A 48,864-nucleotide genomic window follows, 5' to 3' on the forward strand; every position below is an offset into this window, starting at 1 on the left:
CGCCGCACGAGGCGTGCGCGGCGGCGCGGGAGCTCGAGCCGCCGCGGTTCTGCCCGCGGTGCCGCCGCCGGATGAAGGTCCAGGTCCTGCCGAAGGGCTGGTCCGCCACCTGCGTCGAGCACGGCACCACCGGCCCCGCCTGATCCCGTCCCCTGATCCGGTGGACCTCGTGCAGCCCTGAGTGCGCAAGGTCCACCGGATCATGAGCGATTCGTCAGGAGGACGTCGGGCCGGCCCATTCGGCGGCCGCGGCGGCCGCCCGGTCGAGGGTGCGCGGGTTGGCCCGGCCGAGCGCGGCGCCCATCGCACGGCTGGTGAGGCCGCCCCGGGGTTGCAGGACTGCGGACGCCTTGCGGCTCTGCTGCAGGACCCGGGTCGCCCTGGGGCGGCGCAGGCGGCTGTACTCGTCCAGGGCGGGCCCCAGCGGTCCCCGCACGTTGGCGAGCACCGCCTGCAGGGTCGCGACGTCCTCCAGGGCCAGGCAGGCGCCCTGAGCGAGGTGGTGCGGCATGGCGTGGGCGGCGTCGCCGATCAGGGCGTAGCCGCCGGTGCCGGCCCGCACGCCGAAGGTCTCCGGCAGCGGGGCCAGCTCGCCGATCGGATCCTGGACCAGGTCGTCGGGTTCGGTCGCGGCGAGCAGCTGCGGGATCGGGGCGTGCCAGCCGGCGAACCAGCGGCGCAGCAGCGCCAGCTGGCCCGCGGGAGGTTCGGGGCGCAGGGCGCCGGGGACGGTCGCGACCCAGGAGATGCCGCCGCGGGTCGAGCCGCCGGACGAGCCGCGCTCGCCGAGGGAGGCGAACGTGAAGCGGTGGCCGCCGTCGAGGGTCTCGCCGTGCGGCGGGAGGCCCGGTGGCAGGTCGGGGATGCGATACCACGGGATGACGGCCCGCCACGCGGCGAAGCCGCCGCTGGTGAAGCTGGTCGCCGGCGCGAGCCGGCGGCGGATCGCGCTCTGCACGCCGTCGGCGGCGACGATGAGGTCCGCCTCGAACGTGGTGCGGCCGTCGCCGACGGCGGGGCGTTCGCGGCGCACCCGGGCGGGCTGCACCTCGATGGCGTTGCGGATGTCGACCTGGTCGCTCAGGCCGGCGATGAACGCGTCGTGCAGGTCCTCGCGGTGCACCACCACCGGCGGCGACTCGACGTCCCCGCCGTCGAGTGCGCCGGTGCCGGCCCCGGCGACGGGACGGACCAGCCACTGCCCGTCGGGGCGGCGGATGCCGACCGGCGGGACGGGCGTGGCGATGCCGTCCAGACCGCCGGCGAGCCCGAGGCCACGCAGCGCCCGGACCCCGTTGGGCCACAGGACGAGCGCGCCGCGGCCCGGGCGGAGCCGGTCGTCACGTTCCAGGAGGGTGACCTGCCAGCCGGTCCGGGCGAGCGCGCCGGCCGCGGCGATCCCGCCGATGCCGGCGCCCACCACGACAGCGGTGCGCATCCGCTCGCTACCTCAGCCCTTGTTCAGCGACGGGCTCGACGAACCGCTGGACGCGTCCTCGGACGGTGCCTCACCGTCCTCGGCCGGGACGTTCTCCGGGGAAGGCTCGTCGTCGGCCACCGGCTCCTCGACCGCCGACTCGTCGGCCGCCGCCGGGGCATCGTCAGCGGCGTCGTCAGCGGCGTCGCCGCCCACCGCCGGCTGCTCCCCGTCGGTGACGACGGTGATGCGGCCGTTCTCGTCATACGTGACCCGCTCCTGCGGGCCGCGCACGAGCACGAAGTAGGCCAGGGCCGCGGCGAAGACCACCAGCGCGGTCCAGTTGTTGAGCCGCATACCCAGGAAGTGGTGAGCCTCGTCGATGCGCAGCGCCTCGATCCAGAACCGGCCCACGCAGTACAGCGCGACGTACAGCGCGAACGCCCGGCCGCGGCCGAGGGTCCAGCGCTTGTCCACGTACCAGACGGCGGCGGCGACACCGATGCACCACAGGAACTCGTACAGGAACGTGGGGTGGAAGGTCCCGAGCTCGAGCGCCTTGCCGTTGGCCATCTGGGCGTGGCCGGCGCTGGCGTCCCAGTTGTAGACCTTCAGGCCCCACGGCAGGTCGGTCGGCTTGCCGTAGAGCTCGTTGTTGAACCAGTTGCCCCAGCGGCCCAGTGCCTGCGCGACGGGCAGGCCGACGGCCAGGGTGTCGGCGGCCATCGCGAAGGGCAGGTTGAGCCGGCGGCAGGCGATGTACGCGCCGACGGCGCCGCCCGCGATGCCGCCCCAGATGCCGAGGCCGCCCTCCCAGATCTTGAACGCCTTGATCAGGTCGCCGCCCTCACCGAAATACGCCTCGGGCGAGGTGATCACGTGATAGATCCGGGCACCGATGATGCCGGCGGGAACCGCCCACACCGCGATGTCGAGGATCACCCACGGCGGCGCGCCGCGCTGGCGCAGCCGCCGGTCGGCGATGAAGCACGCGGCGACGATGCCGAGCACGATGCACAGCGCATAGGCGCGCAACGGCACCGGTCCCAGGTCCCACACGCCCTGCGTGGGGCTGGGGATCACAGCAAGGGGGGTAAGGGCAGCATCCACGGGTGCACACGCTACCGCCGATCGGCTGAAACGCGATGCTCCGGGTTCGCCCAATTCGCCACCCGTCGACGCGCGGACATACCCTCCTACCGGCGAAGATCACCACCAGCGAAGCTATCGCAACGGTCCGCTATGGCGCCTAGAGTGCGAATATGAGCTACGAAGTCACGTCTGCCGTTGCCGCGATCATCGAGGATGCCTCCGGCCGCGTGCTGCTGTGCCAGCAGGCGGGCGGCCACCAGCTGTGGGGTCTGCCCGGCGGCCGGGTCCGCGCCGCGGAGAGCCCGGTGCACGCCGCGGTCCGCGACATCTTCGAGGAGACCGGCCTGGAGGCCGAGATCGTGGAGCTCGTCGGCATGTACGAGGTGACCGGCGACGGCTGCGGCGAGGCGGTCCCCGACCTGTTCGTGCACGTGTTCCGCGGCCGCCTGGGCGGCCGGCTGGAGGGTGGCGGGCCGGCGTTGAACGCGCCCGGCCGGATCAGCCGCCTGGCATGGCACGACCCGGCGTCGTTGCCGGAGCCGCTGACCGCCACCACCCGCACCGCCATCGCCGACGCCGGCGCCGGCCGCACCGGGGTGATCCGCAAAATCACCCGGGACGACCTGCGTGAGGCGCGGCAGGAGGCCCCGCAGGAGGTCGCGGTCGCGTGAAAATACGGTCGCGGCCGGATGATCTACTGGTCGCGTGGCCTATTACGCGCTCGGCGACTCCATCTCGATCGACGACTATGCCGGTGGCCCGGGCCTGGGCGCCGCCTCGCTGCTCGCCGACGACCTCGGCATCGACCTGACCATGCTCGCCCGTGACGGTGCGACCAGCGACGACGTCGTGCGCCACCAGCTGGACCGGGTCGAGGGCCGGCCCGCCCTGATCACGCTGACCATGGGCGGCAACGACCTGCTCACGACGCTGTTCGCGCCCGCGAAGGTCGGGCTGCCACCGGATCTGGACGCGGCGCACCGCACCGTGGCGCAGGTGGCCACCAACTACGCGATCGCCCTGCCGGCCCTCACCGCGACCGGCGCCCGGGTCGTCCTTCCACCGTGTACGACCCGACCGACGGCACCGGCGACCTGTCCTGGGTGGGGCTGCCCGCCTGGGAGGGCGGCCTGGAGGTCCTGGCGGCGCTCAACACCGCGATCCGCGACGCGGCCGCCCGGCACGGGGCCGCGGTCGCCGACCTGCACGCCGCGTTCCTCGGCCACGGCGCCAAGGCCGGCGACGTGACCGGCGCCGAGCCCCGGCCGGACAACCGGGACCTGTGGCTGTGCGGGCACATCGAACCCAACGCGTGGGGCGCCGAAGCCGTCCGCGACACCTGGCGGGCCGCCCTGCGCGGCTGACCGCCCACCCACAGCGGCCAGCGCCACCACCAAGCGGCCGGCCGCCACAAGCAGCGGCCAGCACCACCACCAAGCGACCCAGCGCCACCACCGAGCGGCCAGCGCCACCACCGAGCGGCCGGCCGCCACAAGCAGCGGCCGGCGCCACCCACAGGCGTCAGCGTCGTGGAAACACCGGGTCGGGGACGCCGACCCGGTCACCGTCGCCGAGCTGGGCGGCGAGCCGCGCCGCACCCGCCGGCAGGAACGGCCCCAGCTCCCGCACCACCGACCGGCACGCCGCCACCAGCTCGGCCAGGACCCGGTCGAGCTCCGCGCCCGCGCCCGCGTCACCCGCCGCCTCCCGCTTCGCCAGGTCCCACGGCCGGGTCGCCTCGACGAGGCGGTTACCGGCCGCGACGGCGGCCCAGATCGCCTCGGTCGCCGCGCGCGGGTCGAACACCGCCAGGGCCCGGTCGACCGCCGCGGGCAGCGCCGGGTCCGCGCCGGCGAGGTAGGGCACCGCGCCGCCCCGGTACCGCTGCACCAGGCCGATCGTGCGGTTCACGAGGTTGCCGAGACCGTTGGCGAGGTCCTGGTGGTACCGCTGCAGCAGCCGCTCCTCGGTGAAGTCCGTGTCTCCCAGCGGCGCCACCTCCCGCAGCAGCCACCAGCGCAGCGCGTCGGCGCCGTAGCGGCCGGCGAGGTCCGCCGGGTCGACCGCGTTGCCGGCGCTCTTGGACAGCTTGGCACCGTCGATGGTCAGGTACTCGTGCACGAAGATCGCGGTCGGCAACGGCAGGCCCGCGGACAGCAGCAGCGCCAGCCAGTACACGGCGTGGAAGCGCACGATCCCCTTGCCGATCACGTGCACCCGCGAGGCGCTGTCCTGCCACCACTCGCGATGCGGCGAGCCGTCGAGCGCGCCCAGCGCGGTCACGTAGTTGGCCAGGGCGTCCCACCAGACGTAGATGACCTGCGACGGGTCGCCGGGCACCGGGATGCCCCACCCGCCGGCGCGGGCCGCGGGCCGGGAGACGCTGATGTCCTGCAGCCCGGCCCGGACGAACGCGAGGACCTCGTTGCGCTTCGCGGCCGGTTCGACCCGCACCTCCTCGGAGGTGAGGGCCTTCAGGATGCGCTCGGTGTACCCCGACAGCCGGAAGAACCAGTTGGACTCGGTGATCACTTCGAGCGGGGCGTCGTGCTCGGCGCACTGCTCGGAGGGTTCGTAGAACTGCTCACAGCCCTGGCAGTACCGGCCCTGGTAGTCACGGCGGTAGAAGTCGCCGCGCTCGGCGGTGCGCCGCCACAGCTCCTCGACGCCGCGGGCGTGCCGCGGGTCCTCGGAGGTGCGGATGAAGTCGTCGAACGACAGGTCGAGCACGCCGCGCAGGGCGGCGAACCGGTCCGCGTTGGCGGCGACGAAGCGGGCCACGTCGACGCCCGCCGCGGCGGCCGCGGTGACGTTCTTCAACGCGTTCTCGTCGGTGCCGGTGAGGAACCGGACGGGTTCCCCGCGCAGCCTGCGGTGCCGGGCGAGGACGTCGGCCTGGACGAGCTCCAGGGCGTGGCCGAGGTGCGGGGCGGCGTTGACATACGGGATGGCGGTGGTGACGTAGAAGCTCATGACGGATCTCCGGTCTGCGGACCCCGAAGGGACGGACCTGATCCGGCTCGCCCCAGAACGCGGGGGCGAGTGGTGAGCGGACTAGCGCACGCCGACGGACCCCATGACGGGGCGCATCATTCGGCGGGCGTACATGCGACTAGCGTACCCCGACCGCGATGAGCTTCTCGAGGGCCGCGAAGTACACGTGGTCGCCGCTCAGCAGCAGCGGCTCGGCGCCGTGCAGGGCGTCGAACGCGAGGTCGTGCCGGGCCAGGACGGTCCCGTCGGCGGCGTCGAGCGCGAGCAGCTCGACCCGGTGCTCGGGGGCGCCGTCGCGCAGCAGGAAGTGGTAGACGACGTCGTACACCACGCCGCCGCCGTTGACCGGGGACCAGTAGGACGTGGCGACCTCCGCGCCGGCGATGCCCCAGTCGCGGGTCCAGCGGACCGCGCCGTCGCCGACCGCGAACCCGGCGGCGTGCCCGTGGGCGTCGAAGACCATGAGGGTCTGCCCGTCGGTGGTCGCCGACCGCGGATCGAGCAGGGTGCCGGTGTCGCACCAGCGCCGGGCGCCGTCGGCGACGGTGTGGGCGCAGACCCCGCCGGTGCCGGTGGTGTAGGCGATGCCGCCGGCCGCGATCAGCCACGGCCCGCTCACGTCCTGCCGCCACACCCGGGTGCCGGTGCGCAGGTCGAAAGCGGCCAGCCCCGCAGTGGACCCCGTGCCGCTGGTGCCGCCGGTCTCGAACGTCTGCAGGGCGAGGCCGGCGTCGGCGACCGGCGGGTGCAGGCCCGCCTCGCCGTCCAGGGGCGCGGTCCACGCCGTGGTGCCGTCGGCGAGCCGCAACGCGGTCAGGGTGGCGCCGGCGGCGCGCAGCACCAGGTCTCCCGCGACGGTGTAACCGCCGGACACCTCGTCGGGCAGCGCCGTCTCCCACACCGTTTCGCCGCGGCCGGTGTACGCGTTGAGGTGCCGCTCGAGGAGGCTCCCCGTCGCCGGGTCGAACGTCTGCGACTCGACCAGCAGGCCGCCCGGTCCGGTCCCGGACGGCCCGGTGGCGAGCTGGCCGAACACGCGGCCGGGGACGTCGACGACGGCACCGAGGTCGGCGCCGGTGACCGCGTCGTAGCGGCGGATCTGGCCGGTCGGGCCGCCGGAGGACCGCAGCAGCGTCCCGTCGGCGACGACGGCACCGCCGACCTGTTCCTCGGGCCGGGCGGCGGGGGCGGTCCACACGGTGCCGAGCCGGCCCGCCGCGGCGACCCCCAGGTCGCGGGTGACCGGCTGGAACCCGGCGCGGCCGGGCCCGTTGCCGTCCTGCCGCCAGCCGGCGTCGACCACGGCCGGCGCCGGCGTCCCCGGTCGCTGCGCGGCCGGTAGGGCCAGGGCAACGCCGGCAGGCGCCGAGGCGAGCAGGAGCGCTACAGGTACCAAACGGAAAAATCGCCGCACGCCGGGCTCAACGACGGGGGTCGGGCCCGGTGACTGCCAGGAGCTGCCTAGCGGCGGCGGACGCCCTCGGCGAGGTCGGCGCTGAGCGCGGCGATCGCGGCGACACCTTCGGCGGGCGTCGCGGCGTCCTGCAGGCAGCGCACCAGGGCACTGCCGACGATGACCCCGTCGGCGAACGCGCCGACCTCCGCGGCCTGGTCGCCGTTGGAGACGCCGAGCCCGACCGCGACCGGCACGTGCTGGTCCGCCGCCTTCGAAGCGGCTCTGATCCGCTCGACGAGGGCCGGCGCGGCGGTGCTGGTGCTGCTGCGGGCGCCGGTGACGCCCATGACGCTGGTCGCGTAGACGAAGCCGCGGCACCGGCCGGCGGTCATCGCGATCCGGGCGTCGGTCGAGGACGGCGACACCAGGAACACCCGGTCGAGGTCGTGCGCGTCGGAGGCCTCCAGCCACGGTCCGGACTCGTCGGGGATCAGGTCGGGCGTGATCAGCCCGGCGCCACCCGCGGCGGCGAGGTCGGCGGAGAACCGCTCGACCCCGTAGCGCTCGACCAGGTTCCAGTACGTCATGACGAGGATCGGAGCCCCCGCGGCGGCGACCGCCTCGACGGTGCGCAGGCCGTCGGCGACCCGGAAGCCGCCCGCCAGGGCCGCCTCGGTGGCGCGCTGGATGACCGGGCCGTCCATGACCGGGTCGGAGTACGGCAGGCCGACCTCGACGATGTCCACCCCGTTGTCGATCATCGCCTTGATCGCGTCGATCGCGCCGGGCACGGTCGGGAACCCGGCCGGCAGGTAGCCGATCAGCGCGCTGCGACCCTCCGCGCGGGCCTTCTCGAACGCGACCGAAACACTCACTGTGCTCACACCCCGAAGAAGTCGCGCGCGGTGTCCATGTCCTTGTCGCCGCGGCCGGACAGGCAGATCACCACGACCGGCTCGCGGCCGAGGTCGGCGGCCAGCTTCGGGATGACCCGCAGCGCGCCGGCGACCGCGTGGGCGCTCTCGATCGCGGGGATGATCCCCTCGACCCGGCACAGCAGCTTGAACGCGGCCATCGCCTCGGCGTCGGTGACCGGCTCGTAGCTCGCGCGGCCGGTGTCGTGCAGGTAGGCGTGCTCCGGCCCGACGGCCGGGTAGTCCAGGCCCGCGGAGATCGAGTGCGACTCGATGGTCTGGCCGTCCTCGTCCTGCAGCAGATACGTGCGGGCGCCGTGCAGCACGCCCGTGGAGCCGCCGGTGATGCTGGCCGCGTGCCGGCCGGTCTCGACGCCGTCGCCGCCGGCCTCGAAGCCATACAGGGCGACGCTCTCGTCGGGGACGAACGCGTGGAACGCCCCGATGGCGTTGGAGCCGCCGCCGACGCACGCGGCGACCGCGTCCGGCAGCCGGCCGGTCTGCTCCAGGATCTGCCGGCGCGCCTCGACGCTGATCCCGCTGACGAAGTCGCGGACCATCGCCGGGAACGGGTGCGGGCCTGCGGCCGTGCCGAGCAGGTAGTGGGTCGTGTCGACGTTGGTGACCCAGTCGCGCAGCGCCTCGTTGATCGCGTCCTTGAGCGTCTTGGAGCCGGTCGTGACGGGCACGACGGTGGCGCCGAGCATCCGCATGCGGGCGACGTTGAGCGCCTGCCGACGGGTGTCCTCCTCGCCCATGTAGACGACGCATTCGAGGTCGAGCAGGGCGCAGGCGGTGGCGCTGGCGACGCCGTGCTGGCCGGCGCCGGTCTCGGCGATGACCCGCGGCTTGCCCATCCGCTTGGTCAGCAGCGCCTGGCCGAGCACGTTGCGGACCTTGTGCGCGCCGGTGTGGTTGAGGTCCTCACGCTTGAGGAACACCCGGGCGCCGGCGTGCGCGGAGAGCCGGTCGGCCCGGTACAGCGGCGACGGCGTGTTGGCGTAGTCGCGCAGCAGCCGGCCGAACTCGGCCTGGAACGCCTCGTCGGCCTGCGCGTGCCGGTACGCCGCGTCGAGGCCGTCCAGGGCCGCGATCAGCGCCTCCGGGACGAACCGGCCCCCGAAGGTGCCGAAGTGCCCCGACTGGTCCGGCAGCAGCCCGGCGGCGGACAGGAACGCGTTCACCGTGCCGGCCTCGGCGTCGCCGGGTGGCTACCGGCGGTGACGAGCTCGGCGACCGCGTCGCGCGGGCTCTTGTGGGTGACCAGGCCCTCACCGACCAGGACCGCGTCGGCCCCGGCGGAGGCATACCGGATCAGGTCGTGCGGCCCGCGCACACCCGACTCGGCGATCTTCACCACGTCGTTGGGCAGCCCCGGCGCGATCCGCTCGAACACGGTCCGGTCCACCTCGAGGGTCCGCAGGTTGCGCGCGTTGATCCCGATCACCCGGGCGCCGGCTTCGAGGGCGCGGTCGGTCTCCTCCTCGTCGTGCACCTCGACCAGGGCCGTCATGCCCAGGCTCTCGATGCGGTCGAGGAGCCCCGACAGGGTGTTCTGGTCCAGCGCGGCCACGATCAGCAGGACGAGGTCGGCGCCGAACGCCCTGGCCTCGTGCACCTGATAGGAGGACACGATGAAGTCCTTGCGCAGCAGCGGCACGTCGACGGCGGCGCGCACGGCGGCGAAGTCGTCAAGGCTGCCGCCGAACCAGCGGCCCTCGGTCAGCACGCTGACCGCCCGGGCGCCGCCCGCGGCGTATTCCTTGGCCAGCTCCGCCGGATCGGGGATCTCGGCGAGCTGTCCCTTCGACGGCGACGCGCGCTTCACCTCGGCGATCACCCCCACTCCGGGGGCCCTCAGCTTCGCGTAGGCATCCAGTGGCGGTGACGCCTGCGCCGCTGCTTGCTTGATCTCGTCCAGGGGCACCTGTGCCTCGCGGATGGCCAAGTCTTCGCGCACGCCGGCGAGGATCTCGTCGAGCACACGGCCAGATTCCGCGTTGATCAAGGAGCTCCCCTCTCCGGTGGTCATGCGTCCGATGCTAGGAGCCCCCCGGTCAGTGGATGGCCGTGGGGGTATGGCCGACGTCACCTGATGGACTAGGGCATAATGCGTTGCCGTTCGTATGGTTGCGGGCATGACCGTGGATCGAGCCAACGCTCTGACCTCGCGCTGGGCGGCCGCATCGGACGGCCCGGCGGTGTTCTCCGGCGCGGGGGTCTACCCGCTGCTCGCCCTGCTCGCCGGGGTGGCATCCGGCCCCGCCCGGGACGAGCTGCGCGCCGTCGCGCCCTCCGCCCTGAACCTTCCGCCGGTCGATGGCGTCAGCGCGGCGCTCGGCGTCTGGACCCGCCATGACCTCCCCCTCTCCCCCGGCTGGGACCCGGGCACCCGGCTGTCCGGGGACCCCTCAATCGACCAGCCGCGGCTGGACGCGTGGGCCTTCGCCGAGACCGGCGGGCGCATCCCGGCGCTGCCCGTCGCCGTCGACGAGGACACCGGCGTCGTCCTCGCCTCGGCGCTGTCCGTCGTCACCGAGTGGGTCCAGCCGTTCGACAACGGTGTCATGTCCCCGGCCGCCGGCCCCTGGTCCGGCCGGACCCTCGCCGCCCTGCACCGCAGGCACGCCGCCAGCGACGCCCTGCGGCCACTGCGGGTCCTCGACGGAGCTGTCACGCTGCTCACCGTCGAGGGCGGGGACGACATCGACGTGCTGCTCGCCATCGGTGCCGACGCCGCCACCCCCGGATCCGTCCTCGCCGCCGCGATCGACGGCTTCGCCCGGTCCACGCCGGCGACGACCGGGCCCGGCATCACCGCACAGGAGGTCGACGCCACCGACCCGGCGCCGGAGCTCCTCGTCAGCCTGCCGGCGTTCGACCTGGCCGCGGGCCACGACCTCCTCGCCGACCCGGACCTGTTCGGGCTGCGCACCGCCTCCCGGGACGGCACGTTCCCCGGCATCAGCCCCGTCGACCTGGCCGTGTCCTCGGCCCGGCAGCAGGCCGTCGCCAGCTTCACCGCCCTGGGCTTCCAGGCCGCGACGGTGACGGCCCTCGCCATGTACCCCCTGGCCTACCGCCCGCCGACCGCGCGGAAGCTGCGGGTGACGGTCACCTTCGACCGGCCGTTCGGGTTCCTCGCCGTGCACCGCCCCACCGGGCTCGTCCTCGTCGCCGGCTGGGTGCGCGACCCGGCAGACTGGACCCCGTGACGATCGCCGCCGCCAACGCCCTGACCGCCGCCTGGGCCCGCACCATCACCGGCGGGACCGTGCTGTCCGGCGCCGGGCTGTACCCGTTGCTGCACCTCCTCGCGACCGCCGCCGACGGGGCGGCCCGCGACGAGCTGCTCGCCGTGGCCGCGACGCCGCTGCCGTGGCCGTCCGGGGACGCGGTCCGGGCCGCGACCGGGCTGTGGGCGCGCGCCGACGTCCCGCTCGGCCCCGCCGCGGCGGGCCTCGTCGCGGGCGTGCTCACCGGCGACCGGGCGCCGCTGGACGCGTGGGCGGCCGAGCGGACCGGCGGGCTGGTGCCGCGGATGCCGGTCACCGTCGACTCCTCCACGCGCCTCGTCCTGGCCTCCGCCCTGGCCGTCACCACCACGTGGGACCTGCCGTTCAACGACGGCTGGCTGTGGCCCTCCCCCGGCCCCTGGGCCGGGCGGCGCCTCACCGAGCTGTCCCGGTTCGACCCGGACCTCGGCACCGTCCGGGTCGTCGACTCCCCCGCCGGGCCGCTGACGACGGTCACCGTGCACGGCGGCGACGACCTCGACGTGGTGCTGCTCCTCGGTGCGCCGGACCCGACGCCCGGCTCCGTCGTGGCCGCCGGCATCACCACCCTCGACGCGCCCTCGCTGCCCCTGGAAGGGCCCGGGATCCGGCACCACCGGTGGCCCGCCGGGCCCGGGGTCTACCTGCGGCTGCCCAGGTTCACCGTCGGCGGCGACCACGACCTGCTAAACCACGCGGACCTCTTCGGCCTGCGCAGCGCCACGGACGCCGGCCGGGGGCACTTCCCCGGCATCGGCCCCGCGGACCTCGCCGTGCAGCAGGCCGCGCAGGCGGCGACCGCGACGTTCACGGCCGTCGGGTTCAAGGCCGCCGCGGTCACCGTGGTCGCGATGATGGCCGGCGGCGCCGCGACCGGCGCCCCGCACGACCAGGTGGAGGTCACGTTCGACCGGCCGTTCGGCTTCCTCACCGTCCACCGGCCGACGGGGCTGGTCCTGTTCGCCGGCTGGGTCGACGACCCGGAGCCGTCCCCCTCCTCCTCCAACGACGTGCTTGTCTGACGTCTCGGCCCCCACCGGCGCCGTGTCCCGCGACATACTGCTGGCATGCGGAGGAGCCTCGCGACCCTCGCCGTCGCGGTGACCGTGACCGGCTGTGCGGCGGTGGACGACCACGCCCCGCCGCCGGGCGACCGTTCCTGGGCCGCGGTGGCCGCGGGCCCCCTCTCGCCCCGGCACGACGCGCTCGGCGTGTGGGACGGCCGGCGGTTCGTCGTCGTGGGCGGCTCGGCGGGCGTGCCGTGCCCGCCCCAGGCGGACTGCGCGCCGACGCCCGCCCTGACCGACGGCGCCGCGTACGACCCGGCGGCCGGCACCTGGCAGCCGATCCCCGCGGCCCCCGTGCCGCTGGGCCCCGGCGACCAGCTCGTCGCCGCCGGCGGCCGGCTCTACGCGCTGACCCGTGACGCGGCGTTCCTGGGGTACGACGGCGCCGCCTGGACGACGCTTCCGTCGCCGCCGGGTGCCGGGCAGCTGCTCGACGCGGGCGGCACGCCGGTGCTCGTCGCCGGCACCGACGAGCACGGCGCGACCGTGGACGCGGCGTTCGACGCCGCGAAAGGCGCGTGGCGGGTGCTGCCCGACGACCCGCTCGGCCCGTCGTTCAACCGGATGGCGGTGTGGGCCGGCGACCGGCTGCTGCTGGCCGCGGAGGACCTCGTCCCGGACCCCGGCGCCACCAAGCCGTCGCTGGTGCGGCTGGCCGCCCTCGACGCGGCGCTGACGACGTGGGCGGCGCCCACCGGCACCGAGGTCCTGCACTCCAGCCTGGCGGTGGCGGCCGGCACGGTCGTGTGGACCGGCACCGGCCACGCCGACGGCGGGCAGGTGGGCAACTGGGGCCGCGCCTACCCCGAGGGCGGCCTGCTCACCGTCGCCACCGGGCAGTGGCGGCCGCTGCCGCAGCCGCCGCGGCCGGCCGGTTCGCTGCCGATCGACCCGGCGCTCAGCACCGGCGGCCGGGTCACCGTCGGCGGCCACCTGCTCGACCCGGCGACCGGCGACTGGCTGCGCGTGTCGGACCCGCCCGGCGGCCAGCGGTTCGCCGCGACCCTGGTGGCCGGCCCGGACCTGCTCTTCCTCTGGGGCGGCGCGGTCGAGCACGACGCCGGGCGCAACCTCGGCGACGGCCACCTGCTGCGGGTCTAGCCGCTTTCGGTGGGCTCGGCCGTGGGCTCTCCGGTGGTCGCTTCCGCGGTTTCTTCGGTGGTCGCTTCCGCGGATTCTTCGGTGGTCTCTTCCGCGGTTTCGTCGGTGGGGCGTCGCCAGCGGGCCGGGGTCTCGCCGCGGGCCTGCATTTCCTTCCACTTCGCGAACGGGTCGTAGTCGACCTCGAGCGGCTCCTGCGCGGGGCGGTCCGCCTCCGGCACGTGCACCAGGTTGAGCCGGATGCGGGTCCAGAGGCTGTTGATGCCGCGCATCGAGTCGACGAGCACGTCGGCGGGCTCCAGCAGCGGCCACACCGCCGGGTGCCGGGCCTTCCACCGTTCGAGGCCCGCCAGGGCCTCCTCCTTCGTCGCGGCCCGGGCGATCTCGATCAGGGGCATGCTCGGCGTCCGGCGGCCCGTGCCCTTCTTCGCCGGCGCCTGCTTCTTGTAGGTCGCCGCGAGCTCGAGCAGCGCCGTCAGGTCCCCGCGGCTGTCCTCGATGCCGGCCCACGCGTCCGGCCGGCCCTGGACGGACTCCATCGTGTACGCGGCCGGGTCGCACCCCGGCACCTCGTCCCAGGTGAGCGGGGTGGAGACGCGGGCCTCCTCGGAGGGGCGCACCGAGTAGCCGGATGCCGTCGTGTGGTCCTTCGCGTTCTGGTTGTAGTCGACGAAGACCCCGTGCCGCTCCTCCTTCCACCAGGCGCCGGTCGCGATGTCCGGGGCCCGGCGGGCCACCTCCCTGGCGAAGCCCTCCGCCGCCCGCCGCACCTCGGCGAAGGTCCAGTTCGGCTGGATCCGGGCGTACACGTGAAACCCGCGCGAACCGGAGGTCTTCGGCCATCCGACCAGCCCGTGGTCGGCGAGGACGTCCCGGGCGACCAGCGCCACCTCGACGACCTGCGACCACGGCACGCCCGGCACCGGGTCCAGGTCGATGCGCAGCTCGTCGGGGTGATCGACGTCCTCGGCGAGGACCGAGTGCGTGTGCAGCTCCAGGCAGCCGAGGTTGACCACCCAGGCGAGCTGGGCGGCGTCGCGCAGGACGACCTCCTCGGCGGTGCGGCCCGACGGGTACCGCAGCTGCGCCGTCTCGATCCACTCGGGCCGTTTCTCCGGCGCGCGCTTCTGGAAGAACGCCTCGCCCTCGATGCCGTTGACGTAGCGCTTCAACGCCATCGGCCGCCCGCCGGCGCCGCGCAGGGCGCCCTCGGCGACGGCGACGTAGTAGCGCACGACGTCGAGCTTGGTGCGGCCGGACTTCGGGAAGTACACCTTGTCGGGGTTGGTGACGGTCACCTCACGCCCGGCGACCTCGAGGACTTCCTTGCTGCTGCTCGCCATACGGCGACCCTACTTGTCGGCGGTCGGATCCTCGCCCCGGTCGAGCGCGTCCCACAACTGCGTCTGTCCTGGTTTCGGGGTGGTCTCCGGCCGCTCGTACCGCGCGCCCATCTCCGGCCAGGTGTCACTGCTCCTGATCGCGACACCGCCGGCGGCCGTGATCGTCGCCGCGGCGACCAGCGTCAGGATCGGCCAGCCCACGTCGATGCGGTGCTGCAGGGTCTCGAGCACCGCGCCGATGATGCCGATGCCCGTGAGCGCGAGGAGGCCGCCGACGACGGTCCGCAGCTTCCTCCTGGTCGCCAGCAGTGCACCGGCGCCGGCGAGACCGACCGCGCCGAGCGCCGGCAGCCACGGCGACATCTCCGAGCCCGTCCGGTAGTCGGTCATCGGCGGCAGCGGCGACACCTGATGCGTCATGACCGCGTCCCAGTTGCGGGTCGCGGCGAACAGCACGACCGCCGACGCGACCGCGGTCGCGAGCGTCGTGAGGGTCAGGCCCCGTCGTCCGTTCATCGGGCCGGTCGCAAGGTTTCGGCGGTCGCGATCGCGGCGAGGACGGCGGCGGCCTTGTTCCTGGTCTCCGTCTCCTCGGCCAGGGGGTCCGAGTCGGCCACGATCCCGGCGCCCGCCTGCACGTACGCCATCCGGTCCCGCATCAGCGCGGTCCGGATCGCGATGGCGGTGTCCATGTCGCCGCCGAACCCGAAGTAGCCGACGACACCGCCGTACAGGCCGCGCCGGGTCGGTTCGAGCTCCTCGATGATCTCCATCGCCCGGACCTTCGGCGCCCCGGACAGGGTCCCGGCCGGGAACGTCGCGGCCAGGGTGTCGAACGCGGTCCGGTCGTCGTTGAGCTCGCCGACGACCGTGGACACGATGTGCATGACGTGGCTGTAGCGCTCGACCGTCATGAACTCGGGCACCTCGACGGTCCCCGGCTTGCAGACCCGGCCCAGGTCGTTGCGGGCCAGGTCGACGAGCATCACGTGCTCGGCGCGTTCCTTCGGGTCGGCGAGCAGGTCCGCGGCGAGGGCGTTGTCCTCCTCGGGTGTCGCGCCCCGCCACCTGGTCCCCGCGATCGGGTGCAGCAGCGCGCGCCGCCCGTCGACCTTGACGTGCACCTCCGGCGACGAGCCGACGACGTCGAAGCCTTCGAAGCGCAGCAGGTACATGTACGGGCTCGGGTTCGTGGAGCGCAGCACCCGGTACACGTCGAGCGGGTCGGCGTCCGTGGCCCGCTCGAACCGCTGGGCGACCACGATCTGGAAGCACTCCCCGGCCCGGATCGCCTCCTTGGCCGCCTCGACCGCCTTCGGGTAACCCCCCTTTTCGGTCCGGCTGACGGTTTCGCCGCTGGCTACCTTGTCCACTGTGGACACCATCGGCGGGGTCGGCCTGGACAGCGCGCTCGTCATCGCGTCGAGGCGGCCGATCGCCTGGTGGTACGCCGCCGTGACGGTCGCCTCGTCGGCGCCCCTGTCCGGCAGGATCGCGTTGGCGATGAGCAGCGCCGCGCCCTCGAAGTGGTCCAGGGCCACCAGGTCCGTCGCCAGCATCATGCCCAGCTCGGGGTGGTGCAGGTCGTCCTCGGCGAGCTCCGGCAGCTTCTCGAACCGCCGGACCGCGTCATAGGAGAGGAACCCGACCAACCCGCCCGACAGCGGTGGCAGGTTGAGGTGTCCGAGGTCGGCGTCGTCCCCCGTGAGCGCTTCGACGGTCTTTCTGAGGACGTGCGTCGGGTCGCCCTCCGTCGGGATGTTGGCCGGCGGGTCGCCGAGCCAGTGCGCGCCGCCGTCCCGCTCGATCAGGGTGGCCGTGCTGCGCACGCCGATGAAGCTGTACCGCGACCAGACCGCACCCGCGGCCCCGGCGCCCTGCTCGGCGGACTCGAGCAGGAACGTGCCCGGCCCGCCGGCGAGCTTGCGGTACACCCCGACCGGCGTCTCCCCGTCGGCGAGCAGCCGCCGCGTCACCGGCACCACCCGCCGGGTCCTGGCGAGCTCACGGAACGTCGCCTCGTCGGGCGCCACGGCACCGGTCGTCACTGTGCGCTCTCCAAGCTCAGCGGGGTGTAGAAGCAGGTGTGGTTGCCCGTGTGGCAGGCCGACCCGGTCTGCTCGACCGTGACCAGCAGCGTGTCGCCGTCACAGTCGATCGCGACCGACCGGACATGCTGGGCGTGCCCGGACGTCTCGCCCTTCACCCAGTACTCCTTGCGGCCGCGCGACCAGTACGTCGCCCGACCCGTCGTCAACGTCCGGTGCAACGCCTCGTCGTCCATCCAGGCCAACATCAACACCTGCCCGGTCCCGTGCTCCTGCACGATCGCAGGCACCAACCCGGCCTCGTTACGCAGCAGACGGTCCGCGACTTCTGGATCAAGGTTCGACGACACGTCGTTAATTCTCCCGCACGGCCCTCTCTCGCCGGTTTGGGGTCTATGGCTGGTCGTGTTTGCGGAGTACCTTGACGGTGCGCCGCACGGAAGTCTGGGCGGTCGCTCATCCCTCCCCGCCTGCCGTCGGCCGACCCTCCTCGCCCGGGGGTCCCGCCTGCCGTCGGCTCGGCGGCATCGGGCCGGGCGCCGTTCGGCCTCCCGGCGTCCGCGACCCCAGCGCTGAGCCCACAGCAGTCTGAGCGGGTGGCCCCTCCCCCCGTTCGGACCGAGCGGACGGAGGACCCCGCCCATGTATCCCAACTTCACCCCGCCGAACGACCAGTCGAGCCCCTCCCCGGAAGTCACGACCCCACCGGGCGTCCCCGAGCAGCGCCAGCCCGTCGAGGACATCACCCCACCGGTCGAGGCCGCTGCCGACGCATCCCCGGAATCCGCCGCTTCCGCAGCGGTGGCTGAGGAGTCCCCGGAGTCCTCGGTTTCGGCGGAGGAGGCCGAGCCGGCACTGGCGGACACCGCGGCGATCACGGTCGCCGTGCCCGATGACATCTCCGACATCGTCGGCCCGGCCGACGAGGATGCCGCCGCCACCGACGAGGAGCCGGCCGCTGGGGTCGACGCAGACGCCGCCGAGTCCGTCCCGACCGCCGACCTCCAAGCGACCGACACCCTCACCACCGTTGACGACCCGGAGACGGCCGAAGCGGCCCTCGACGCGACGGAGGCCGACGCGCTCTCCGACTCGGCCGTCGAAGAGGTCGCGGCCGGGTCGGAGACCGCCGACGAGCCCGAGGCCGTCGAAGAGGTCGCGGCTGAAACCACCGACGAGCCTGAGGCCCTGGAGGAGATCTCCGCCGAGGAGACCACCGCAGACGAGGAACCGGCCGCCGAAGCCGACACCGAAGAGACCGACGCCGTCGACGAGGCCCAGGCCATCGTGGAAGCCGACGAGCCCGAGGCCGTCGAAGAGGTCTCCGCCGAAGAAGCCGACGCTGCCGAGGAACCGGCCGCCGAAACCGACACCGAGGAAGCTGCCGCCGTCGACGAGGCCGCAGCCGAGTCAGAAGCCGTCGAAGAGCCCGAGGCCGTCGAAGAGGTCTCCGCCGAGGAGACCGACGCTGACGAGGAACCGGCCGCCGAAGCCGACGCTGACGCCGCCGACACCACCGAAGAGCCAGAGGCCGTCGACGAGGCCGCAGCCGAGCCAGAAGCCGTCGAAGAGCCCGAGGCCGTCGAAGAGGTCTCCGCCGAAGAGACCGACGCTGCCGAGGAACCGGCCGCCGAAACCGACACCGAGGAAACCGACACCACCGAAGAGCCAGAGGCCGTCGACGAGGCCGCAGCCGAGCCAGAGACCGCCGAAGAGCCCGAAGCCGTCGAAGAGGTCCCCACCGAGGAAGCAGCCGCTGACGAGGAACCGGCCGCGGAAGCCGACGCCGAGGACGAGCCCGCCGCGGAAGCCGAGACCACCGACGAGCCCGAAGCAGTCGAAGAGGTCCCCACCGAGGAAGCTGCCGCAGACGAAGAACCGGCCGCCGAAGCCGACGCTGACGCCGCCGACACCACCGACGCCGTCGAAGAGGCCGCCGCGGAGGACGAGCCCACCGCAGAGGCCGACGAAGCCGAAGCCTCCGACGAGCCCGAGGCTCTGGAGGAGGTCTCCGCCGAGGAGACCGACGCCGTAGACGAGGAGCCGGCCGCTGAGGCCGACGCTGACGAGGCGGACGCCGTAGACGAGGAGCCGGCCGCCGAGGCCGACGCTGAAGTGGCCGACGCCGTCGAAGAGGCCGCAGCCGAGGACGAGCCGACCGCGGAGGCCGAGGAAGGCGAGCCCGAGGCCCTGGAAGAGGTTGCCGCCGAGGACTCGACCGCCGACGCCGACGCCGACGCCGACGCCGACGCCGAGGAAGCTGACACCACCGACGAACCCGAGGCTGTCGAAGAGGCGGCCATCGAGGACGAGGCTGTCGAAGAGGCCGTCGCCGAGGACGAGCCGGTCGCGGAGGCTGAGGACGAGGCCGCCGCTGAGGAGCCGGCGGCCGAGTCGGAGTCCGACGAGGAGCCCGAGGCCGTGGTCGAGGAGACCACCGACGAAGCGGTCGCTGAGGACGACGCCGCCGATGACGAGCCGGAAGCCGAAGCCGCGGTCGACACCGACGCAGAGGCCGCTGCCGACGAAGCCGCGGCCGACGACGAGGCTGGTGAGCCCGAGGCTGAGGCCACGGTCGAAGAGGAGCCGGTGGCCGAGACGGCCGACGACGAGCCGGACGCTGAGGCCGAAGGCACCACCGAGGAAGCAGCCGACGACGAAGCCGTCGCCGAGGACGAGCCGGAAGCCGAAGCCACCGCCGAGGATGAGCCGGACGCTGAAGCCGAAGACACCACCGAGGAAGCAGCCGCCGACGAAGCCGTCGCCGAGGACGAGCCGGAAGCCGAAGCCACCGCCGAGGACGAGCCGGACGCTGAAGTCGAGGAGGCCGCCGCGGAGACCGACCTGGACGTCGAGGCGGCCGGCGAGGACGACGAGCCGGAGGCCGCAGCGACCGAGGACGCGGACGGCGACGTTGCCGAGGACGCCGTGGCAGAGGCCGACGACGAGACCGACGCCGCCGACACGGAGGACGAGGCGGACGGCACCGAACCGGCCGCGGAGGACGAGACCCCGGCAGACGTCCTGGCCGAGGCCATCGACAGCGGCGTCGACAACAGCGACGACAGCGGCGCCGACGACGTCGACCTGGTTGCCGACGTCGACGAGCTGACCGCCGGCGCCGTCGAGACCAGCGACGAAGCCGAGGCCGAGCCCACCGCTGAGGCCGACAGCGACGACGACGAGCCCGTCGCCGAGGCCGACAGCGACGACGAGGACGACGAGCCCGTCGCCGCAGCCGAGGCTGACGATGACGAGGACGACGAGGCCACGGAGCCGACCGCCGAAGCCGAGGACGCCGAGGCCGACACCGAGGCCGACGAGGAGCCCGCAGCCGAGGCCGACACCGACGAGGACGAAGACGACGAAGACGACGAGCCCACCGCCGAAGCCGAGGCTGACGAGGACGAGGACGAGGACGACGAGCCTGTCGCCGAAGCGAGCGACGACGACGCCGACGAGGAGGTGGACGAGGAGGACGACGAGCTCGAGTACGCGGCCGTCGCAGCCCTCCCCCTCCGCCCCGGTGACGTGAACGAGCAGCGGATCGTGCTGTGGAAGCCGAAGCGGGCGGACAAGTTCCGGTCGCGGCTGGTGAAGGCGGAGTCGAAGTTCGTCGACGACCCGGTGAAGGCGTTGACGCGGGCGTCCGCGGTGGTGAGTGACGCCATCGAGACACTTGCGGAGAAGTTGCAGGAGCAGCAGCTCGCGATCGACCCGCACCGGACGGCGAAGCACCCGGACACCGAGGCGCTGCGGGTGGCGTTGCGGCAGTACAAGGAGTTCCTGGAGCGCGTCCTGGCGCTCTAGCCACGAAGAGCGACACGACCCGGCGACGGGGAGAACGGGGCGGACCGAGGTATCGGTCCGCCCCGATTTCGTGTTTGACGCACCTCCAAGATTTCATTTACCGTTGAGTTCATCAGCCGTTGAGTTATTTCCTGACCGGAGGAATCGAAGATGACCAACGCGATCGAGGTCGAGCACCTCGTCGTCGCGCGCGGCAAACGACGGGTGTTGCACGACTTCACCTGCTCGGTGCCCAGCGGGAGCGTCACGGGGCTGCTCGGACCGAGCGGCAGCGGCAAGACCACGTTCATGCGCGCGGTCGTCGGCGTGCAGCAGATCGTCAGCGGCACGGTGACGGTGCTGGGGCACCCGGCGGGGTCGAAGCCGCTGCGGGACAAGGTGGGCTACCTGACGCAGGCGCCGAGCGTCTACGCCGACCTGACCGTCAAGGAGAACGCGCGGTACTTCGCCTCCCTGTACGGGCTGGGCGCCGCCGAGGCCGACGCGGCCGTGTCCGACGTGGGGCTGAGCCAGGCGAAGGACCAGCTCGTCGGGACGCTCTCCGGCGGCCAGCGGGCCCGCGCCTCCCTGGCCTGCGCGATCGTGAGCAAGCCGCAGCTGCTCGTGCTGGACGAACCCACCGTCGGACAGGACCCGGTGCTGCGCAACGAGCTGTGGCAACGGTTCCACGCCCTGGCCAGGGCCGGCTCGACGCTGCTGGTGTCGAGTCACGTGATGGACGAGGCGGGGCGCTGCGACCGGCTCCTGCTGGTCCGCGAGGGACTGCTCATCGCCGACGAGTCGCCCGCCGCCGTGCGGGAGCGGGCCGGCACCGACGATCTGGAAGAGGCGTTCCTGCGACTCGTGCAAGCCCAGGAGTCCGTCCAGGAATCAGACAAAGAGAAGGTGGCCTGAGCCATGTCCGCCCGTTTGACGTTCGCGACCGCCGGCCGCATCCTGCGGCAGCTCCGGCACGACCGGCGCACGATCGCGCTGATCCTCGTCGTGCCGACGGTGCTGCTGACGCTCCTGCGCTACCTGTACGACAACAATCCCCTGCTGTTCGACCGCATCGGCCTGATCATGCTGGGCGTGTTCCCCCTCGTGATCATGTTCCTGCTGACCAGCGTGGCGATGCTCCGCGAACGGACCACCGGCACCCTCGAGCGGCTGCTCACCACCCCGATCGGCAAGGTCGACATCCTGCTCGGCTACGGCATCGCGTTCGCCGTCGCCGCAGCGGTGCAGGCAACGATCGCGTCGGCGCTCGCGTACCTCCTCCTCGGCCTGGACACCCTCGGACCGGCGTGGCTCGTCGGCGTGATCGCGGTCGGCAACTCGGTGCTCGGCATGGCGCTCGGTCTGCTCGTGAGCGCGTTCGCCAACAGCGAGTTCCAGGCCGTGCAGTTCATGCCCGCGGTGGTCCTGCCGCAGGTGCTGCTCTGCGGGCTGCTGCAGCCCCGCGACCAGATGGCCGGCTGGCTGCAGGCGATCAGTGACGTCCTGCCCATGTCCTACGCGGTGCAGGCACTCACCGAACTCGGCGCCAACACCGAACCGACCGGCGTCATGTGGCGGGACCTCGGCGTCATCGTCGGGTGCGTCATCGTGGCACTCTTGCTCGGTGCGGCCACGCTGCGCCGACGTACCCCCTGAACGACGGCCCCCGGAACGACGGAAAGAGGCACATGGCTCGCACCGGACGACGCCCCGGCAACCAGGACACCCGCCAGGCGATCCTGAGCGCCGCCCGCCAGGCGTTCGCCGAGCGCGGCTACGACGGAGCGTCCATCCGCCAGATCGCGACCAGCGCCGGGGTCGACCCGGCGCTGGTGCACCACTACTTCGGCGCGAAGGACAAGCTGTTCCTCGCCACGATGGAAGCGCCGATCGACCCCGGTGAGGTGATCCCGAAGATCTTCGAGGCGGGCCTCGACGGCGTCGGCGAGCGGCTCGTCCGCACGTTCCTCGGCGTGTGGGACTCCCCGGCCGGCTCCTCGGCGGCGGCCCTGTTCCGCAGCGCCCTGCAGCACGAGTGGTCCGCGCGGATGCTGCGCGAGTTCCTGGTCACCCAGGTCCTGCGCCGGGCGATCGGCCACCTGCAGCTCGACCCCGCCGAGGCCCCGCGCCGCGCCGCCCTGGTCGCGTCGCAGATGGCGGGCATCGTCATGGTCCGCTACATCCTCAAGGTCGAGCCGATGGCCTCGATGTCCCAGGAGGAGCTCGTGCACAGCATCGCGCCGACGATCCAGCGATACCTCTCCGAGCCCCTGTACTCGCCCGCGCCCGACTAGTCGTCCACGTCGGCGCAGTGCATCCTGGCCTGCGGCGTCAGGAGCAGACCGACCAGCCCGGCGGCGCAGCACACCGGCACCACCGCGAACGGCAGCGGCGCCGGCAGCAGCCACGTCAGCAGCGGCGCCATCGTGCCGACGAACGCCCAGAACACCAGGCTCGCCAGCCAGGCCCAGTGCTCGCCGCGCTTGATCCGCGTGCCGAGGAACACCAGCACCACCGCCAGCGGAAACAGGAACAGCACCGCATTGAAGAACAGCACGAAGTCGAGATAGCCGGTGCCACCCTGGTTGACCGGGTCGACCTGCATCCCCGACAGCAGCACCCCGAGCGCCGTGAGCGCGAGGGTCAACATGACGCCGCCGATCGCGTTGAACCCGGTCACCGCGACCCGGACCTGCATCGGCACATATCGACGCCCCCCGGCTGGCACATCAGCCACTCTAGGTCCTGAGGCGCACGTCACCACCCCGACGCGCGGCGGTTCCATCGATCGCCCGGGGCTGACGGTTGTCCAGATCCATACCGGCATTCCGACCAGACCGGCACCAGGTGCCTCCGGTGCGGTGGCGATGATCTCGGACCGCGGATCGGCAGCTGGTTGATCGCCCGCGCGGCGTGCTCTGCTTGCCGGTTGTCACGATGCCTTGCTGGGCCTTGATGTGCCGAGGTCGAAGAACGTCGGTTCCGGCTGCGACAGGGACCTTCAGGACCTTCAGGATCCGCCCGACGATCTGCAGCACCTGCTCGAGCACCGCAGGAATTGACGCCGCGGCGTCGCACCGGACGCTGGTCGGGCCGTTGCCGGGTAGGCGGTCAGGTAGGTCATTGCCCATCGGGCGATCGCGGGCCGGTCGAGTTCACCGTTGTCCGTGAGCGGGAGTGCGGCCACCGCATGCACTTCGCTGGGCTGCAGGTAGGCCGGCAGCCAGACGTGCGCGTGGTCGATGGCCGCACGGCGGGCATCGACGCTGGTGTCGACGCCGACCACGAACGCGACGAGCCTGTCGCCGACGATCGTGGCCGCGCACGAGCGCACGTACGGATGTGTGCGGAGCATCTGCTCGACGTCGCCGAGCTCCACGCGGTGTCCCCGGAGCTTGACCTGGTTGTCGTCGCGGCCGATGTACGTCAGCGTGCCGTCGGGCCGCTGGGAGACGAGGTCACCGGTGCGGTACCACCGGCACCCTTGGTCGTCGACGACGAACCGGGCCGCCGTCAACTGGGGCTGCCTCGCGTATCCGCGGGCGACACCGACACCGCCGACCAGCAGATCGCCGGGAACACCGGCCGGCACGTCACGCCCGTCGCCGTCAACGACCCGCACGAGCACATTGGGCAGCGGCACGCCGATGTCGATGTCCTCGCCGGGTACGCACACGCCGACGGTGACGGCGACGGTCGCCTCGGTGGGTCCGTACCAGTTGAGCACGCGCCGGGCCGCTGACGTCCATCGCCGCACCAGGTCGGGGTGGCAGCGCTCCCCGACCGACACGACGGTGCGCAGCGCTGGCAGGTCAACGACGGGAACCGCGTCCAGCACCGACGGCGTCAGCGTGACCACCTCGACCGCGTGGCGTCGCAGCACTCCGGCGAGCGCTGCACCACGGACCCGGGCCGCGTCGGGCGCCAGGACCAGCGTGCCACCGGCGGAGAGGGTCAAGAAGATCTCGCACATCGCCGCGTCCCAGCTGAGGGCCGCGAACTGCAGCACCCGGGTGCCCACGCCCACGCCGAAGGTCTCGGCCAGCGCTGCGGCCATGTTCGCCGCACCCTGGTGCTCGACCAGGACTCCCCGCGGCACGCCGGTCGAGCGGGAGGTGAACACGACGTAGCACAACGAGTCACCGTCGATCCCCGCCAGCACCCCTGGCGCTGCCGACGGAGAGTATTCGGCGTCGAGTACGCGGATCCCCTGCTCGCTCAGGATGAGCGACACGTCGCAGGCAGCCGTCATCTGGTCCAGGCACTGTTGGGGCCAGTCGGGGTCGAGGTACAGCACGGCAGCGCCAGACCACAAAACGCCCAGCAGGTGCACGAGACCGGCCATCGACCGCGGGAACGACAGGCCGACGACCTGATCCCGGCCAGCACCGAGCTGCAGCAGATATCCGCCCACCCGCTCCGCCCGCTCGATCAACTCCCGGTAGCTGAAGATGTGGTTGCCGTCGATGACCGCAGGCATGTCCGGTCGGCGCTGCGCGTGATGCCAGATCCGATCGTGGATGAGGCTCTCACCCATGTTGGTCGACACCATCAATTGCCCCCGTCCTTCTTGGTGGCGGCGATGTCGCCTACGGACGCTTGATCATCGACGTGGCGGCGGCGCGACCATTCAGTGCACAACGACTCGGCTTCGAAGCTCTGTCGGTGCCGTGAGCGCTCCTCGTCCCCGGGACGGTGTGTACCTGGGGACGAGGAGCGTCGGGCGGGGTCGTCGCTGGGCCGCATGCGGCCTAGCAGCCCAACGGCGACCGGCGAAGCGGAGCGATGAGATGGCACCCGCGGCCGCTTCATCGCACCCCCGTTCACCCGATTCACAGTTCCGCCCGCGATCAGGACGATCGATGGCCAGTCTGCGAGCATGTGCCGCCTCGGACGTTGCCAATCCGGATCACCCTGTGGCCAATGCGCCTCAAGTACCCCTTGAAGAGCCGGACGGGGTTGTCCTGGCCGCAGGTCGAGTTCGTCATGGTCGCCTCCTGGAACTATGCCGGCGCGCGATCTCCTGCCTGGTCGAGACTTCCGGGTCAGCGCACATCGGCCGCGTTGGATAGGCTCACGTCGGCGAATGTGCTCGCGTCACGGGCACCGGCGCGCCCGGGCTGGTCGGTGTCCATTGCCGACGGCCTCACGGCTGCGGTCCGCCAGGAACTGTCCTGGAGCACCGGGAACGGTCCTGGAGTACGGGGGTGTGATCGGAGATGCTGGCGACGCACACTGTGGACCTGTCACCACTCCCGCCAGCTGACCGCTTCGACTACTGGTCGGAACTCGTGGCCAAAGAGATCGCACCCAACCAGATCGCCAGCACGCACGCCCATGACTTCGACGCCCGAATGCGACTGACAGGCTTGGGGCCGCTCACGCTTACGTCGCTCTCGTTCCCGTCGCTCACCACTCGTAGGACGACGCGGCTGATTCGTCGATCCGACCCGGAGCAGTACCACCTGGCGCTGTTGACGTCAGGCGTCGGCACGGTTCAGCAGGACCGCCGCGAGGCAGCCATCCAGCCGGGACATTTCACACTGTTGACCAGCTCCCGCCCGTACGAGGCGTCCCACGGCATTCCAGCCGTGCGGCCGGAACCCGTGAGCTCCGTCGTCGCCGTCATCCCGCACTCGCACCTGCCCATCCCTCACCACAAGGTCAGCGCCCTGTTCGGTGCGTCCCTGCCATCGGACAGCGGGATGGGCGCCCTGCTCGCGCGACACCTGCAACACATCGCCGCGCACCCTGACCAGTTCGACACGTCTGAAGCCGGCTTCCTCGGCAACACCACCCTCGACCTGATCGCCGCCATGCTCGCCCAGCAACTGAACGCCGTGGGATCCCTGCCCAGCGATGTCCGGCACGGGCTGCTGCGCTCCCGCATCGACGCGTTCATCGATGACAACATCGGGGACCCGACGTTGGGCCCGCAAACGATCGCTGCTGCGCACAACATCTCAACGTCCACGCTCCATCGCCTCTTCCGGACCGAGATGACCCCGGTCGCCGAGCTGATCCGCACGCGCCGCTTGCAACGCTGCCGGCGTGACTTGGCCAATCCCGCCCTGCGCGGTAAGCCCGCCCACGCCATCGGGGCGCGCTGGGGATACCCCGACAGATCCCACTTCAACAGGGCATTCATTGCTAAATACGGCATGTCGCCCACCGAGTATCGCCAGCAGTAGATCCTGCCGGCAGGACGCTCGCGCATCGACTGACGCCTCCCGACGACGCCGATCGAACCCCATCTTTCAAGATCTGTAGTCAGCGGGCGTCCCAGGACGTCTGATGCCCCGCGTGTTGCCTTTCAGCGTCACCTTGTTGCCAGCGCGGATCAGATGCGACTCCGGGCGAGGACGAGGCAACTGCGGGCAAGGCGCTGCGATCTATATTGCTGTGCGGTGCTGCGGGCAAACATGGGCGCCAACCGGGCAGATCTGAAAGGCGTCGTAATGGCGGTTTTGATGACGCAGGTGCCGAAGGTCCGCCTCTATTCGAACATTCGCGCGCTGCGAGACCCGTTGACCTTCCTGGAGAACGTCACCGAAAAACACCAGGGCGGCGTGGTGTCGCTACAGCTCAGGCCAGGGTTCGCTCCGTACCTCGTCGGGGATCCCGACCTTGTCCAGCAGGTTTGGCACGGCTCGCGAGAGACGTACCTGCGCAAGGGCATGATGTGGGAGGTGATGGATCGGCTACAGGGCACCTCGGGAATCGCGTCGGAGGGCGAGGCCTGGCGGCTCAGTCACGACGTTCTGATGCCCATCTTCACCGGCCCGACGATCAGGGCGATGATCCCCACGATTGCCGCTGCGGTCAATGCAACACTCGATGACCTGGCGGTACGAGCCGACCAGCCGGTCAGGCTCGTTTCGGAGATGATGGAAGTTACCCACCGCGTGTTCGGTGCGACGTTTTTCGGCAGTCGGATGTCGGTGTCGCAGGCCCGGCAGGTCAGCGTGGGCATCGACGCCTCGTTCCGGGCGATCCAGTCCCGGATCGCGGTCCCGGGTGCTCCGGACTGGTTTCCGATGCCCGGCGATCGGCGCTTCCGCCAGCTCCGGGCCATGGTCGACAGCGTCGTGTACCCGGTGGCGAAACGGGCCCGGTTGGAGCCGGCCAGCACCGACGTCATCTCTCTGCTCGCCCACGCAACCGACGCCGCCGGCGACCATGTCGACATCGAGCTCGTCCGCAACAACCTCGTCGGCCTCAGCATCGCCGGCACAGAAACGACAGCGCTCACGCTGACCTGGGCACTGATCGCTCTGGCGGGCCGGCCGGAGATCGCCGCGAGGGTGCAATCCGAGGTCGACACGGTCGTGGGCCACGGCCAGCGGGTAACGCCGGAACACCTGGACGGCCTCGCCTACACCGAGATGGTGCTGAACGAGACCTTGCGGCTCTGGCCGCCGGGGTGGATGCTTCCCCGCGGTGTCGTCCAGGCCGATGTCCTCGACGGCGTCCCCATGGTCCCCGGAGACACCGTGATCGTCTCCCCGTACCTGACGCAGCGCATGGCGTCGCTGTGGCCGGATCCCCACCGGTTCGACCCCGAGCGGTGGGCGCCCGACGCCGCCAAGCAACACCCCTATGCCTGGTTTCCGTTCGGCGGCGGCGTGCATCGCTGTCTGGGCAGGCATTTCTTCGCCTACGAGGCGAAACTTGCGCTGGCTGCGATGCTCGCCCGGTTCGATGTACGGGTCGACGCCCCCAAGGGCGTCGCTCCGATGGTGTCCGCGGCCCTCAAACCACGCCACCCGGTGTGGCTGCACCTGACACCCAGGTGAACCCCCGGGGTTGCGGGCTTCGGGATCAGCACGACGGCCGTCGTCCCGCCGTACGCCGATTCCTTGAGCTGGACCCGGATCCCGTGCCGCTCGGCGGGCCGGCTCACCACGAACAGCCCCAGCCGCGCGGCGCTGCCCAGGGTGAACTCGGGCTGGCTGGCGATGCGCTGGTTCAGCTCGGCGAGCTCATCGGGCGCGATGCCCAGGCCCGGTCCTCCACCTCCGGCACGTAGCCGGCACCGACCAGCTGGTCCTTGATGTGGACCTCGGTGTGCGGCGGCGAGAACGACAGCGCGTTCTCGACCAGTTCGGCGAGCAGGTGGCTCACGTCGCTGACCGCCCGGCCGGCCAGGTCGACCGGCCCGAACGGGTACACCGTGACCCGCGCGGAGTCCTCGACCTCCGCGATGGCGCCGCGGACGATGCCGGCCATCGGGATCGTGCGCCGCCAGACGCGGCCCGGGCTCGACCCGGCCAGCACGATGAGGTTCTCCGGGGTGCGCCGCAAACGGGTGGAGAGGTGGTCTACGCGGAACAGTCCGGCGCTTGAGGCGGCGGGCGACCCTCGCGAGTCGACGAGCATCGCCCACCTCGCCGCGGCCCTCGACGCCATCTGTGGGCGTGGACGAGGCCGCGGGGTGGGCGAGGTCAGCGGGTCTGTTCGAGCCAGGACGCGTACAACCGGCCGTAGATCGAGTCGGGGTCCGTGACGAGGTCGGCGTGCGGGCCGCGCTGCACCACGTGCCCCTTGTCGACGACGATGACCTCGTCGGCGCTCTGTGCAGTCGACAGCCGGTGCGCGATCGCGATCGTCGTCCGCCCGCGGGTCACCGCGTCGAGGGTGCGCTGGAGGCGGACCTCGGTCGCGGGGTCGACGGCGCTGGTGGCCTCGTCGAGGACCAGCAGGTCGGGGTCGGCGACATACGCGCGGGCCAGCGCGACGAGCTGCCGCTCACCCACGGACAGTGCCTCGCCGCGCTCGCCGACCTGGGTCTGCAGCCCGTCGCTGAGCCCGTCGACCCAGTCGATGAGGCCCAGCTCGGTGAACGCCAGCTCCAGGTCGACGTCGCTCAGGTCGGGCCGGGCGAAGCGGACGTTGTCGGCGACGGACGCGTCGAAGAGGAACCCGTCCTGCGGAACCATGACGACGCGGCTGCGCAGCGAGTCGAACCGCACCTCGGTCAGCGGCACCCCGGACAGCAGCACGCCGCCGGTGGTGGGGTCCATGAGCCGGGTCAGCAGCTTCGCGAACGTGGTCTTGCCGCTGCCGGTCTCGCCGACGACGGCGACGCGGGTGCGGGCGGTCACGGTCAGGTCGACGTCGGTGAGGACCTCGGGGCCGTCCGGATACGCGAAGTGCACATGGTCGAACCGCACGTCGACCGCGCCCTCGGGCAGGTCCCGGCCGGCCGCGCCGGGGTCGGCGACGTCCGGCGACGTCTCGATGATGTCCAGGACGCGGCGCCAGCCGGCGATCGCGTTCTGCGCCTCGTTGAGCACCTCGGTGGCGACCTGCACCGGCTGGACGAACAGCGTGGCGAGGAACAGGAACGCGGTCAGCTGCCCGATGCTCAGCTGGCCGTCGACGCCGAGGAGGGTGCCGATGACGATCACGCTGCCGAGCGCGAGGCCGGCCGCGAACTCGCCGAAGCTCATGCTGATCACGTTGTTGGTCTGCGCGCGGAACTGGGCGCGGCGGCTGCGGTCGATGGCCGTGTCGAGCCGCTCGGCGGTGCGGTGCTGCACACCGTAGGCCCGCACGACGGGCGCGCCGACGACGCTCTCCGCGATCGCGCCGAGCATCGCGCCGATGCTCTCCCGCACGTCGAGGTAGAGGACGCTGAGCCGGCGCTGGAAGTGCCGGACGACGAAGACCAGCGGCGCGAACGCGACGATCACGACCAGCGTCAGCTGCCACGAGTAGAAGAACATCACGGCGGTGGTGACGATCAGCTGGCCGAGGCTGATCAGGAAGATCAGGCCCCCGAACTGCAGGAACTGGCTGATCTGGTCGACGTCGCCGGTGACCCGGGAGACGAGGGCGCCGCGCCGCTCCGACTGCTGGTGCAGCATCGACAGGTCGTGGATGTGCCGGAACGTGCGGGTGCGGATGCCCGCGAGCGCGGTCTCGCTGACGGTGAACAGCCGCACGTTCATCAGCGCGGCGCTGAGCATCGTCAGGAACAGCACGCCGGCCGTGATCGACACGATGACCGTGAGCACGCCGACGTCGGGGCCGCCGGGCGCGCGCAGCCCCTTGTCGATGCCCTGCTGGATGGCGACCGGGATCGCGACCCGGCCGGCGGTGGCGAGGACGGCGAGACCGAGGGTGCCGGCCAGCCCGGTGAACAGCTCCGGCGACAGGCTCAGCCCGCGCCGCAGCACGCCCGCCTTGGCAAGATCAGGGGTGGCCGTGGTCATGCGGTCACGCTCTCCTCGTCGTCGAACACGTGCTCCCGTTCCTTCTCCGCCTCGGCCTTCTCGTAGGCCGTGACCAGGTCGGCGTAGCCGGGCACGGTGGCGAGCAGGTCGGCGTGGGTGCCGCGGGCGGCGACCCGGCCCCGCTCGAGATAGACGACCTCGTCGGCGAGGGCGATCGTCGCCCGCCGATACGCCACGACGAGGATCGACGCCTGCCGGTCCTCGTCACGGCGCAGCGCGGCGAGGATCGCGGCCTCGACGCGCGGGTCGACGGCGCTGGTCGCGTCGTCGAGGACGAGCAGCCGCGGCGCGCCGGCCAGGGCCCGGGCGATGGTGAGGCGCTGCCGCTGCCCGCCGGACAGTGACGTGCCCCGCTCCCCGACCTTGGTGTCGAGGCCCTCGCCGAGCTGGCCGACGAACCCGTCGGCCTGGGCGAGCCGCAGCGCCGACCAGGCCGCCTCGTCGTCGACGGGATGCCCGGCGGCGGTGCGCCGGTCGAGGGTCACGTTGCCCCGCACGGTGTCGTCGAAGACGAACGGCACCTGCGCGACCAGCGCGACCGTGCCGACGAGCGCCTCCTGGGTCAGGTCGCGGGCGTCGACGCCGTCGAGCCGGACGACACCGGTGTGCGGGTCGACGAGGCGGGCGGCGAGGCCGGCGACCGTCGACTTGCCGGAGCCGGTCGAGCCGACGAGGGCGACGGTCCGCCCGGCCGGCACCTCGAACGTGACGCCGCTGAGCACGTCGCCGCCCGGTTCGCCGTCGGCGTCGGTGTAGGCGAAGTGGACGTCGTCGAAGCGCAGCGCCGCCGGCTTGTGCACCTCGGGCAGCGTGGTCGAGCCATAGGCCATGTCGCCCTCGGCGTCCAGCACGTGCCGGATCCGCTCCCAGCCGACGACGCTGCGGGGCAGCTCGGCGAGGACCCAGCCGATGGCCCGGACCGGGAACGCGAGGACCGTGAACAGGAACGCGACGCTGACCACCTCGGCGACCTCGACCGCGCCCTGCCGGAAGCGCAGCCCGCCGACGACGAGCACGGCGAGGGTGCCGATGCTCGGCAGCGCGTCGAGCACCGGGTCGAACACCGCCCGCACCCGCCCGACCTGGATCGTGGCGTCGCGCAGCTCGACCGTCCTGGCGGCGAACCGCTCGGTCTCGGCGGCCTCCCGGCCCATCGTCTTGACCACGAGCGCGCCGTCGAAGCTCTCGTGCGCGACGGCGCTCACCTCTGCCCGCAGCTGCTGGGACCGGGCGACGCGGGGCGCCATCCGGCGCGAATAGGCGACGTTGACCCCGAGCAGCGTCGGGAAGATCGCGACGCCGACGAGTGCGAGGGCCCAGTCGGTGGCGAAGAGCGAGGCGATCGCGGCGACGAGCATGACCACGGTGCCGACCGCCATCGGGAACGGCGCGATCGGATACCAGGCGGACTCGACGTCGGCGTTGGCGTTGGACAGCAGGGTGCCGGTCGCGTGCCGCTGGTGCCATTCGAGGGGCAGCCGCAGGTAACGCCGGGTGACGGCCTGCCGGTAGCGCGCCTGGAGGCGGAACTGCATGGCGCCCGCGCCGAGCCGCCGGCCGAAGATGCCGATGATCTTGCCGATGCTGACCGCGAGGATCGCGACGCCGCCGAGCAGCAGCGTGCCGAACGTGACGTGCCGCTCGTCGATCGCGGGGAGGGCGATCTCGCCGACCACCCAGCCGGAGACGAACGCGGTGGCGATGGTGAGCAGGCTGAACACCACACTGCCGGCGACCGAGATCGCGAACATGTGAGGCTCGTCACGAACGGCACGGCCGAGCACCCACAGCCCCTTGAGAAGCACCTTGCCGCTGGTCACAACCCACCCTCCGCTGGAAAGGCCGGTAAGTCGCTCCGACCGTCTGCAACCTTACCGACGGGGTCCGACAGAAAACGGCCCTGCCGGAACCCCACTAGCGTTACGTTCATGACTTCCTTCGCACGGGCCGAGCGCCTGGCGCTCGCCGACACCCTCCTCGCCGCCGGCCCCGACGCACCGACGCTCTGTGCCGGCTGGACGACCCGGGACCTCGCCGCGCACCTCGTGCTGCGGGAGCGCCGCCCGGACGCCGCCGTCGGCATCCTGCTGAAAAACGTGGCAGCCCACACGAAGAAGGTCCAGGACAGGCTCGCGAACGGCGACTACGCGGCGCTGGTCGGCAAGGTCCGCACGCCGGCCCTCTGGGTGCGCCCGGCCGCGGCCGACGAGGCCGTCAACATCACCGAGTTCCTCGTCCACCACGAGGACGTGCGCCGCGCCACACCCGGCTGGACCCCGCGCACCCTCGACGCCGCATACGAGCAGGCCCTCGCCGGCCGCGTCAAGCAGTCCGCCCGGCTGTCGACCCGGAAGTTCCCGGCCGCGATCACGGTGCACCCGGAACACGGCACCCCGTTCACCGTCGGCAAGGGCGGCGACGCGCTGGACGTACACGGGAAACCCTCGGAACTCCTCCTGTTCTTCACTGGGCGGCAGGGCGTCGCCGACGTGACCGTGACGGGTCAGCTCGCGGAGCGACTCAAGAGCGCGCGACTCGGGCTGTAACAGCAGGGCGCTGAGTCTTGAATCTGGTTCCAGGCAAGGGATCCAGCATCTACTACGTTTCGGTTTCGGGTCTAGCCGGTAACGCGACCGACCATTTACCCTCCAGTAACCGACGGGACGTGATGCCAGTCACCGTTACGTCCACGCCAGCCCGGGAGGCCCTCCACATGACCAAGCGGCTCGAACTGCCCTACCGCTCGATCCCGGACATGTTCCTGCACCGCGTGGCCGAGACCCCGGACAAGCGGGCGTTCGGCAAGCCCGCCGCCGACGACGCGGGCGACCCCGTCTGGCTCACCTGGCGCGAGGTCGACGCGCAGGCCCGTGCGATCGCCGCCGGCCTCACCACGCTGGGCGTGCAGCCCGAGGACCGCGTCGGCATCCTGGCCAACACCCGGCTCGACTGGATCCTCGCCGACCTCGGCATCATGCTCGCCGGCGCGGCCACCACCACGGTGTATCCGACGACCGAGCCCGAGGACGCCGTCTACATCGTCGCCGACTCCGGCTCGAAGGTCCTCTTCGCCGAGAACGCCGCGCAGGCCGCCAAGCTCGACGGCGCCGACCTGCCCAACCTGGTCGCGATCGTGCTCATCGACGGCGTCCCCAACGGCGCCGAGCGGACGAAGACGCTCTCCCTCGCGCAACTGGAAGCCGAAGGCAAAAAAGCCCTCGAAGCAGACCCCGAGCTCATCGAGCGGATCGTCGCCGGCATCACCGGCGACCAGCTCGCCACCCTGATCTACACGTCCGGCACCACCGGGCGCCCGAAGGGCGTCGAGCTGATGCACCTCGGCTGGGTCTGGCAGGGCTACACGCAGGTCGACATGGGCCTGCTGACCGCCGACGACCTGCAGTACCTGTGGCTGCCGCTGTCGCACTCGTTCGGCAAGACCCTGCTCTGCGGGATCGTGTACGTCGGGCTCCCCACGTATGTCGACGGCCGCGTCGACAAGCTCATCGACAACCTCGGCAAGATCCAGCCGACGATCATGTGCGCCGCGCCCCGCGTCTTCGAGAAGGTCTACAACCGGGTCGTCACCGGCGCCCAGGCCGACGGCGGCGCCAAGTGGAAGATCTTCACCTGGGCGGTCAAGGTCGGCAAGCAGGCCTCCGCCGAGCGCCTCGCCGGCCGCCAGCCCGGCGGCGCGCTCAAGATCCAGGCCGGCATCGCCGACAAGCTGGTCTTCAGCAAGCTCCGCGCCCGCCTCGGCGGCCGGATGCGCGCCATGGTGTCCGGCTCCGCTCCCCTCGCCAAGGAGATCGGCGAGTTCTTCTTCGCCGCCGGCCTGCCGATCCTGGAGGGCTACGGCCTGACCGAGACCTCGGCCGGCTCGTTCGTCAACCGGGAGAAGGGTCCCCGCATCGGCACCGTCGGCACGGCCCTGGGCGACCTCGAGGCGAAGCTCGACAGCGACGGCGAGATCCTGCTCAAGGGCACCCCGATCATGCGCGGCTACCACAACCTGCCCGAGGAGACCGCGGCGTCGTTCACCGAGGACGGCTGGTTCCGCACCGGCGACATCGGCGAGTTCGACGCCGACGGCTACCTGCGCATCACCGACCGCAAGAAGGACCTGATCAAGACCTCCGGCGGCAAGTACGTCGCGCCGAGCCACATCGAGGGCCTGTTCAAGTCGGTCTGCCCGTACACCTCGCAGTGCATCGTCGTCGGCCAGGCCCGCAACTACGTCACGCTGCTGGTCAGCCTCGACCCCGACGCCATCAAGGGCTGGGCGGACGGCACCCCCCTCGCCGGGAAGTCCTACGGTGAGATCGCCGCGTCGACCGAGGCGAACGCCCTGATCGAGGGCTACGTCAAGGAGCTCAACACCAAGCTCAACCGCTGGGAGACGGTGAAGAAGTTCACCATCCTCAGCCGCGACCTCTCCATCGAGGACGGCGAGCTCACGCCGTCGCTCAAGGTCAAGCGCCGTGTGGTCGAGAAGTCCTTCGCATCGGACATCGACCGGATGTACGCGGGGTCGCTCGCCGAACTCTGATCACACCCCACAGTGTCATGGCCTCCGGGATCCGCCATCCCGGAGGCCATGACGCTTTTCCAGGGCCACACCCCGTGATCCGGAAGACCTTGTGCACCCAGGGGTACCCAAACTCTTCCGGATCACGGAAAACAGGGGTCAGGCCACGACCACCGGCGACGACCAGGCATGCCGGCGAGGACGGTCCAGGTCCGCACGAGCGGCCGCGAGCCGCCGCACCGCCTCGACCAGATCCGCCTCCGGCAGCGTGTACGGCAGCCGCATGAACCGCTCCATCGTCCCGTCCGCCCCGAACCGCGGCCCCGGCGCGACCCGCACCCCGAGCTCCTCCGCCGCCCGGGCGAGGGCACTGGACACCGGCGCGTCGAGCTCGACCCACAGCACCATCCCGCCGCCGGGCAGGACGAACCGCCACTCGGGCACCTCGGCGCGCAGCGCGGCGGCCAGGGTGTCGCGGCGGGACAGGAGCTGCCGGCGGCGGGCCGAGACGATCGCCGAACGGCGGCGCAGCAGCTGCACGGCGACCAGCTGGTCGAGCACCGGCGAGGCCATGTCGACGCCGACCCGGGCCGCGGCGAGCCGGGCGATCAGCGGCGCCGCCCCGCGCACCCAGCCGATGCGCAGGCCACCCCAGTACGGCTTGCTCATGCCGCCGATCGTGAGCACGCGCGCGCTGCGGTCGAACGTGGCGACCGACGGCGGCATGTCGACGTCGTCGAGGGCCAGGTCGACGAACGACTCGTCGATGATCAGGTCGGTGCCGGCGGCGTGCGCGGCGGAGGGCAGCCGCTCCCGCAGGGCGGTCTGCATGAGGTGGCCGGTCGGGTTGTGGAAGTCCGGGATGAGGTACGCCACGCGCGCCTGCGCTGCCCGTACCGTGGACAAAAGAAGATCCTCGTCCCACCCGTCGGGACCGATCGCGTAGGCGCTGATCCTGGCGCGGCTGGCGGTGAAGGCGCTCAACGCGTTCGGATAGGTGGGCGTCTCGACGAGGGCCCGCTGGCCGGGCGCGACGAGCAGGCGCAGCAGCAGGTCGAGCGCCTGCTGGACGCCACCGGTGACCATGACCTGGTCGGGGTCGGTCGGCAGGCCCCGCTCGGTGTAGCAGTGCGCGATCGCCTCGCGGAGCACCGGCAGCCCCATCGGCTGATACCCGGCGCCGAGTGTGTAAGGGGCGAGGTCGGCGACCGCCTCCGTGGCGGCCTCGGCGAGCTCGGCGGGGGCGGGCATCGCGGCGCAGCCGAGGTCGATGAGGTCGGCGTCGTCGCTCGGCGTCCACAGCCCGGACGTGCCGACGCGGTGGCCGGCGGGCAGCGCGGTCCAGCTGCCGGCGCCGCGGCGGCTGCTGAGGTGACCACTGTCACGCAGCTCACGGTAGGCGGCGGTGACGGTCGTCCGGCTGATCCCGAGCGCGGCGGCGAGCTCACGCTCCGCGGGCAGCCGCACACCGAGCGCGAGGCGGCCGTCGATGAGCAGGCCACGGACGGCGCCGGCGAGCACCACGTACTCCGGGCGGCGGCCGGCGGGTCCGCGCACGCCGACGGCGACCTGCCAGGCGTTGAGCATGCGGGCCAGTTGGGCACCGCGGACGATCGCTGACAAGGCCAGTCCCCCTCAATTGGCTCTTTGCACGTTCCGGATTGGCCCTAGGGTGGCATGCATGGCCGCCTCAGGCAAGACCAATCCCACGCCACCGCGCCTGGCAATGCCACTGCGCCACCGCTTCGTGCGCCGATTCGTCCAGTTGCAGCTTGGTCTGCTGGTGTACGGCGTGAGCCTCGCGCTCCTCGTGCGGGCCCACCTGGGACTCGATCCGTGGGACGTGTTCCAGCAGGGCATCTCCCGACATACCGGGCTGAGCTTCGGCACCGTGGTCTGCGCGGTCGGCGCGCTCGTGCTGCTGCTGTGGATCCCGCTGCGCCAGCGGCCGGGGCTCGGCACGATCAGCAACGTCGTGGTCATCGGTGCCGTCGCCGACCTCGCCCTGCGCGTCGTGCCGGACGCCGAGGCGTGGTGGCTGCGCGGCGCGCTCATGGTCGCGGGTGTGGTGCTCAACGCGGCCGCCACCGGCCTGTACATCGGCGCGCGCCTGGGACCCGGCCCGCGCGACGGGCTCATGACCGGCCTGTCGGAGCGCTTCGGCTGGCTGTCCGTCCGGGTCGCGCGGACCTCGATCGAGGTGACCGTGCTCGCCGCCGGGTTCCTGCTCGGCGGTTCCGTCGGCGTCGCGACCGTGCTGTACGCGTTCGGCATCGGCCCGCTCACGCAGCTGTTCCTGCCACTGTTCTCGATCCGGGATCCACGGCCGGCACCGGCGGCTCCGGCGGCTGCGGCCCTCGCCTGACCCGCACCGCGCCCAGCAGGACCCCGCCGATGATCGCGGCGCCGCCGGCGGCGTCGTACCAGTGGATGTGCTCACCGAGCAGCAGCGCCGAGGACACGATCGCGAACACCGGGGCCAGGGCCGCGAACGGCGCGACCGTGCCGGCGTCGTAGCGGGCGATGAGCCGGCCCCACACGCCGAAACCGAACAGCGTGCTGAGGTAGGCGATGTACGCGATCGCGCCGACCGCGGTCAGGTCCAGGCCACGCAGCGTGTGCCAGACCTCGGCCGGCCCGTCGACGGCGAGGGTCAGCGCGACGAGGGGCGGGGTCGCGACGGCGCTGACCCACACCATGAAGTTGAGCATGTCGGTCGCCTTCGCCTTGCGCATCGCGATGTTGGCCAGGCCCCAGGCCGCGCCGGCGGCGACGACCAGCAGGAACGCGCCGAGCGGCCGGTCCAGGCCGAGCTGCGAGGCGATGAGCACGATGCCCGCCCCGGACAGCGCGACCCCGGCGAGGCGGCGCCGGCCCGGCCGGTCGCGGAGCAGCACCACCGCGAAGACGAGGGTGAACACCACCTGGCTCTGCAGGACCAGCGCCGACAGCCCCGACGGCAGCCCGGCCGCCATCCCGGCGAACAGCAGCGAGAACTTCACCACGCCGAGCGCCACGCCGGTCGCGATCACCCACCGCCACGGGGCCTTCGGCCGGCCGACCAGCAGCACGGCGGGCAGCGCGGCCACCGCGAACCGCAGCGCGCAGAACAGCAGCGGAGACATGCTGTCCAGTCCGACGTGGATGACGACGAAGTTCACGCCCCAGACGGCCGAGACGAGGACGGCCAGCGCGACGTCACGATGCTTCATACGCCTCACGGTCGCCGCTGAAACCGTGAAGCACCATCGAAAGGTTCTACAACATCGTTGTAGCATTACTTCATGCTTGACCTGCCCAGGCTCCAGGCGCTGCGGGCCGTCGCCGTGTTCGGCACGGTCACGGCCGCCGCCGAAGCCCTGCACTGCACCCCGTCGGCGATCTCCCAGCACATCGCGAAGCTCGAACGGGAGACCAGGAACACGCTCGTGGAGAAGGACGGCCGCCGGTTGCGGCTCACCGGCGCCGGCCGGGTCCTCGTCGAGCACGCCGGACGGATCCTCGCCGTCGTCGAGGAGGCCGAGGCCGCCCTCGCCGCCCACCAGGAGACGGTGTCCGGGCACCTGAGCATCGCCTCGTTTCCGACCGCGTGCCGTGGGCTGCTGCCGCACGCCCTGCGCAGCCTCGCCGTCGACCACCCGCTCCTCGAGCCGACCCTGCAGGAGACCGACCGGCAGGCCGGCTTCGACGGCATCCTGCGCGGCACCGTCGACGTGGCCGTCATCGACGAGTGGCTGGACATGCCGGCCACGTTTCCCGCCGGGCTGGCCAGCCTCGAGCTCGGCCTCGACGTCGGCGACCTGATCCTGCCCGTCGACCATCCCCTCGCCGCCGAGTCCGGCCCGGTCCGCCTCGACGACCTGCGCGGCGAACGCTGGATCGCCTCGAAGCCCGGCACCGTCTGCCACGAGTGGCTGCAGCGGATGCTGCCCGGCGCCCGTCCCACGATCCTCGTCAACGAGTTCGAGACCCAGCTGACCTTCGTGGCCGAGCGCCTCGGCGTGGCCTTCGTCCCGCGCCTGGCCCGCAGCACCCTCCCACCGGGCGTTGTGGCCCGCCCCATCACCCCCGAGGCGGCCCGCCGCGTCACGGCCGTCTGGCGCGCCGCCGCCGGCGACCGCCCGGCCATCGGCGCGACCGTCCGTGCGCTGCGTGAGGCCTGGTCACACCGTGACCACTGGGCCGGCGACCTGTCCATTCATGTCGTATAACTGCAGCTCAAACGGTCTTTTCCGGTTTAAACGCTCACTCACTCATTCACTTCTGCGGGTTTTGGCGCCGCCCCTTACATTGATGTCATGGCCATCTTCGGACGCACCCGCACAGCCACCGGCGCAGGCGTCCTGGCGACGCTGCTCCTCGTCCTGCTCTTCGGCAACCAGATCTTCACGGAATGGGTCGACCGGCACGCCGACACGAACACGGTGTGGGGCTGGTTCCTGAAGATGCTCACCTGGCCACGCTGGTGGCTCGTCCCCCGCGACGACTCCGGCAAGGCCGCCCGCGAACTCCTCGCGAACGACCTCAAAGCCCTGTTGCTCATCCTCTTCACGGCCCTGATCCTGGCGGTCGCCGGCAAATCCATCGGCACCGGCGGCGGCGCCTTCATCATCGGCTGGGCGGCGCTGATCTTCGGCGCGGCCCTCGCCGCCTTCGTCACCGTTTTCATCCTCGCCGACCCGACCCTGCTGGGGGCGTTCGCCGCGGCGGCCGCCGCCTCCGGCTACGGCCTGTTCGTCGGCTGGATCGTCGGCATCGCCGTCACCACCGGCAAACGCGGCGACTAGACCGTTCGGCAGCGGGTGATCACATCGGTTACCCGCTGCCGGCGTCAGCGGACGGGGTGGCCGGCCTCGCGCAGCGAGGTCTTCACGTCGGCGATGGACAGGTCGCCGAAGTGGAAGACGCTGGCGGCGAGGACCGCGTCGGCGCCGGAGGCGACCGCCGGGGCGAAGTGCTCCAGGGCACCCGCGCCGCCGCTGGCGATGACCGGGATCGTCACGACCGCGCGGACGGCCGTGATGAGCTCCAGGTCGAAGCCGTCCTTGGTGCCGTCGGCGTCCATCGAGTTGAGCAGGATCTCGCCGGCGCCGAGCTCCGCGACCCGGGCGGCCCACTCGACGGCGTCGAGGCCCGCACCGCGGCGGCCGCCGTGGGTGGTCACCTCGAACCCGCTGGGCTGGCCGGCGGCGCGGCGCACGTCGAGGGAGAGCGTCAGGACCTGGTTGCCGAAGCGTTCGGCGATCTCGGCGATGAGCTCGGGGCGGGCGATCGCGGCGGTGTTGACGCCGACCTTGTCCGCGCCTGCGCGCAGGAGCGTGTCGACGTCGGACACCGCGCGGACGCCCCCGCCGACGGTGAGCGGGATGAACACGGTCTCGGCGGTGCGGCGGACCACGTCGAGCATGGTCGAGCGCCCGTCGGACGAGGCGGTCACGTCGAGGAAGACCAGTTCGTCGGCGCCCGCGGCGTCGTACGCGGCGCCGAGCGCCACCGGGTCACCGGCGTCGCGCAGGTTGACGAAGTTGACCCCCTTGACGACCCGCCCGGCGTCGACGTCCAGACACGGGATCACCCGCACCGCGACGCTCATGCCGCCACCTCCGCCGCACCGCACCCCGAGCCGGCACCGCGCGCCCACGTCACAGCCCGTCCACCGCGCCGCGGGTCGGTCATGACGCCGTTTCCTTCAGGACCTCGAGGGCCTCGGTCACGTCGAAGGCGCCCGCATACAGGGCCTTGCCGACGATGACACCCTCGACGCCGGCGGGCTCGAGGGCGGCGAGCTGGCGCAGGTCGTCGAGCTTGGAGACGCCGCCGCTGGCGATGACCGGCTTCTTGGTGCGGCCGGTGACCTCCAGCAGCAGGGTCAGGTTGGGGCCGGTGAGGGTGCCGTCGCGCATGACGTCGGTGACGACATACCGGGCGCAGCCGGCCCGCTCGAGGCGGTCGAGCACCTCGAACAGGTCGCCGCCCTCCTTCGTCCAGCCCCGGGCCGCCAGCTGGTGACCACGGACGTCGAGACCGACCGCGACCTGGTCGCCATACGTGGCGCAGACGTGGTCGCACCACTCGGGGTTCTCCAGCGCGGCGGTGCCGAGGTTGACCCGGGTGGCGCCGGTCGACAGGGCCGCCCGCAGCGAGGCCTCGTCGCGGATGCCGCCGGAGAGCTCGACCTGCACGTCCAGCCGGCGCACGACGTCGGCGAGCAGCTCCGCGTTGGAGCCACGGCCGAAGGCGGCGTCGAGGTCGACGAGGTGGATCCACTCGGCACCCTGCCGCTGCCAGGCGAGGGCGGCCTCGAGCGGGTCACCGTAGGTGGTTTCGCTGCCGGCGGCGCCCTGAACGAGACGGACCGCCTGGCCGTCGGCGACGTCGACGGCGGGCAGGAGCTGCAGGGCCATGGTTCAAGATCCTTCGGTCAGATTCGGCGGTCAGAGCCGGCGGTCGAGGACAAGCACGGTGAGCGCCGGAGTGGCGACGATGACGAGGGCGCTGAGCCCGATGCGTGCCGCGACGGTGTCGACGAGCAGCCAGATCAGCATGAGTGCCAGCAGGACGAGCAGGACGATGACGGAGCGCTGGCCCCGGGAACGACGTGCGAAGAGCTTACCGGTCCGGCCGATCTTGACCTTCGGCACCAGCCGGCGGACCGCGATGCGCCGGCGGCGGCGCTGCTCGGCCTTGTTCAGGCGCGCGGCCCGCTCGGCCTCCAGCACCGCCCGGCGCCGGGCGCGTTCCTTAGACAAGGCTGCCGAGCCAGTTGGCCAGCAGGGTCGCGCCCGCGTCGCCGGACTTCTCCGGGTGGAACTGGGTGGCGCGCAGGACCTCGGACTCGAACGCGGCGACGAACGGCTCGCCGTGCACCGTGGTAGCGACGCTGATGCCGGCGGCGCGCTGGGCGTCGACGGGGGTGGGCGCGTAGGAGTGCACGAAGTAGAAGCGCGTGTCGGCGGGCAGCCCGGCGCCGAGGACGGTGTCGGCGGGCCAATCCACCGTGTTCCAGCCCATGTGCGGCACCACCGGGGCGTGCAGGACGGTCACCGAGCCGGGCGCGAGGCCGAGGCCCTTGGTGACGACGCCGTGCTCCTCGCCCTCCTCGAAGAGGACCTGCATGCCGACGCAGATGCCGAGCACCGGCGCGCCGACCCGGACCCGCTCGGCGATCGTGGGCCCGGCGCCGAGCTCGTCGATGCCGGCCATGCACGCCGCATACGCGCCGACGCCCGGCACGACCAGCCCGTCGGCGCGGGCCGCCTTGCCGAGGTCGGAGGTGACCTCGACGTCGGCGCCGACCCTGGCGACGGCCCGCTCGGCGGAGCGCAGGTTGCCCGAGCCGTAGTCGAGGATGACCACCTTCTTCATGCCGTCCCCTTTACAGCCAGAGCAGGCCGCCGGCCGCGGACAGCGCGGCGAGCAGCAGCGTGATCACGAACGGGACCTTCGACGTGCTCTGCTGCCGCAGCTGGATGGCGCCGCCGACCAGCAGCCCGGCGAGTCCGAGCAGGACGATGCTCACAGGGCACCCTTGGTGCTGGGCACGATGCCGGCGTTGCGGGGGTCGAGCGCGCACGCCTGGCGCAGCGCCCGGGCGACCGCCTTGAACTGCGCCTCGACGATGTGGTGCGCGTCGGGCTGGGCGCCGTGCCGGCCGGCGCGCAGGATGCTGACGTGCAGCGTCACCCGCGCCGAGTGGGCGAAGGACTCCCAGATGTGGCGGGTCAGGCTGGTCGGGTAGTTGCCACCGATGTGCGGGGCGATGTTCGCCGGCTCGTCGTGCACCATGTAGGGCCGGCCGGACAGGTCGACGACGGCGGAGGCGAGCACCTCGTCGAGCGGGACCTGGGCGTTGCCATACCGGGTGACGCCGGCCTTGTCGCCGAGCGCCTCGGCGAACGCGGCACCGAGCGCGAGGGCGGTGTCCTCGACCGTGTGGTGGGCGTCGATCTCGAGGTCGCCGACGGTGTGCACGCGCAGGTCGAACCCGCCGTGCTTGGCGATCTGGTTGAGCATGTGGTCGTAGAAGCCCACGCCGGTGGAGATCTCGCCGACCCCGGTGCCGTCGAGGTCGAGCTCCACGGACACCTTGGTCTCCTTGGTGACCCGCTCGATCTTGGCGGTGCGACTCACAGCAACTCCTCCAGTGCGTTCAGGAAAGCGTCGGTCTCCTCCGGCGTGCCGGCGGTGACCCGCAGCCAGCCGGGGACGCCCACGTCGCGGATCAGCACCCCGCGGTCGAGCAGCGCCTGCCAGATCCCCTTGCTGTCGTCGCGGGGCGCGGCGAACAGCACGAAGTTGGCGTCGCTGTCGGCGACCCGCAGCCCCCAGCCGCGCAGCGTCGCGACGATCCGGTCGCGCTGGGCCTTGACCGCGTCGACGGTCGACAGCAGCGCGTCGGTGTGCGCGAGCGCGGCCCGCGCGGCGGCCTGGGTCAACGCCGACAGGTGATACGGCAGCCGCACCAGCTGCACGGCGTCGACGACGGCGGGCCCGGCCGCCAGATAGCCGACCCGCCCGCCGGCGAGCGCGAACGCCTTGCTCATGGTGCGGGTGACGACGAGCCGCGGGAACTCCTCGATGAGCGAGAGCGCGAACGGCGTGCCGGGGCGGGCGAACTCCGCATACGCCTCGTCGACCAGCACCATCCCGTCGGCGGCCTCCGCGACGGCCCGGACCACGTCCAGCGGCAGCGCCGTGCCGGTCGGGTTGTTGGGCGAGCAGAGGATCACCACGTCGGGCCGGTGCTCACGAACCTTCGCGACCGCGTGCTCGGCGGTCAGCGTGAAGTCCTCGTCGCGCCGCCCGTCGACCCACGTGGTGCCGGTGCCGGCGGCGAGCAGCGGGTGCATCGAATACGACGGGGTGAACCCGAGCGCGGTGCGGCCGGGACCGCCGAACGTCTGCAGCAGCTGCTGCTGGATCTCGTTGGAGCCGTTGGCCGCCCACACGTTGCGCCAGGTCAGCCCGTGCCGCAGGTAGGCGGCCAGGTCGGTGCGCAGCGCCACCGCGTCGCGGTCCGGGTAGCGGTTGAGGTCACGCAGGACCGCGGAGAGCGCCTTCTCCATCTCCGCGACGGCCGCCTCGGGCAGCGGGTAGGAGTTCTCGTTGGTGTTGAGCCGCACGGCCACGTCGAGCTGCGGCGCGCCGTAGGGCGTCAGCCCGCGCAGCTCGTCGCGGAGCGGGAGGTCCTCAAGGCCGGTCACTGCGCGAACCTCACCTTCACGGCGGCGCCGTGCGCCGGCAGGTCCTCGGCCTCGGACAGCGCGACCACGTGGTCGGCGACCTCGGCCAGGGCGTCACGTCCATACTCGATCAGCTGCACGCCGCGCAGGAACGTCTGCGTCGACAGCCCCGAGGAGTGCCGGGCGCAGCCACCCGTGGGCAGCACGTGGTTGGAGCCGGCGCAGTAGTCGCCGAGCGACACCGGCGACCAGGCCCCGACGAAGATCGCCCCCGCGTTCCAGACGCGCTCGGCCACGGCCCGCGCGTCGCGGGTCTGGATCTCCAGGTGCTCCGCGCCGTAGGCGTCGACGACCCGCAGGCCCTGCTCCAGGTCGTCGACGATCACGGTCGCGGACTGGGTCCCGCTGAGCGCCTCGGTGACCCGCTCCAGGTGCTTGGTCGCCGCGACCTGCCGGGCGACCTCCTGCTCGACCGCCTCGACGAGCTCCAGCGACGGCGTGACCAGCACGCTCGCGGCGAGCGGGTCGTGCTCGGCCTGGCTGATCAGGTCGGCGGCGACGTGCCGCGGGTCGGCGGTGTCGTCGGCGAGGATCGCGATCTCGGTCGGCCCCGCCTCGGCGTCGATGCCGACGATCCCGCGCAGCATCCGCTTCGCGGCGGTGACCCAGATGTTGCCCGGGCCGGTGATCATGTCGACCGGCTCGCAGCCCTCCTGGTCGCCGTAGCCGAACATGGCGATCGCCTGGGCGCCGCCGACGGCATAGACCTCGTCGATGCCGAGCAGCGCGCACGCGGCCAGGATGTTGACGTTGGGCAGGCCGGTGCCCTTCTGCGGCGGGCTGGTGACCGCGATCGACGGCACCCCCGCGACCTGGGCCGGCACCACGTTCATGATCACGCTCGACGGGTAGACGGCGAGGCCGCCCGGCACGTAGAGCCCGACCCGGCGGACCGGGACCCACCGCTGGGTGACCGTGCCGCTGGTGCTCAGCAGTGTCGTCACCTCGGTGCGCCGCTGGTCGCCGTGGACCTTGCGGGCCCGCTTGATGGACTCGAGCAACGCGGCCCGCACCGCCGGGTCGAGGCCGGCCTCGGCCTCGGCGATCGCCGAGGCGGGCACGCGCAGGTCGGTCAGCTCCACCCCGTCGAGGCGGCGGGTGGCGTCACGGACCGCGCTCGCCCCATGCTCGCGGATCGCCTCGACGATCGGGCGCACCTGCTCGGTGGCGACGGAGACATCCATGGCGGCGCGGGGCAGCAGACGGCGCGGATCACTGGTGGAGCCGCGCAGGTCGATCCGGTTCAACACGCTTGGGAGTCTAGGCGGAACCGCTGACAATTATTCCGTCGTATCCCGCTGTGCGGGCTGTCGGGATTGCGCCCAGCGCCAGTTCAGCTCGGCCGCGTCCGGTGGCGGGCCGGGCAGCGCGTCGCCGTCGCCGCGCCGCATCCCGTCCAGGATCAGGGCCAGCTGGCGGCGCCGCAGCTCGACGGTGCGGTCGCGGTCCGGCACGCGGATCGCGGCGCACGCCTCGAGCACCAGCGTGACGTCCGCCACCACGACGTCCGGGCGCAGCGTCCCGTCCCCGTGCGCCCGGGCGACGAGGTCACCGGCGAGGGTGCCGGCCCGCACGGCGTCGGCGATCATCTCGGGCGTCGAGGTGAAGGTGCCCGCCAGGTGCACGGTGAGGGAGTGCACGTCCGCCTCGACGACGCCGCCGAGGAACCGGACCAGCGCCACCCACCCGTCCTCCTCCTCCGCGGCCCGTTCGGCCTCGGCGATGAAGGTGCGCAGACCGTCGTGGCACAGGGTCCGCAGCAGGTCTTCCTTGCTCTTGTACCGCCGGTACAGCGCACTGATCCCGACACCCGCACGTTCGGCCACGGCGGCGATCGGCGCCTTCGGGTCCTCCAGGAACACGTCGCGCGCGGCGGAGAGGATCACGCCGTCGTTGCGGGCCGCCTGCACGCGCCGCCCGGACAGGTTGGTCGTCATGGCACCACTGTACCCCAAGACTGGAACGGATCGTTCCGGTCTGCTATCGTCAGAACGGAACGAAGCATTCCGTTCTCAAACTCGGAGGTTGGCCATGATCCGCTCGTACACGGTGGACGTCCCGCAGACCGCGATCGACGACCTGCACGCCCGGCTCCGCAGGGCGCTGTGGCCCAACGAGCTGCCCGGCGTCGGCGACAGCTACGGCGTGCCCGCCGACCGTGTCCGGGCCCTCGCCGAGCACTGGCTGGAGCGCTTCGACTGGCGCGCCGTCGAGTCCCGGATCAACCGGCACCCGCAGTACGTCACCGAGATCGACGGCGAGGACATCCACTTCCTGCACGTCCGCTCGCCCCGCGAGGACGCCGTCCCGCTGATCCTCACCCACGGCTGGCCCGGCTCGATCATCGAGTACCTCGACGTCATCGAACCCCTGTCGCAGGACTTCCACCTGGTCATCCCGTCGCTGCCCGGGTTCGGGTTCTCCGGCCCGACCCGCTCCCGCGGCTGGAACCGGCACCGCACCGCCCGCGCCTGGAACGAACTGATGCGCCGACTCGGCTACGACCGCTTCGGCGCCGTCGGCAACGACGCCGGCTCGATGATCGCGCCCGAGCAGGGCCGCAATGCCCCCGACCGGGTGATCGGGGTCCACGTCACGCAGCTCTTCTCGTTCCCCAGCGGCGACCCCGCCGAGTTCGCCGCCCTCGACGAGACCGGCCACGCCGCCCTGGCGAAGCTCCAGTGGTTCTACGACAACCTCATGTCGTTCAACACCCTGCACAGCCAGCAGCCACAGACCCTCGCGTTCGCGCTCGCCGACTCACCCGTCGGCCTGCTGGCCTGGAACTCCCAGCTCTTCGGCAGCAGCCTCGACGCCGACTTCATCCTCGCCAACGTCGCCGTCTACTGGTTCACCGGCACCGCGGCCTCGGCGATGCGGTTCTACTACGAGGACGCGCACGCCGACGAGACCGCCGACGGCCCCACGACCGTGCCGACCGGCCTGGCCATGTTCGCCGGCGACTTCCAGTCGATCCGCCCGTTCGCCGAGCGTGACCACGCCCAGATCGTGAGCTGGCACTCGTACGACGCCGGCCGTCCCAGCCCTCAGGGCCGCGACGCCGGCGGCCACTACGCCGCGCACGAGGCCACCGACCTCCTCGTCAACGACATCCGCGAATTCTTCGCCACCCTGAAGTGACCCGCGTCGTGCGGCAAACCGGGTCCGCTCGGCTAGGCTTCGCCCCGTGGAGGAAGCGAACGAACCCGAGCGGACCCTCCTGCCGCTGTTCCCCCTCGGCACCGTGCTGTTCCCGGGGCTGGTCCTGCCCCTGCACGTGTTCGAGCCCCGCTACCGCACGCTCGTGCAGCACCTCGCCGAGCTGCCCGCCAGCCTCCCCCGCGAGTTCGGCGTGATCGCGATCCGCCGCGGCTGGGAGGTCGGCCGGGTCGAGGGCGAGCAGGGCGAGTCGACCGACGCGGCGATCACCGCCGGCGAGGCCCTCTCGCTGTACGAGATCGGCTGCGCCGCCGAGATCCGCCAGCTGACCGAGCTCCCCGACGGCCGGTTCGACCTCATGACCGTCGGCCGGCGCCGCTTCCGGCTGCTCGGACTCGCCCGCAACGACGCCCCGTACCTGACCGGCGAGGTCGAGTGGCTCCCCGAGCCGAAGGGCGAGCCGGACCGCGAGGAGGAGCTGGCGGCGGGCGTCCTCGCCGCGTTCCAGCAGTACCTGAAGGCGGTCCGCAGCGACGACGACAGCGACGGCGAGCAGCTGCCCGACGACCCGACGGTGCTGTCGCACCTGGTCGCGGCGACGGCGTCGCTAACCCTCGAGGACCGCCAGTCGCTGCTCGCCGAGCCGGACACGATCAGCCGCCTGAAGGCCGAACGCGCCCTGCTGCGCCGCGAGGCGGCCCTGCTCGGACAGGTGCGGGCGGTGCCGGTCGCACTGTCGGACCTCGCCGTCCCCTCCAGCCCCAACTGACCCACCACACCGGTCGACGCCCGGCGGGCGCGGCGCCAGCCGGGCGTCGACCGGACCCCGCGCGCCAGCCCCGGTGGACCGCTGCACCCCGCCGCACGGCCGGGTGCCAACTCGGGCCGGCATGTCGCAGCACTCCGCCGGACACCAGCTGCTCGACCGGGTTCCGGCCACCCACGGGACCTCCATACTCCGGCCCGGGCGACCACGGGACGACTTCGATCACCCCAGCTCTTGATCGAAGCACCGGGGCGGCTGTCCGGGCGGCCGCAGTCGTCCTTTGATCACGAGCGAAGGACGGAGATCGCCGTGCAGGACGTGGCACCCACCCGGGTCCGGTGTGCCGGTTCGTGCGGCGACGTCACGCACGGACGCTGCGGGCGCTGCCACGGAGTGACAGGTGGCTCAGACACGGAACCCGTAGCCCGCAACGGGCAGGTCCGGCCGCACGGGCACTTCCGGAAAGTCGCCGACGCATGCCCGCGGAAGGCAGGA

General features: G+C 72.3%; 46 protein-coding genes and 1 pseudogene (1 of these 47 running past the window's edge). 20 read left to right on the forward strand and 27 right to left on the reverse strand.

Annotation, left to right across the window (positions count from 1 at the left end):
* Positions 1-143 carry the 3' portion of a biotin synthase auxiliary protein BsaP gene (gene bsaP, locus Dsi01nite_RS46210; protein WP_203852875.1) on the forward strand. 85 nt of this gene lie to the left of the window's left edge, so only the last 143 of its 228 coding nucleotides appear in the window; its start codon lies off the left edge, out of view; the stop codon is at positions 141-143.
* Positions 144-214: 71 nt separating this feature from the next.
* Here the strand turns inward: bsaP and Dsi01nite_RS46215 are convergent, their stop codons facing one another.
* Entirely contained in the window at positions 215-1,438 is a 1,224-nt protein-coding gene (locus tag Dsi01nite_RS46215; RefSeq protein ID WP_203852825.1) for an FAD-dependent oxidoreductase, read from the reverse strand.
* A 12-nt stretch (positions 1,439-1,450) separates the two neighbouring features.
* Positions 1,451-2,500 carry a prolipoprotein diacylglyceryl transferase gene (gene lgt / locus Dsi01nite_RS46220; RefSeq protein ID WP_373318941.1) on the reverse strand — a complete coding sequence of 350 codons (1,050 nt, stop codon included), beginning with the start codon at positions 2,498-2,500 and terminating at the stop codon, positions 1,451-1,453.
* 179 nt (positions 2,501-2,679) lie between these two features.
* Between lgt and Dsi01nite_RS46225 the strand changes: the two genes are divergently transcribed.
* From Dsi01nite_RS46225 to Dsi01nite_RS57885, 3 genes and pseudogenes are all read left to right on the forward strand, one after another.
* Positions 2,680-3,180 carry an NUDIX hydrolase gene (locus Dsi01nite_RS46225; protein ID WP_203852826.1) on the forward strand — a complete coding sequence of 167 codons (501 nt, stop codon included), beginning with the start codon at positions 2,680-2,682 and terminating at the stop codon, positions 3,178-3,180.
* 34 nt (positions 3,181-3,214) lie between these two features.
* Positions 3,215-3,538: pseudogene (locus Dsi01nite_RS59030) on the forward strand (GDSL-type esterase/lipase family protein); the annotation flags it as partial.
* A 35-nt stretch (positions 3,539-3,573) separates the two neighbouring features.
* A complete protein-coding gene (locus Dsi01nite_RS57885; RefSeq protein WP_239136738.1) occupies positions 3,574-3,873 on the forward strand; it encodes a hypothetical protein in 300 nt (99 codons plus the stop codon).
* Between the two features lie 157 nt (positions 3,874-4,030).
* Here the strand turns inward: Dsi01nite_RS57885 and metG are convergent, their stop codons facing one another.
* The 5 genes from metG to trpC form a co-directional block, all read right to left on the reverse strand.
* Positions 4,031-5,482, reverse strand: a complete 1,452-nt coding sequence (metG, locus tag Dsi01nite_RS46235) for a methionine--tRNA ligase (protein WP_203852828.1) — start codon at positions 5,480-5,482, stop codon at positions 4,031-4,033.
* 139 nt (positions 5,483-5,621) lie between these two features.
* Positions 5,622-6,917: an outer membrane protein assembly factor BamB family protein gene (locus Dsi01nite_RS46240; RefSeq protein WP_203852829.1), complete on the reverse strand. Its 1,296-nt coding sequence runs from the start codon at positions 6,915-6,917 to the stop codon at positions 5,622-5,624.
* A 47-nt stretch (positions 6,918-6,964) separates the two neighbouring features.
* On the reverse strand, positions 6,965-7,774 hold the full coding sequence (trpA, locus tag Dsi01nite_RS46245; protein WP_203852830.1) for a tryptophan synthase subunit alpha: 810 nt from the start codon (positions 7,772-7,774) through the stop codon (positions 6,965-6,967).
* Positions 7,775-7,779: 5 nt separating this feature from the next.
* Complete coding sequence (trpB, locus tag Dsi01nite_RS46250) at positions 7,780-8,997, reverse strand: tryptophan synthase subunit beta (protein ID WP_373318942.1); 1,218 nt, start codon at positions 8,995-8,997, stop codon at positions 7,780-7,782.
* Positions 8,994-9,797 (reverse strand): indole-3-glycerol phosphate synthase TrpC, encoded by an 804-nt coding sequence (gene trpC / locus Dsi01nite_RS46255; RefSeq protein WP_203852870.1) that lies wholly within the window; start codon positions 9,795-9,797, stop codon positions 8,994-8,996. The genes trpB and trpC overlap by 4 nt, the downstream gene beginning before the upstream one ends.
* Before the next feature lie 154 nt (positions 9,798-9,951).
* Here trpC and Dsi01nite_RS46260 point away from each other — a divergent pair, with 154 nt between their 5' ends.
* Genes Dsi01nite_RS46260 through Dsi01nite_RS46270 form a run of 3 tightly spaced genes read left to right on the forward strand, consistent with a single transcriptional unit; the run spans position 9,952 to position 13,256 of the window.
* Positions 9,952-11,028, forward strand: coding sequence for a serpin family protein (locus Dsi01nite_RS46260; protein WP_203852831.1), 1,077 nt, complete (start codon positions 9,952-9,954; stop codon positions 11,026-11,028).
* A complete protein-coding gene (locus Dsi01nite_RS46265; RefSeq protein ID WP_203852832.1) occupies positions 11,025-12,110 on the forward strand; it encodes a serpin family protein in 1,086 nt (361 codons plus the stop codon). The genes Dsi01nite_RS46260 and Dsi01nite_RS46265 overlap by 4 nt, the downstream gene beginning before the upstream one ends.
* Before the next feature lie 45 nt (positions 12,111-12,155).
* A complete protein-coding gene (locus Dsi01nite_RS46270) occupies positions 12,156-13,256 on the forward strand; it encodes a Kelch repeat-containing protein (RefSeq protein WP_203852833.1) in 1,101 nt (366 codons plus the stop codon).
* Here Dsi01nite_RS46270 and ligD read toward each other — a convergent pair.
* Genes ligD through hisI form a run of 4 tightly spaced genes read right to left on the reverse strand, consistent with a single transcriptional unit; the run spans position 13,253 to position 16,997 of the window.
* A complete protein-coding gene (ligD, locus tag Dsi01nite_RS46275; protein WP_203852834.1) occupies positions 13,253-14,599 on the reverse strand; it encodes a non-homologous end-joining DNA ligase in 1,347 nt (448 codons plus the stop codon). The two genes, Dsi01nite_RS46270 and ligD, sit on opposite strands and share 4 nt — an antisense overlap.
* Before the next feature lie 9 nt (positions 14,600-14,608).
* The gene (locus tag Dsi01nite_RS46280) at positions 14,609-15,115 is read right to left on the reverse strand and encodes a Trp biosynthesis-associated membrane protein (protein ID WP_203852835.1); all 507 of its coding nucleotides are present in this window, start codon (positions 15,113-15,115) and stop codon (positions 14,609-14,611) included.
* A complete protein-coding gene (locus Dsi01nite_RS46285) occupies positions 15,112-16,647 on the reverse strand; it encodes an anthranilate synthase component I (RefSeq protein ID WP_203852836.1) in 1,536 nt (511 codons plus the stop codon). Before Dsi01nite_RS46285 ends, Dsi01nite_RS46280 begins: the two co-directional genes overlap by 4 nt.
* A complete protein-coding gene (gene hisI, locus Dsi01nite_RS57890; RefSeq protein ID WP_308442137.1) occupies positions 16,644-16,997 on the reverse strand; it encodes a phosphoribosyl-AMP cyclohydrolase in 354 nt (117 codons plus the stop codon). The genes Dsi01nite_RS46285 and hisI overlap by 4 nt, the downstream gene beginning before the upstream one ends.
* 292 nt (positions 16,998-17,289) lie before the next feature.
* Here hisI and Dsi01nite_RS46295 point away from each other — a divergent pair, with 292 nt between their 5' ends.
* From Dsi01nite_RS46295 to Dsi01nite_RS46310, 4 genes are all read left to right on the forward strand, one after another.
* A complete protein-coding gene (locus Dsi01nite_RS46295; RefSeq protein ID WP_203852838.1) occupies positions 17,290-20,457 on the forward strand; it encodes a midas domain-containing protein in 3,168 nt (1,055 codons plus the stop codon).
* 150 nt (positions 20,458-20,607) lie between these two features.
* Positions 20,608-21,351 carry an ABC transporter ATP-binding protein gene (locus Dsi01nite_RS46300; protein ID WP_203852839.1) on the forward strand — a complete coding sequence of 248 codons (744 nt, stop codon included), beginning with the start codon at positions 20,608-20,610 and terminating at the stop codon, positions 21,349-21,351.
* Between the two features lie 3 nt (positions 21,352-21,354).
* Positions 21,355-22,092, forward strand: coding sequence for an ABC transporter permease (locus Dsi01nite_RS46305; protein WP_203852840.1), 738 nt, complete (start codon positions 21,355-21,357; stop codon positions 22,090-22,092).
* Positions 22,093-22,124: 32 nt separating this feature from the next.
* Positions 22,125-22,730, forward strand: a complete 606-nt coding sequence (locus Dsi01nite_RS46310) for a TetR/AcrR family transcriptional regulator (RefSeq protein WP_203852841.1) — start codon at positions 22,125-22,127, stop codon at positions 22,728-22,730.
* Here the strand turns inward: Dsi01nite_RS46310 and Dsi01nite_RS46315 are convergent.
* Positions 22,727-23,164 (reverse strand): hypothetical protein, encoded by a 438-nt coding sequence (locus Dsi01nite_RS46315; RefSeq protein WP_203852842.1) that lies wholly within the window; start codon positions 23,162-23,164, stop codon positions 22,727-22,729. The genes Dsi01nite_RS46310 and Dsi01nite_RS46315 overlap by 4 nt on opposite strands.
* A 282-nt stretch (positions 23,165-23,446) precedes the next feature.
* Positions 23,447-24,973 carry an amino acid adenylation domain-containing protein gene (locus Dsi01nite_RS46320; RefSeq protein ID WP_203852843.1) on the reverse strand — a complete coding sequence of 509 codons (1,527 nt, stop codon included), beginning with the start codon at positions 24,971-24,973 and terminating at the stop codon, positions 23,447-23,449.
* 682 nt (positions 24,974-25,655) lie between these two features.
* On the opposite strand from Dsi01nite_RS46320, the gene Dsi01nite_RS46325 reads away from it, so the two are divergent.
* Together Dsi01nite_RS46325 and Dsi01nite_RS46330 are read left to right on the forward strand one after the other, a co-directional pair.
* Positions 25,656-26,627 carry an AraC-like ligand-binding domain-containing protein gene (locus tag Dsi01nite_RS46325; protein WP_203852844.1) on the forward strand — a complete coding sequence of 324 codons (972 nt, stop codon included), beginning with the start codon at positions 25,656-25,658 and terminating at the stop codon, positions 26,625-26,627.
* A 216-nt stretch (positions 26,628-26,843) separates the two neighbouring features.
* Complete coding sequence (locus Dsi01nite_RS46330; protein WP_203852845.1) at positions 26,844-28,232, forward strand: cytochrome P450; 1,389 nt, start codon at positions 26,844-26,846, stop codon at positions 28,230-28,232.
* Positions 28,233-28,404: 172 nt separating this feature from the next.
* Here Dsi01nite_RS46330 and Dsi01nite_RS46335 read toward each other — a convergent pair whose 3' ends face one another.
* From Dsi01nite_RS46335 to Dsi01nite_RS46345, 3 genes are all read right to left on the reverse strand, one after another.
* Positions 28,405-28,815: a histidine kinase gene (locus tag Dsi01nite_RS46335; protein ID WP_203852846.1), complete on the reverse strand. Its 411-nt coding sequence runs from the start codon at positions 28,813-28,815 to the stop codon at positions 28,405-28,407.
* Between the two features lie 65 nt (positions 28,816-28,880).
* Positions 28,881-30,653, reverse strand: a complete 1,773-nt coding sequence (locus Dsi01nite_RS46340) for an ABC transporter ATP-binding protein (RefSeq protein ID WP_203852847.1) — start codon at positions 30,651-30,653, stop codon at positions 28,881-28,883.
* Complete coding sequence (locus Dsi01nite_RS46345) at positions 30,650-32,479, reverse strand: ABC transporter ATP-binding protein (RefSeq protein ID WP_239136749.1); 1,830 nt, start codon at positions 32,477-32,479, stop codon at positions 30,650-30,652. Before Dsi01nite_RS46345 ends, Dsi01nite_RS46340 begins: the two co-directional genes overlap by 4 nt.
* A gap of 123 nt (positions 32,480-32,602) precedes the next feature.
* On the opposite strand from Dsi01nite_RS46345, the gene Dsi01nite_RS46350 reads away from it, so the two are divergent.
* Together Dsi01nite_RS46350 and Dsi01nite_RS46355 are read left to right on the forward strand one after the other, a co-directional pair.
* On the forward strand, positions 32,603-33,220 hold the full coding sequence (locus tag Dsi01nite_RS46350; RefSeq protein WP_203852849.1) for a TIGR03085 family metal-binding protein: 618 nt from the start codon (positions 32,603-32,605) through the stop codon (positions 33,218-33,220).
* A gap of 167 nt (positions 33,221-33,387) precedes the next feature.
* Positions 33,388-35,223 carry an AMP-dependent synthetase/ligase gene (locus Dsi01nite_RS46355; RefSeq protein ID WP_239136740.1) on the forward strand — a complete coding sequence of 612 codons (1,836 nt, stop codon included), beginning with the start codon at positions 33,388-33,390 and terminating at the stop codon, positions 35,221-35,223.
* 138 nt (positions 35,224-35,361) lie between these two features.
* On the opposite strand, the gene yczR is transcribed toward Dsi01nite_RS46355, so the two are convergent.
* On the reverse strand, positions 35,362-36,825 hold the full coding sequence (yczR, locus tag Dsi01nite_RS46360) for a MocR-like transcription factor YczR (protein WP_203852850.1): 1,464 nt from the start codon (positions 36,823-36,825) through the stop codon (positions 35,362-35,364).
* Positions 36,826-36,883: 58 nt separating this feature from the next.
* Here yczR and yczE point away from each other — a divergent pair, with 58 nt between their 5' ends.
* Positions 36,884-37,567 carry a membrane protein YczE gene (yczE, locus tag Dsi01nite_RS46365; protein ID WP_239136742.1) on the forward strand — a complete coding sequence of 228 codons (684 nt, stop codon included), beginning with the start codon at positions 36,884-36,886 and terminating at the stop codon, positions 37,565-37,567.
* On the opposite strand, the gene Dsi01nite_RS46370 is transcribed toward yczE, so the two are convergent.
* Entirely contained in the window at positions 37,485-38,414 is a 930-nt protein-coding gene (locus tag Dsi01nite_RS46370; RefSeq protein WP_203852851.1) for an EamA family transporter, read from the reverse strand. The genes yczE and Dsi01nite_RS46370 overlap by 83 nt on opposite strands.
* 72 nt (positions 38,415-38,486) lie before the next feature.
* Between Dsi01nite_RS46370 and Dsi01nite_RS46375 the strand changes: the two genes are divergently transcribed.
* Both Dsi01nite_RS46375 and Dsi01nite_RS46380 read left to right on the forward strand, forming a co-directional pair.
* Positions 38,487-39,413, forward strand: coding sequence for a LysR family transcriptional regulator (locus Dsi01nite_RS46375; protein ID WP_203852852.1), 927 nt, complete (start codon positions 38,487-38,489; stop codon positions 39,411-39,413).
* A gap of 87 nt (positions 39,414-39,500) precedes the next feature.
* Positions 39,501-39,989, forward strand: a complete 489-nt coding sequence (locus Dsi01nite_RS46380) for a hypothetical protein (protein ID WP_203852853.1) — start codon at positions 39,501-39,503, stop codon at positions 39,987-39,989.
* A gap of 44 nt (positions 39,990-40,033) precedes the next feature.
* Here the strand turns inward: Dsi01nite_RS46380 and hisF are convergent, their stop codons facing one another.
* The 9 genes from hisF to Dsi01nite_RS46425 all read right to left on the reverse strand — a co-directional run bounded on the left by hisF (position 40,034) and on the right by Dsi01nite_RS46425 (position 46,381).
* A complete protein-coding gene (hisF, locus tag Dsi01nite_RS46385) occupies positions 40,034-40,795 on the reverse strand; it encodes an imidazole glycerol phosphate synthase subunit HisF (protein WP_203852854.1) in 762 nt (253 codons plus the stop codon).
* Positions 40,796-40,874: 79 nt separating this feature from the next.
* Positions 40,875-41,606 (reverse strand): bifunctional 1-(5-phosphoribosyl)-5-((5-phosphoribosylamino)methylideneamino)imidazole-4-carboxamide isomerase/phosphoribosylanthranilate isomerase PriA, encoded by a 732-nt coding sequence (gene priA / locus Dsi01nite_RS46390; RefSeq protein ID WP_203852855.1) that lies wholly within the window; start codon positions 41,604-41,606, stop codon positions 40,875-40,877.
* Positions 41,607-41,636: 30 nt separating this feature from the next.
* On the reverse strand, positions 41,637-41,951 hold the full coding sequence (locus Dsi01nite_RS46395; RefSeq protein ID WP_203852856.1) for a hypothetical protein: 315 nt from the start codon (positions 41,949-41,951) through the stop codon (positions 41,637-41,639).
* Positions 41,944-42,567, reverse strand: a complete 624-nt coding sequence (hisH, locus tag Dsi01nite_RS46400) for an imidazole glycerol phosphate synthase subunit HisH (RefSeq protein WP_203852857.1) — start codon at positions 42,565-42,567, stop codon at positions 41,944-41,946. The genes Dsi01nite_RS46395 and hisH overlap by 8 nt, the downstream gene beginning before the upstream one ends.
* Before the next feature lie 10 nt (positions 42,568-42,577).
* Positions 42,578-42,721, reverse strand: coding sequence for a CG2302 family histidine operon protein (locus Dsi01nite_RS46405; protein ID WP_203852858.1), 144 nt, complete (start codon positions 42,719-42,721; stop codon positions 42,578-42,580).
* Complete coding sequence (gene hisB / locus Dsi01nite_RS46410; RefSeq protein WP_203852859.1) at positions 42,718-43,332, reverse strand: imidazoleglycerol-phosphate dehydratase HisB; 615 nt, start codon at positions 43,330-43,332, stop codon at positions 42,718-42,720. Before hisB ends, Dsi01nite_RS46405 begins: the two co-directional genes overlap by 4 nt.
* A complete protein-coding gene (locus tag Dsi01nite_RS46415) occupies positions 43,329-44,405 on the reverse strand; it encodes a histidinol-phosphate transaminase (RefSeq protein WP_203852860.1) in 1,077 nt (358 codons plus the stop codon). Before Dsi01nite_RS46415 ends, hisB begins: the two co-directional genes overlap by 4 nt.
* On the reverse strand, positions 44,402-45,694 hold the full coding sequence (gene hisD / locus Dsi01nite_RS46420; protein ID WP_203852861.1) for a histidinol dehydrogenase: 1,293 nt from the start codon (positions 45,692-45,694) through the stop codon (positions 44,402-44,404). Before hisD ends, Dsi01nite_RS46415 begins: the two co-directional genes overlap by 4 nt.
* A 30-nt stretch (positions 45,695-45,724) precedes the next feature.
* Positions 45,725-46,381, reverse strand: coding sequence for a TetR/AcrR family transcriptional regulator (locus tag Dsi01nite_RS46425; protein WP_203852862.1), 657 nt, complete (start codon positions 46,379-46,381; stop codon positions 45,725-45,727).
* Between the two features lie 94 nt (positions 46,382-46,475).
* Between Dsi01nite_RS46425 and Dsi01nite_RS46430 the strand changes: the two genes are divergently transcribed.
* Together Dsi01nite_RS46430 and Dsi01nite_RS46435 are read left to right on the forward strand one after the other, a co-directional pair.
* Complete coding sequence (locus tag Dsi01nite_RS46430) at positions 46,476-47,585, forward strand: epoxide hydrolase family protein (protein ID WP_203852863.1); 1,110 nt, start codon at positions 46,476-46,478, stop codon at positions 47,583-47,585.
* A gap of 46 nt (positions 47,586-47,631) precedes the next feature.
* Positions 47,632-48,372 carry an LON peptidase substrate-binding domain-containing protein gene (locus Dsi01nite_RS46435; RefSeq protein ID WP_239136744.1) on the forward strand — a complete coding sequence of 247 codons (741 nt, stop codon included), beginning with the start codon at positions 47,632-47,634 and terminating at the stop codon, positions 48,370-48,372.
* Positions 48,373-48,864 lie beyond the last annotated feature (492 nt).

The sequence above is a fragment of the Dactylosporangium siamense genome (genome assembly GCF_016862795.1).
Classification (GTDB): Bacteria; Actinomycetota; Actinomycetes; order Mycobacteriales; family Micromonosporaceae; genus Dactylosporangium; species Dactylosporangium siamense.

Bases quoted from the DNA above. Each gene is read 5' to 3' on its own strand.
- ligD (WP_203852834.1), bottom strand. From the start codon at position 14,599: ATGGCGAGCAGCAGCAAGGAAGTCCTCGAGGTCGCCGGGCGTGAGGTG.
- Dsi01nite_RS46295 (WP_203852838.1), top strand. From the start codon at position 17,290: ATGTATCCCAACTTCACCCCGCCGAACGACCAGTCGAGCCCCTCCCCG.
- Dsi01nite_RS46270 (WP_203852833.1), top strand. From the start codon at position 12,156: ATGCGGAGGAGCCTCGCGACCCTCGCCGTCGCGGTGACCGTGACCGGC.
- Dsi01nite_RS46350 (WP_203852849.1), top strand. From the start codon at position 32,603: ATGACTTCCTTCGCACGGGCCGAGCGCCTGGCGCTCGCCGACACCCTC.
- metG (WP_203852828.1), bottom strand. From the start codon at position 5,482: ATGAGCTTCTACGTCACCACCGCCATCCCGTATGTCAACGCCGCCCCG.
- Dsi01nite_RS46340 (WP_203852847.1), bottom strand. From the start codon at position 30,653: ATGACCACGGCCACCCCTGATCTTGCCAAGGCGGGCGTGCTGCGGCGC.
- hisH (WP_203852857.1), bottom strand. From the start codon at position 42,567: ATGAAGAAGGTGGTCATCCTCGACTACGGCTCGGGCAACCTGCGCTCC.
- hisF (WP_203852854.1), bottom strand. From the start codon at position 40,795: ATGAGCGTCGCGGTGCGGGTGATCCCGTGTCTGGACGTCGACGCCGGG.
- yczE (WP_239136742.1), top strand. From the start codon at position 36,884: ATGGCCGCCTCAGGCAAGACCAATCCCACGCCACCGCGCCTGGCAATG.
- Dsi01nite_RS46335 (WP_203852846.1), bottom strand. From the start codon at position 28,815: ATGCTCGTCGACTCGCGAGGGTCGCCCGCCGCCTCAAGCGCCGGACTG.
- Dsi01nite_RS46425 (WP_203852862.1), bottom strand. From the start codon at position 46,381: ATGACGACCAACCTGTCCGGGCGGCGCGTGCAGGCGGCCCGCAACGAC.
- Dsi01nite_RS46260 (WP_203852831.1), top strand. From the start codon at position 9,952: ATGACCGTGGATCGAGCCAACGCTCTGACCTCGCGCTGGGCGGCCGCA.
- Dsi01nite_RS46355 (WP_239136740.1), top strand. From the start codon at position 33,388: ATGACCAAGCGGCTCGAACTGCCCTACCGCTCGATCCCGGACATGTTC.
- Dsi01nite_RS46280 (WP_203852835.1), bottom strand. From the start codon at position 15,115: ATGAACGGACGACGGGGCCTGACCCTCACGACGCTCGCGACCGCGGTC.
- Dsi01nite_RS46305 (WP_203852840.1), top strand. From the start codon at position 21,355: ATGTCCGCCCGTTTGACGTTCGCGACCGCCGGCCGCATCCTGCGGCAG.
- Dsi01nite_RS46320 (WP_203852843.1), bottom strand. From the start codon at position 24,973: ATGGGTGAGAGCCTCATCCACGATCGGATCTGGCATCACGCGCAGCGC.
- priA (WP_203852855.1), bottom strand. From the start codon at position 41,606: ATGGCCCTGCAGCTCCTGCCCGCCGTCGACGTCGCCGACGGCCAGGCG.
- Dsi01nite_RS46375 (WP_203852852.1), top strand. From the start codon at position 38,487: ATGCTTGACCTGCCCAGGCTCCAGGCGCTGCGGGCCGTCGCCGTGTTC.
- Dsi01nite_RS46310 (WP_203852841.1), top strand. From the start codon at position 22,125: ATGGCTCGCACCGGACGACGCCCCGGCAACCAGGACACCCGCCAGGCG.
- Dsi01nite_RS46300 (WP_203852839.1), top strand. From the start codon at position 20,608: ATGACCAACGCGATCGAGGTCGAGCACCTCGTCGTCGCGCGCGGCAAA.
- Dsi01nite_RS46380 (WP_203852853.1), top strand. From the start codon at position 39,501: ATGGCCATCTTCGGACGCACCCGCACAGCCACCGGCGCAGGCGTCCTG.
- Dsi01nite_RS46215 (WP_203852825.1), bottom strand. From the start codon at position 1,438: ATGCGCACCGCTGTCGTGGTGGGCGCCGGCATCGGCGGGATCGCCGCG.
- Dsi01nite_RS46430 (WP_203852863.1), top strand. From the start codon at position 46,476: ATGATCCGCTCGTACACGGTGGACGTCCCGCAGACCGCGATCGACGAC.
- Dsi01nite_RS46225 (WP_203852826.1), top strand. From the start codon at position 2,680: ATGAGCTACGAAGTCACGTCTGCCGTTGCCGCGATCATCGAGGATGCC.
- Dsi01nite_RS46325 (WP_203852844.1), top strand. From the start codon at position 25,656: ATGCTGGCGACGCACACTGTGGACCTGTCACCACTCCCGCCAGCTGAC.
- Dsi01nite_RS46370 (WP_203852851.1), bottom strand. From the start codon at position 38,414: ATGAAGCATCGTGACGTCGCGCTGGCCGTCCTCGTCTCGGCCGTCTGG.